The following is a 46,372-nucleotide window of genomic DNA, read 5'->3' on the forward strand; positions in this document are numbered from 1 at the left end:
GTGGCATCGCGGACGATGTCCGAGGGTGGCCCCCTGCTGCTGCGGGTTGCCCGACCGGAGGCGGAAGCGGAGCCCGGGCCCAACACCGGGCCTGGGCCTGGGCATGGGCCTGGGCGGACGGCAACCGGCACGGGCGGCCGTAGGACCGAAGTCCCGCCAGGGTCCGTTCGGAAACCGACCTCCACCGCCTCGGGCGGCGGATCGCCCGTGCAGCGACTGGTCGTGGATCCCGCGACGCCGGAGAACGGCCCTGACGGGCCGAACAGCTCGAACGGTTCGAACGACGTTGAGGCAACCGGTGGGCTCTCGCCCGAGGTTCCCCCGCTCGCTCGGCCCGCCGCCGTACGCCCGCATCGGGTACGCCCGTCCTTGGTCGTGGCCCGGCGGCCGGCGATGACCTTGCGTCGGGTGGCGGCGATCCCCATGCAGGCCGGCAATACACCCGACGCAGGTGTGGCGGTGCCGGGAAAGGCGGACGTCGCGCCGCCGGCCACCCCGGACAGCGGAACGGCCACCAACGCGAGGGGCGACGGGTCGGGAGAATCACCCCGTCCGCCCGGACGCGCCTCCGCGCGACGGCCCGCGACCGTACGCCCGGCACTGGGCACACCGATGCACGAACTTCCCACCGGGGCCGCGCTGTTCCCAGCGGCGAGCGAACCGATCGGACCCCGCCCCGGGGCGGCCGGACAGGGTGGCGCCGCGATGCCCATGGTGCAGCGGCAGGCAACCCACGACGCCCCGACGCCAACCACTGCGCCAAAGCCGGCGCAGCACGCCCACCGGTCACGCGTACGTCCGCCACAGTCGTCACCGGATCGGGAACCGGCACCACATCAGCCGTCGGATAAGCCATCGCCATCGCCCGCCCTCACCCAGGACCGGAGCGGCGAATCAGCCCCCGTCCGACCCGCGGCCGGCTCGCGGCGGCCCGACACCGACGCGACCTCGCCCCGGTCCCGGACCCGAATGGGAATCGGCGCCCCGCTCACAGCACTTCCGCCTACGGCCGGATCCACACTGCCGGGGGCCGCGCCACTGCTCGGTGCCGGCCGAAGCGCACAGATCCCGGCGAAACCCGTCGGCCACCGGAATCCGGTACCTCCGCAGGAGTCGCACACCGCGGCCGGGCCGATGTCGACCCGGTCCGGCGCATCGCCGCCGATGCCGGTGCGTACGCCCGACATCGCCTCGGAGCCCGGGAAATCCACCTCGTCGGTCCCGAGCATGGAGCGCGCCGTCGAATCGGGACCAGCGACCCGCAGCGCTCCCGCCGATCGTCTCCCGGTCGGCAGCACGACCGTCGCACCGCCACGCTCGGCCGGCGGAGCCACCGGGCCAGGAACGGACCCGAAGGCGGGGGAAGGCGTCACGACTTCGCCCACCGCGTCACGACCGCCCGTGGTGGTCGCCCGTCGCCTCCCCTCGGCGCACCGCTCCCTACCGAAGTCCGCGGCCGACAACGACAGCGGCCACGGCCGCGCTCACGGCTCCCCCTCGGTCACCGGCCGGCGCTTCCGGTCGCTGCTCTCCGGTCGACCCTTGAGCGTCAACACCGGTGCGGCCAGCGGCTTTTCCGCGCCTCAGCCGACGTCCGGCGGCGGCCGGCCGGCAGTGCCGGTCACCTGGCGACGCGACGTCGACGCCGTACCGACAACGACGTCGCGGCAACCGTCGTCCGAGCGCGGCGACACGGTCGGGAGCAGCGGCCTGTTCGCCGATGCCGAGTCGGGCCGACCGGCAGACGCGCGCAGGAACCCCGCGTCCGGAAGCAAACCGCGTCGACGCTTCGCAATCCGGCCACGGACGATCCCGACGCCGCCCGGCGCCTCCGACCCGACGTTCCGGGTGCTCCCGGCGGCTCGTACAGACACCGGCGGGCGCACCGGCCCCACCGCCCCGACGACGAACACAGACACCCGTACCGGCATGGCAGGCCGTCGATCCACACACACCGCCGGTGCAACAGGTCGCCCGCACACCACGCGCAACACACCGAGCACGCCACTCCCCACGGTCCAACGCGCGACCGATACCCGGGCGACCCATACCGCTTCGGACCCCTCCACCCACATCGTCCCGACCGTCCGTCCGCATCCCCCGGCCCTGCCGGGCCCGCTCACCGGCGCGCCACTCTCGCCCCACCCCTCCCCGCCCCTGGCCGCCGACGTCGTGCGCCCGCCATCGACCGCGCCCACACCGTCCCTGTTCGCGCACCCGCAACCCTTGGCGGTCCGCACCGTCCAGCGCACCCCGCCCGCAGGCAACGCCGCGGTCCTGCCCACGACACCATCCCCGACGCCCGGCACCGCACCCACACCACGGTCTCTCGCCGAGCGAACCGCCGCCGAACCGGGCGTCACCGGTATCCCGGTCACCACCACCCCCGCCCGATCCCGAACCGCCTCCGCCACGACCACCTCCACCGGTACCCGGGCCTCGGCGGAGGAGGCAAAGCCCAAACCGCTCCCCACCCCGGATCTGGAGGACCTGGCCCGACGCCTCGTCGAACCGCTGAGCCGACTCCTCCGTGCCGACCTTCGCCGAGGGCGCGAACGCGCCGGGCGCCCCTACGACAACCGACGCTGACCTCACAGGGCACGAACGAACCCGGTTCCCGCGTCGCGAGAAAGGCATGGAAACGAACGCATGGCGGACAACATCTTCGCGACGAGCGTGTTCTTCAAGCTCGCCATCGGCGGCAACGACCTGGGCGCCTTCCACACCTGTTCGGGTCTGGGCGCCGAGGTGGAGATGGAGCAGTACGCCGAGGGCGGCAACAACGGCTTCGCGTGGCAACTACCGGGACGAATCACCTGGTCCAACATCACGCTGACCCGCCCGGTCACCACCGATACCACCAAGATCGCGCGGTGGTTGAGCGAGATCATCCAACGGGTGGAACCCAAGGATGGCGAGATCGTGGCGCTCAAACCGGACCTGGGGCGAATCATCAGCTGGCAGGTGCTGGGCATCGTGCCGGTGCGCTGGCAGGGTCCGTCGTTCGATCCGGCGAACTCCCAGGCGGCGGTGGAAACCCTGGAAATCGCCCATGAGGGTCTGCGCCCGTCCTGACCGAAAGAGGCCCGACCCCGACCGAGCAACCCGCTCCGACCGACATTGGGGGAAGACAGCGTGTCACCCGCTGCCCGTACCAGCCGGGCCCGCGCCCAGTTGACCATCATGGAGCCGCCGGCCACGGTGGGCGCCCGGCCCGGCGGCCGCATCGCCCGCATCACGCTGCAATTCAATCCCGCGAAGTTGTCGCTGACCAAGAGCACAGAGTGGCGGCGGTCGCCGTCGCGGATGGCCGAGCAGTCGTCCCTGCCGGAATTCGTCGGCAGCGGGCCGCGCTCGTTGTCCCTGGAGGTCTTCCTCGACGCGACGGCCACCCACGACAACTCGGTGGAGAAGGCCGTGGAGCAGCTCATGCTGGCGTGCGTGCCCACCCCCGCCAGCCTGGCCGCCAAGAAGCCGGCGAGTCCGTGGGTGCGGTTCGACTGGGGCACGGCGAAGACCACGTCCTTCGACGGGGTGCTGTCCAACTTCTCCGTGTCGTACACGCTGTTCGACGTCGACGGGAAACCGTTGCGCGCCACGTGCTCGTTGTCCATCGAGGAGGCCGGCTCCGCGCCGGCGGGCCAAAACCCCACCTCGGGCTCGCCGGAGGCGCGCCGCACCCACCGCGTGGTGGCCGGGGACAGTCTGGCCCTGCTGGCCTGGCACGAGTACGGCGACGCCACGCTGTGGCGCACGATCGCGGAGGCCAACGACATCGACGATCCGATGACCCTCGCCCCCGGCACCGAACTGCTCGTCCCCGCCCTGGGCGAGCCGGAGCGGGACGAGTCGACGTGGAAGGACCCCGCATGACGCCCCCAGGCCGGTCGTTCGCGGCCGATCCGATCGTCGAGGCGCCCGGCGAGTTGCCCGCAGCGTGGGTGGCGCAGCTCGTCGCGTGCGAGGTCGACGAGAGCGTCGGCCTGCCCGACACCGCACTGTTGTCCTACCGCGACCCCGACCACCAATTGCTCTCCGCCACCGGGATCGGCATCGGCACGCCCGTGAAGATCTCCGTGGAGACGGCACGGGACCGCACCCGCGAGCGCCTGTTCACCGGCGAGGTGACCGCCATCGAGTTGGACTCGGACACCACCGGTTCGTTCACCGTGATCCGCGCCTCCTCCAAGGCGCACCGCCTGCAACGCGGCCGCAAGGTGGTCGCGTTCCGCAACATGCGCACCGCGGACATCGTGCGCAAGGTCGCCGCCGGCGCCGGGCTCGCCTGCGGCCGCATCGAGGCCGCGCCGATCATGCACAAGCAGCTGACCCAGGCCAACGTCTCGGACTGGGAATTCCTCCGCCACCTCGCCGCCGAGAGCGGTGCCCAGGTCGGCGTCGACGACAAGGGCCTGCTGCAATTCGTCAAACCCAGGGCCGCCTCGACGGCGCCACCCCCGTCCACACCGGCCGGCCGAAGTCCCGTCGTCCTCGAATACGGCCGCAACCTCCTCGCCTTGCGCGCCGTGCTCACCGGCGCCGACGGGGCGGCCGACGTCGAGGTACGGGGCTGGAACGTCACCACCAAGACCCCGCTCGTGGCCAAGAGCCCATCCGTGACCAGCACCACGGTCGCCCCGGGGATGAGCCCCAGGGTGGTCGGGCGCGCCTTCGGCGCGGCCACCCGAACCACCATCGCGGACACCCCCTACCGCACCCAGGCCGAGACCCGCGCCGTGGCGAGCGCAACGGCGGCCACGGTGAGTTCCGGCTTCGGTGAGGTCGAGGCGGTCGCCGAGGGCAACCCCAAACTCCGCGCCGGCGAACCCGTCACGCTCGGCAACGTCGGGCCCGCCTTCTCCGGCCGCTACACCGCGACCGCCGCGCACCACGTCCTCGAACCACACCGTGGCTACCGCACCACCGTCGTGGTCAGCCCCGTCTCCGACCGCTCCCTCGCCGGACTGGCCACCGGGGCCAACGCACCCTCGCGCGGACCCCGCATGCCCGGATTGGCGATCGGCATCGTCACCGACGTCCGCGAGGAGGGCAACGCCCAACGCGGCTGGGTGCGGCTGAAGTTCCCCTGGCTCGACGACACCTACGTCACCGACTGGGTCCGCTCCGTGCAGTGGGGAGGCCGAGGCGGCGGTGGGGTGTTCGCCCCCGAGGTCAACGACGAAGTACTCGTCGGCTTCGAACAGGGCCTGCTGGACTGCCCGTACGTGCTGGGCGGTTTGTACAACGGCGTCGACAAGCCATCCCCGCACGACGTCCCGCTGATCGACCGCACCAGCGGCAAGGTCAACCGCCGTTCCCTCGTCTCGCGTTCGGGCCACCGACTCGAACTCCTGGACACCGCGCGCGGGCAGTCCGGCGTGCGGTTGGCCAGTGGCAACAAGCGCCTGGAGGTCCGCCTGAACGAACGGGCCAACACCATCGAACTGACCGTGTACGCGCCGACCGGCCGCCGCCCCGCAACGTCCGTGACCCTGTCCCCCACCGGCATCACCCTCGACGCGGGCACCGGCGACGTCACCATCAACGGCCGCTCGGTCGACATCAACGGCAAGACCGGCGTCACCATCGACGGCGGCCTGCTCGGCGTGCTCAAGGCCCGGCTCATCCGGATCAACTGAGCCCCGCATACCCGTGGTTCATCCACCCACAGCCAAGGAGCAGCGACGATGCCCCCCGCAGCCCGCACGGGCGACACCACCGACCACGGCGGCGCCCTGACCACCCCGCCACCGGGTGCCGCAGCCGCCGTCGCCACCGTCCTGATCGGCGGCCGCCCCGCCGCCGTCACCGGCACCCTGCACGTGTGCGTGGTCGTACCGCATGTCGCACTCGGCCCGGCCAACGTCGTCCTGCCCAACCCGGCCGCCGCCGGCACCGGCGCCGTCCTGATCGGCGGCCTGCCCGCGGCCCGCGTGCGCGACACCACCGCGTGCGGCGCGCACATCGTCACCGGCGCGCTCGACGTCCTGATCGGAGGGCCGATGTGAGCGGACGATTCATCGGCCGCGGCTGGGGATTCCCGCTGCGGGTCGGCCCCACCGGCGGCATCGGCATGGTCGAGCGTGACCGGGAGATCGAGGAGGCGATCCGACTCGTCCTGGGCACCGCACCCGGCGAGCGACCGATGCGACCGGAATTCGGCTGCGGCATCCACGACTACGTCTTCGCCCCCGGCGACGGAGCCACCGCCGGACGGATCGCGCACGAGACCCGGATCGCGCTGGAGCGCTGGGAGCCGCGGATCGAGGTCGGCGACGTGCTGATCGCCTTCGACACGGTCGACGAAGGCGTGCTCTACATCGACATCCACTACACCGTGCGCGCGACCAACGACACCCGCAACCTGGTCTTCCCCTTCTACACCATCCCGTCGTCGGAGAGTCCGGCCGACCCGCAGGCCGCACCGAACGCGGGGGGGCGCTGATGGCCCTGCCCTCACCCAACCTCGACGATCGGCGCTTCCAGCAACTGGTCGACGAGGCAAAACGATACGTGCAGCAACGCGCGCCCGAATGGACCGACCACAACGTCTCCGACCCCGGCGTCACCCTCATCGAGACGTTCGCCTACATGGTCGACCAACTCCTCTACCGCCTCAACCGCGTCCCGGAGAAGAACTACGCCGCGTTCCTCGACCTGCTCGGCATCACCCTGTTCCCACCCGCCGCGGCCACCGCCGACGTCGACTTCTGGCTGTCCGCGCCGCAACCGGAAACGGTGCACCTGCGTGCGGGCACCGAAGTGGCCACCACCGGCAACGAGACCCGCGAACCCGTGGTGTTCGCCACCACCGACGACCTGGCCATCGTGCCCAGCAGCCTGATCCGCCTGGTCACCGCGCCCGTCTCCGGCGGACAACACGACCGCACCACCGCGCTCGCCGCCGGCACCGACATCCCCTGCTTCCAACCCCGCCCCGCCCCCGGCGACGCCATGCTCCTCGGCCTGCCCACCGCCGTACCCCGATGCATCGTCGCGGTCCGCCTCGACAGCCGCGTCGAGGGCGTCGGCGTCGACCCCCGCCAACCACCCCTGGTCTGGGAGGCATGGGACGGAGCGCGCTGGATCGGCTGCGAGCTCGGCTCCGACAGCACCGGCGGACTCAACCGACCCGGCGAGATCATCCTCTTCGTCCCCGCCGGCCACACCGCCTCCGTCGTCGCCGGCACCCGCGCCGGATGGCTGCGCTGCCGCGTAGTCCCCGCCGAGGCCGGCCAACCCTTCTACGCCGAGACCCCCACCATCCGCGAAGCCGAGGTGTTCACCATCGGCGGCACCGCGGTCGTCGAACACGCGGAGACAGTCACCGACACCCACCTCGGCGTCTCCGAGGGCGTCGCCGGACAACGCTTCGCCCTCAGCCGGTCACCCCTGCTGCTCGACCGCGAACCGCCCGTCGTCGAGGAGTCCTCTCCCGACGGTTGGCGCACCTGGACGGCCGTCGAACACTTCGGCGCCTCCGCCCCCGACGACCGACACGTCCGCGTCGACGCCACCACCGGCGAGTTCGCCTTCCCGCCCGCCGTCCGCGAACCCGACGGCACGATGCGCCACTACGGCGCAGTCCCCGCTCAAGGCGCCCACCTGCGCGTGCCCCGCTACCGCACCGGCGGTGGCACCGCCGGCAACGTCGCCCGCGGCGCCATCCGCGTGCTGCGCAGCTCCGTTCCGTACGTCTCCGACGTCGACAACCGCGAAGCCGCGCACGGCGGCGTCGACGGCGAAACCGTGGACAACGCCAAGACCCGCGCCCCCACCGTCCTGCGCGTGCAGGAACGCGCGGTCACCGCCCGCGACTACGAGATCATCGCCTGCCAGGCGGCCCCCTCCGTACGCCGCGTGCGCTGCCTCCCGGCCGTCCCCGGCGAACCCGGCGCCGTGCGCGTCCTGATCGTCCCCGACGCCGTCGCCGAGGAGGGCAACCGCCTGCGCTTCGAGCAACTGATCCCGTCCGAGCACGTCCTGTCCACGATCACCGAACGCCTGGACGAACGCCGCCTCGTCGGCACCCGCCTGATCGTCGAACCCCCCGCCTACCAGGGCGTCACCGTGGTCGCCCGGCTGATCGCCGCGCGCCCCGGCGACGTCGACCGGGTCCGCGAAGCCGCACTCGCCGCCCTGTTCCACCGGCTCGACCCCTTGCACGGCGGACCCGACGGAGACGGCTGGCCGTTCGGCCGACCCGTACAGTACGGCGAGGTGTTCGCCGTCCTCCAACAAGTCAACGGTGCGGAACTCGTCGAAGAGGTACGCCTGTTCCCGGCCGACCCGATCACCGGACGCCGCGGCGGGGCCGCCGAGCGCATCGAAGTCGCGGCCAACGCCCTGGTGTTCTCCTACCAGCACCAGGTCGTCGTCACCGCCCGCCAAGCGGCCCGCAGCGACGGACCCGCATGACCAGAGCCGCCGTACCCGGCCTGCCCACCCCCCACCCCATCGGCGAACTGCTGCCCGCCCTCTACGCCGACGACGACCTGGCCCAACGTTTCACCGCTGGTCTCGACACCGTCCTCGCCCCCGTCTTCGCCACCCTCGACAACCTCCCCGCGTACCTCGACCCCACCCTCGCCCCCACCGACTTCCTGCCCTGGCTGGCCGGCTGGGTCGGCATCGACCTCACTCCCGCATGGCCCGACGGTCTGCGCCGGGCAGTCGTCGCCCGCGCGGTCGAACTGCACCGATGGCGCGGCACCCGCCGCGGCCTGACCGAACGCCTGTGGTTGTGCTGCGGCGTACACGCCGACATCACCGACGGCGGCGGCGCGACCTGGTCGGCCGAACCGAACTCCGCGCTACCGGCCGCCCCGACCGGCGAACTCCTCGTCCGCGTCCGGCCGGCCCGCACCCCCGACGTCGACGAGGCCCGCGTCCACGACGTCGTCCGGGCCTCCTGCCCCGTCCACCTCATCTACCGGATCGAAATCCTGCCCGGCCCACCCCACCCGAGTGAGGACTGAAGAACCCATGCGCTCATGTCCGACGTGCGGGGCAGCCAACGAAGAAAACGACGACTTCTGCGGCAACTGCGGGTCGTACCTGGGCTGGTCACAGGAGCCGAACGAACCACCGGCAACGCCGCCCGGCGACACCCCCGTGTCGATGCCACACACCGCCGAGAGTCCCGCACCGCCGGAGCCGACGACCGCGCCCCCCGCACCGCCGCCGGCGACGCCGCCCCCACCCACCACCGAGCCCTCGGCCGGTCCCGCGCCGGTCCGACCGACCGCCCCGCCAACGCCCCCCACAGCGCCCCCGTCCCCCACGCATCCCACCGCGCCGGCTCCCCGCACACCCCCCGAGCCGGCCCCGGTACTGCCGGTGCAGCCCGCGAAACCCGTGGCACCACGCCCCGTCGTCCGAGCGATCGGCACCGACGACGCCCAGGACGGCCCACCCTGCCCGGTCTGCGGCACCCGCAATCGCCCCGACCGTCGCTTCTGCCGCCGCTGCGCCGCCTCGCTCCACACGCCCCCACCCACACCGACCCTGCCCTGGTGGCGCACTGTTTGGCCGTTCCGCCGCCGCGTCCGCACGGGGTCGGGGCAGCTGGTGCGGCGCCTGATTACCCTCCTGGTCGTCATCGCCCTGGTGATCGCCGGCTTCCTTCTCGTCCCGGCCGCCCGCTCGCTCTTCGAGGACACCAGAGACAAGCTCGGCAAGGCGGCGCAGATCACTCCGACCACCGTGACCGCCGACGCCGAAGCCCCCGGACATCCCGCCGGCAACGCCACCGACGGCCTCACCAACGAGTATTGGGGAGCCCCGGCCCTCGGCGACACCCTCACCTGCGCCTTCGCCGCCCCCTTCCGGCTGGTGGGCGTCGTGGTCAACAGTGGGGTCTCCACCGCAGCCGAGGAATTCCGCCGCGCGCCACGGCCGACCCGAGTCGACCTGCTCATCACCACCACGGACGGCCGAACGACCACCCGCGCCATGACCCTCGACGACCGGCCGGGCCCACAGACCCTCCGCATGGGCATCGGCAACGTGACGTCGGTCCGGGTGACCATCCGCGCCGCAACCGGCGCGACCCCCGAACAACCCATCGCCCTCGGCGAAATCGAGTTCTTCCGCCGCACCTGAGCCCCGGCCGGCCCTGATCGGGTCCCCGTTCTTTCGCGGGGCTCCTCGCTCCGAGGAGAAACGCACCGACCGAGCGACGAGCCGACGTTTTCGCCCCCTCCGCCAACGGCCGGTCGGCACGGTGAAGGGTTCACGCTCGACGCCGTCGGCCGGGCCGTGCCCACGCGGCCGTCCGCTCCCGCAAGGTGTCTGCCGCCGCCACGTTGCCCGGGTGTCGGGGCCCAGCGATCGCGCACGCACGTTCGTGGGCAGCTACGACCGGGTCATCGGCGTCGACAGCATGTCCAAGTCGTACGGGCTCTCGGGCCTGCGGATCGGTTGGGCGGTCGGCCCCTCGCAGGTGATCCGCGACCTGTGGCGGCGACACGAGTACGCCGCCATCGCCACCGGCCGACTCGACAACATCCTCGCGGGCATCGCGCTGGAGGAGGCCACGTCGACGCGGATCCTGGCCCGCAACAGGGCGGCGATGAGAGAGGGTTGGGCCCTGTTCGAGGACTGGCAGCGATCGCTCGGCGGGCTCGTCCGGGCCCATCGCCCGATGGCCACCCCACTGGTGTTCCTGCGCTTCGCCACCTCGCTCGACTCGGTGCGGGCCGGACACCGGATCCGTACGGGCGCGTCCACACTGATCTGCCCCGGCGAGTACTTCGGCTTCGACGGCTACCTGCGGATGAACTTCGGCTTCGGCCGGGACCCGGTTCGTCGGTCGACGGGCCGGGTTCCGCATCGCGTCTTCGCCGCAGGAGTCTGCGGGCGGGCGCGGCGCGACGTCGGGCGCGGATCGGCGACCGCGTCCACGCGGTGATCCGCGGCGTCGGAACCTCCTCCGACGGGGCATGTGATGATCGTCGGATGACAACGGGGCGGCGTGGCCGGTGGGCGTGGGGTTACGGGCTGCTCATGGCGGCGGTCGTGGCGGGTGTGAACGGGTGCGCGGACCAGTCGGGGTCGAGGACGCGCAATGCCGGCGGAAGCGGTTCGTCGTCCATACCCACGCTCTCCGAGGGCAGCGGAACGTCCTCCGCGCCCAGGGACCGCGACGCGTCGACGACGTCGAACACCGGGGCCCCGCCCGCCCGTTGCCCGGAATCCGGGCTTCGGATCACGGCGGAGGAGCCGGAGGCCGCGATGGGGCTGCGGGCGATGGGTCTGACGATGGTCAACTGCGGCGATACGACCCGCACCGTGACCGGGTATCCCGCCATTCGCGTCCTCGCCGCCGACGACACCGAACTCGACGTCGCGATCGAGCCGGGGGCTGCCTCGATCGCCACCATCGACACCCTCCGGGCCGAGCCGCGACCGGTGACGCTGCGTCCCGGCGAGCGGGCGATCTCCGGGGTGGCGTGGCGCAACACCGTCACGAGCGCGGCGGGCGCCGATCCGAGCGGGCACCGGCTCGACGTCGCGCCGTTGCCGGGGCAGGCCCGGCAGCGGCTACCGATCCCGGGTGGGATCGACCTCGGCGACACGCGACGCCTGGGCGTCGGCCCCTGGCACACCGCCGGTTGACCGGTCGGGCCCTGCCCCGCCCGCCCTCCCCGCGGCGAACGGGCGCGCTACGGCCGAAGGGAGTCGTCCGGATCGAAGTCGCCAGGCGCGGGAACGAAGTCGATCCGCACCGCCACCGGCGCGCCCGTGGCGTCGAGATCCACGAACAGCGGGAAGAACCCGTCCCCCCGACTCGTCATCGCGCACAGGATCCTGGCCCCGTCGACCTCCACCGTTCCGGCCTCGACGTCGGAGGCACGGAATGCCCGTCAACGCCGTTCAGGGCCGGAGCCTCAGCCGTTGCCCAGGGTGCTTCCGAGGAGGGGCAGCAGGCGGTCCCAGTGGAGCTGCATCGCGGCGGGGTCGAAGGCGTCGGTGTCGGCCATGGTGAAGCCGTGGACGGTGCCGGGGTAGATCTCGGAGGTGTGGTCGACGCCCGCGGCATCCAGGGCCTGGTTGAGCTCGCCCAGGGCCTCCGGCGTCAGGTCGGATTCGGCGTGGCCGAAGAGGACCCGGGCGGTGAGCTTGGCGAAGCTGTCGGGCCCGTCGGCACCCACGGGACCGTGGAATCCGGCGACGGCGGCCACCCGGCCGGGATGTGCCGCGGCGGTGCGTACCGCCAGGAGACCACCGATGCAGTAGCCGGTCACGGCGACCGGTCCGGCGCCGACCTCGGGTTGGGCGGCGAGGAACCCGAGGTAGGCGTCGGCGTCGCTCAGGACACGTTCGGTGGTGTGCGCCTGGATCAAGGGCATCAACCGGGCGATGATCGCGGGCCGGACCTCTTCGCCGATGTACTCGGGAAGTTCGACCACCGGTGCCGGGCCGTGCCGGTAGAAGAGGTTGGGCACGAGCACGTAGTACCCGTGCCCGGCCAGTTCGCGGGCGATCTCCCGCAGCACGGGCCGGATGCCGAACCCGTCCGCGTACATCAGCACCCCCGGGTGCCGCCCGCCACCTTCGGGGAAGGCGGCGAATGCGTCGGCTCGGCCGTCCGCGGTGGGGATCTGCACTGTCTTGATGGGCAAGGTCGTCCTTCCTTGGAGTTCGCTCCATTAACGTTAGTCTCACTATCGTTTTGGGCGTGAGCGAACCTATACCGTTAGTTGGACTAATGCAACGGGTAGCATGGGTGCCATGATCAGCGCCGAATCCGCAGACATGCCCGACGGCGGCGGGCTCAGGACACCCGACCGGCTGCGCCGGCGGGCGAGTCGGCTCCTGTCGCAGCTCGGCGTGCCGTCGGACCGGCTGATCACCGAGGGGCTGGCCCGGGTCGAAGCCCGCAAGTGGCACTATGCCGTGCTTGCCTCGCTACAGGATTACGGGCCGGGCAGCCAGGCGGAGCTGAGCACACGCTCCGGCATCTACCGCAGCGACATGGTCGGCGTGCTCAACGAACTGGCCGAGCGTGACCTCGTCGAGCGCGCACCGGACCCCGACGACCGGCGCCGCAACATCATCACCATCTCCGCCCGGGGCCGCCGCCGGCTACGCCTCCTCGACCAGGTCCTGGACGACCTGCAGGACGAACTGCTCGCCCCGCTGAGCCCGGCCGAACGCGACCAGTTCGTCCGGTTGCTCACCCGCCTGCTGGACCACCACACCCGCGACAGCCAGAGCGCGACCCGCACCGAACCCGCACGGAGGCCACATCCGGAACCTCCGGGCGGGGGCGCCCGCGCCAGGTGACCGGTGCTCGAATACGCCCGAAGGAATGGAACGGCCCGGCCGCCTCAAGGGGTTGTCATGGCCCACCACCAAACATTCCCGGCCAACTCGCAACTTCCCGACCCACACCACGGCCCACCACCCACCGCCCCCGGAACCACCGCGGATTCCGCGCCCCGTCGGCCGGCAGGGGTCCGGGTGCTACGGGGTGTGCGGACGAGCGAATCCGGCCCGGTGACTCGGATCGTCCCGGACCTCCGGCCCACGCGCGGTGGTGGCCTCGCCCCGAGGTCGCCGGCGGCCTCGGGGCCGGGTGTCGGTGAGGAGGGCGTCGAGCGCGTCCCGGGACGCCTCCAACGCCGCCATCGACGCACTGATCCGCGCACGCTGTCGGTTGAGCTGCTCAACCAATCCCGGACAGCCCGAGGGGACGGGGTGTCCCCCGTCGTCGTGCACACAGTGCAGGACACGGCCTATGACCGCGGTCGGCAGGCCGGCCGCCAAGAGCAGGCGGATATGGCGCACCGCGGCGACGTCGGAGGCCGTGTACTCCCGGAAGCCGTTCGCCGACCGCAGCGGCCGCAGCAGGCCCTGTTCCTCGTAGTAGCGCAGCAACCTGCGACTCACACCGGCCTCTTCGGCCAGATCCCCGATACGCATGAGACTCCCCGACGCTGTCGATGACGCCACCACGCCCGCCCTCGCCATCGGGCGTCGCGGACGATGGGGAAACGGCCCGAAGCGCTTGCCGATTCCCGACCGCGCCGCCTCGACTCGGTCCGAGTCGCGCGCGCGTCCGACTCCGATGGGCCGGGACGCATTCGGGGTGGGCTGCCCGCACGCGGCGCGTCGACCCGGCGCACGACTTGACCCTCACATCGGTGTGACGATCTAACGTCCCGCGCTACGAACCCCCGCGAGGGCGAGGGAACACGAAGGGAGACGGCAATGCCGGGAGTGATCATCATCGGGGCGGGGCCGGGGATCGGTGCCGCCGTCGCACGGAGGTTCGCGGCCGAGGGGATGCCGATCGCGCTCGTCGCGCGCACGCACGCGTCACTGGACACGGTCGCCGCGTCGATCGCCGGTCACGACGTGCCCGTGACGCGGCTGTCGGCCGACAGCGCGGACGAGAGCGCGCTGCGCGCTGCACTCGACGCGGCGGTCGACGCCATGGGGACGCCCGATGTGGTCGTCTACAACGCCGCGATCGTCCGCTCGGACACACCCGGGCAACTGACGACGCTCGAACACGGCCGCACCTGGGCGGTCAACGTCCTCGGCGCGCTCACCGCCGCCTCCCACACCGCCTCCGCCCTCGCCGAACGCGGCGGTACCTTCATCGTCACCGGCGGCATGCCCGAACCCAAGGCCGACTACGTCAGTCTCTCCCTCGGCAAGGCCGGGCTGCGGGCCCTGGTCACGATGCTGGACCAGACCTACGGCCCCGACGGCGTACACGTCGCCGCCGTCACCGTCGCCGGACCGGTCGCCCCCGGCACCGACTTCGACCCCGACGACATCGCCGAACACTATTGGCGACTGCACCGCCAGCCCCGGTCCGCGTGGCAGCGCGAGGTCGTCCACGACGGACGCACCGGCGCGGACCAACGCGTCGGCGACGATCCGGCCGAAGGAACCGCCACCCCACCCGACACCGACCGCGACGCGCCCGCACAGGTCGTCGCCGACTGGCTGGACCGCTTCCGCACCGCCTTCGACGCACACCGCGTCGGCGACATCATCGACCTGTTCCATCCGCAAGCCCTGTTCCAAGGCATCGGCACCGAACCGGCTTCCGGCCGAGAGGCCATCGGTGCCTACTACACGGCCGTCGCCCCCGGGACCACGGCGACGACACGGCTCCTGCACGCGCGCCGCCTGGGCGACCGGACCGTGACGGCCCTGGCCGACGTGGACTTCTCCCCACCCACCGGGGACACAGTCCCGGTACGCGTGTCCATCGTCGCCCGCCGCGACTCCGACGGCTGGACCGCGCGGCATTACCACGCGGCCCGGCGGGTCACGCCGGAATCACATCCTTCCTGACACAGGCGCCCCCGACCGTCCTCGGACGCCAAGTCGGTCCACCCGGAGGTGTCGTCACGCTGCACTCCTCGGAGCCTCCGGCTCGCATCCCGCCCGGACGATGGCGCTGCATCGGGCAACCAGCGGCGCGACCGCGTCGGGATCGGTCCGGGGCCCGGGGAAGCGCGTGATGGCCAACCCGACACAGGCGAAAGGCAGCGGCCACACGCCGAGCGTGCAGAAACCCGCCATGGCCCACGGCAACCAGCCGCCGACCCCGCAGGCCACCGCGATCGCCCAGGCCGTCAACCCGGGAAACAGCGCCGCCGACGCCATGGTCAGGCGCAGCATGCGCCGGTGCCGGCCGCCGTGCGTCGGTGGGAGACGCGCCAACACCGGTGGCGCGTGCTCGTGCAGCACGGCCTTGAAAGCATCGCTGCGGTCGATCTCCTCGAAGGTGAGCCCCTCGTGGAAGTCTTCGACAAGCAACGCGTAGAGCGCGACCTGCACGGGATCGTCGGTCGGCCTGCGGTGTCGGTCCAAGGCCCGGACGACGCGTCGCCGCGAGACGAAGACCAGACCCGCCTCGCGGAGCCCGTCGACGGCAAGCTCGCGCGCCGACACCTTGGGAACCGCGAACTCCGCGGCCTGGTAGAGGTTGATCGGCAGCGCCGCAGCCGCTTTCGCCGCGGCGAACTCCGCAGGTGAGGCAGGCCGCTTGGACAACGCCCCCAGCACGAAGTAAACCGCCACCAACCCCACGGGCACCAGCAGCGCAAGATCGTTGTTCACGTACCCCCCACCCCGTCGCGACAGCTGCCTGAACTACGGACGGCACAGGCGACGGACGAGCCGTACACACCCGGCGGCGCGGCCACCTCCCCCATCCCCCATTCCCCGCTCCCTTGCCTCATGCCTCGCGCGGGCCGCCGCGAGCGCGGCGCGCCCGCCGCCGAACCGGGCCCGCGCAACAAGGAATTCGAGGGCTCGCCTGCCCCCTCCGCCGGCCGCGCCGTTGTGCGGGCGTGGCCTCGCACGCCGAAGGCGGCCACGTCACCACGCAAATGCTCGACCGCCGCCCCCGGGGCGCCGACGACCGCGGCTCCGGCGCCGCCTGATGGCGTTCAGCAGCGGGATCACGGCCACTTTCCCGGCGGTCGTCCATGCCGCAGCTTCTCTCTCCCGTCCGCGGCAAGCATCTCAACCGGCCGCTGCCCGGTCAGAGGGAGCTCCCTCCGGCCGGGTGCAGCGTGGCGGCGCGGGTGCGGTTCATCCGGTGCTGGAACGGATCGAACGTGAGAGCCGCCCGTCGGCCGCCCGCCGCCCGCCGCCTGCCGCCCGCCGCCTGCCGCTGTGCACGCCGGGGGCCGTTTCCGGACCGGGGTGTCCGTGTCGCAGACACACCGAAACTCGGCCCGAAAGTCCACGCCGGAGTCCTCCGCGCATCCACCTGTTTAGGCCATCCGGGTTGTCATCGGCAAAGAACCGTCTCCCCGGCGATCGGGCGGCCGATCGTGGAGGAGGACGGCCGACGGGTCGTCCAGGGGCGGGAAGGAGTGCGAATGTCTCCTGGAACGGTTGTGTTCGCGATATCCGAGGCGGTCGACGGCGACGGCGTCCGGGCCGAGCAACTACGACGCATCCGAGCGGTACTTCAGGCCGATGGCTTCGATGTGCGGTGTGTGACCCGAGCGCGGGACGCGGCGGGCGTACTGGGATCCGACCCACGTGTGGTGGCGGCCGTGATCGATTGGGAACTCGAAGCGGCGGACGCCCATTCGGACGCGGCCGCCGTGTTGCGCGCGGTCGCCGAGCGTTTTCGGGACCTGCCGACGTTTCTGGTTCTCGACCACCACGATCCGGCGGAACTGCCGTTGTTCGTCGCGGAGACCGTGGTCGGCTACGTGTGGTTGTCGGAGGACACGCCCGGCTTCATCGCGGGTCGGATCGCGCACGCCGCCCGCACGTATCGGGACGCGCTGCTCCCGCCGTTCTTCGCGGCGTTGCGTCGGTTCGACGACTCGTTCGAGTACTCGTGGCACACCCCGGCCCACGCGGGCGGGGTGGCGTTTCTGAAGTCCCCGATCGGCAGCGCGTTCCACGAATACTTCGGCGAGCAGCTCTTTCGTAGTGATCTGTCCGTGTCGGTCGCCGAGTTGGGATCGCTGTTCGAGCACACCGGGCCGATCGGCGCGGCGGAGCGCAACGCGGCGCGGGTGTTCGGCGCGGATCGCACCTACTTCGTACTCGGTGGCGACTCGGCCGCCGACCGCCTCGTGGGTCACGCCTCGATCGGGTTCGACGAGATCGCGTTGATCGATCGCAACTGCCACAAGTCGGTCCTGCACGGCCTGGTGATGTCCGGGGCGCGGCCGGTGTATCTGGTCCCGACCCGCAACGGCTACGGACTCGCCGGCCCGGTCCCGCCGAGCGCGCTCACCCCGCAGGCACTGCGGGCACGGATCGCGGATCATCCGTTGACCACGGACGCCGTCTCGCCCGTGCCGGTGTACTCCGTGTTGACCAACTCGACCTACGACGGCCTGTGTTACGACGCGGTACGAGCGGCCGGCACGCTCGGGCAGAGCGTCGCGCGGGTGCACTTCGACGAGGCGTGGTTCGCGTACGCGCGCTTTCACCCGCTGTACGCGCATCGCTTCGGGATGTCGGTGGGCCCGGAGACATTGCCCGGGCCGGAGCGGCCGACGGTCTTCTCGACCCAGTCCACGCACAAATTGCTGGCCGCGCTCTCGCTGAGCGCGATGGTGCATGTGCGGGACACCCCTCGGGCGCCGGTGACCCACGACCGATTCAACGAGGCGTACATGATGCACGGTTCGACCTCGCCGCTCTACCCGATGATCGCCTCACTCGACGTGGCCACCGCGATGATGGACGGCCCACAGGGTCGCTGCCTGATCGACGAGGCGGTGACCGAGGCGGTGCGCTTTCGCCGGGCGATGGTGCACCTGGGACGCAGAATCGCCGCCGCCGGGGACCGCCCCGCCTGGTTCTTCGGAGTGTGGCAGCCCGAGGAGGTGGTCGACCCGGCCACCGGCGAGGCCGTGCCGTTCGCGGACGCCCCACCGGATCTGCTGCGCACCGATCCCTCCTGCTGGCAACTCGCTCCCGGCGCCGCGTGGCACGGCTTCCCGGACCTGGAAGAGGGCTGGTGCCTCCTGGATCCGGTGAAGGTGACGATCACCTGCCCGGGCACCACGGCCGGCGGCACGATGACCGACTGGGGCATCCCCGCTCGTGTCCTGACCGCCTATCTGGAGACCCGGCGCGTCATGGTCGAGAAGACCGACACCTACAGCACGCTGATCCTGTTCTCCCTGGGCATCACCAAGGGCAAGTGGGGCACGCTGCTCGACGCGCTCACCGACTTCAAGGCCCGATACGACGAGGGCGCGCCCCTGGCGGAGGTGCTGCCCGAGATCGTGGCCGCACATCCGCACCGCTACCGGGACCTGACGCTGCGCGACCTGTGCACGTCGATGCACGAACACTTGCGTGACGCGGGCCTGGTCGGACTTCTCGACGACGCCTTCCGCATCCTGCCCCGGGCCGCCGCTCCGCCACAGGCGTCCTTCCGCCAGCTCATGCGGGGCGACACCGAACGCGTCCCGCTCACCGCCGCTGCCGACCGTGCCGCGGCGGCCATGGTGTGCGTCACCCCGCCCGGCATCCCGGTCCTGCTGCCGGGCGAGGAAATCGGCGCGGCCGACGGCCCGTTGCTGCGCTACCTGCGCGCGCTGGAAGCCTTCGACCGACGCTTCCCCGCCTTCGGCAGCGAAACCCACGGCGTGACCATCGACGACGACGGCAGCTACCTGATCGAGGTCGCGGGCCGCAGCCAACCCTCGAAGCGATGAACACCCGCCCGGTTCCCCGGCCTGGGTGTCGCCCGGGCCACGGTCTCACTACAGGCGGCCCTCCGGCGGTGGGAATCGCATGCGGGGAACCCCGGACGGCCGGCCGGGCGTTGCGTGTGTGAACCGACTCGTGCCCACATCGGCGTGGGAACGGCGCAGACCCAGGAGGGCGCGATGACCCGGCGACACGTCGCCGCCAGTCGTCGCTTCGTCGGCTCCGCGGCCACGCGCCGCCGCCACGCGGATCCCCGCACTCGCCGGGGTTTCCGGCGCGGCGGATGGCTCCGGGTGCTGATCGCGGTCGTCCTCGCGCTGCTCGGCGCGGTGACTTCCCCCGCGTCCGCGCGCGCGGTCGCGATACCCGATCCCGACCATGTCTCGGTCTCCGCGCACACCACCGCCGATCCGGGGCACGTGCGCGACATCGCCGACGAGGCGACCCGCGACGTGCGACGCGGCCCGCCGGCACCGTTCGCCACCCGCGACCTGCCCAACGAGCGGCACCACCTCCACCACTCCCACGACGCGGCGCTCGTGGGGCACGTTTTCGCGCTCCTGTGCCCCGCAGGGCATCGAACCGGCGCGCCGGCCGCCGACGCCGACCCTTCACCCCGCCGTTTCGCGCTCCCGACGGGTCGCGCTCCACCGTCTCCCCGGGCTCCAGAGCAGCGTCCCTGAGTCCGATCGCCGCGCGCCGACCACCGGCCGCGGCGTATCCGTGGAGACCATCCTTGCCACGTGCCACCAAGGTGCGGGCGTTTTTCGCCCTCGCCATCCTCGTCATGTCCACCTACATCGCCGCGACCGTACCGCCGCGCCTCGGCCTCGACCTGCGCGGCGGCACCCAGATCGTCCTGGAAACCCGGGACTCGCCCACCGCGAAGGCCGACCGCGACGCCACCGATCGAGCCCTGGAGGTGCTGCGTCGTCGAGTCGACGCGCTCGGCGTCTCCGAACCCGACCTGGTCCGCTCGGGCGACCGACGAATCATCGTCCAACTACCCGGCGTGCAGGAGCCGCGCCGGGCCGCCGAGGTGCTCGGCCGAACCGCACAACTCACCTTCCATCCCGTTCTCGAGGTCGCCGACACCACGGAAGCCACGACCTCACCCGACGCCGGCGGGCGACGGATACTGCCGGACGAGTCCGGCCGGATGCTGACGCTGGACGCGGCGCGGATGACCGGAGCCGACGTAGACAGGGCCGAAGCCCTCCTGGAGCCGGCCGGCGGCGGCTGGCACGTGACGCTCGACCTGCGCGGTCGGGGCGAACGGGCCTGGGCCGAGTTGACCGGGGACGCCGCGTGCGCGCCTCCGGGCACGCCCGCGCGGCGCGTGGCGATCGTCCTGGACGGCAAGGTCGTCTCGTCGCCTCAGGTCGACCCGTCGGTGGGCTGCGACACCGGAATCCTCGGCGGATCCACCCGCATCACCGGCGACTTCGACAAACGCGAGGCCCGCGAGTTGGCGCTGCTGATCAACGGCGGCGCGCTGCCGGTCCCGGTCGAGACGGTCGAACACCGCACCGTGGGACCCACGCTGGGCGAACAGGCCATCGAGGCCGGCATGTGGGCCGCGATCATCGGCGCCGCGCTGACCGCGCTGTTCATCGCGTGCGTGTACCGCCTGCTCGGCATCCTCGCCGCGGTGGCCCTGGCCGGCTACGGGCTGATCGCGTACGCCGCCCTGGTCGGCCTGGGCGCCACCCTCACACTGCCCGGACTCGCGGGATTCGTACTGGCCGTCGGCATGGCGGTCGACGCCAACGTGCTGGTGTTCGAACGGGCCCGCGAGGAGTACCTCGCGCGAACCGCACCGGCCCTGCGTCCGTCACTGACCCGAGGCTTTCGCAACGCGTTCGGTGCCGTCGCCGACTCGAACGTCACCACCCTGATCGCGGCCGGCCTGCTGTTCTTCCTGGCCACCGGTCCGGTGCGCGGATTCGGGGTGACACTGGGCATCGGCGTGCTCGCGTCGATGGTCAGCGCGCTGGTGGTCACCCGGGTCCTGGCCGAGTTCGCCGTGAGCCGGGCGGCGGTACGACGCCGGCCTCGGATCAGCGGCATCGCGCACGCGGGCCCGGTGCGCGAGTGGCTCGCCCGACGCGATCCGCACCTCATGCGGCACCGCCGGCGCGTGCTCGCCGTCTCCGGCGTGCTCGCGCTGGGCCTGGCGGTGTCCGGCGTGGCGGTACGCGGCGTCGACTTCGGCGTGGAGTTCACCGGCGGCCGGCTCGTGGAGTACTCGACCGCCCAGTCGGTCGATCCGGACCGGGCCCGGTCCGCACTCGCCGACGCCGGGTTCCCCAAGGCCGTCGTGCAGACCTCGGGCGATCGCGAACTCACCGTACGCACGGGAAAGCCGACCGATGCCGAGGAGGCGCGGATCACCGCGACGGTCGGCGAACTCGGCGGCGGAGCGGAGAAGGTGCGCGACGAGTTCATCGGTCCGAGTCTGGGCAAGGAATTGCGGCTCAAGGCCGTGATCGCCCTCGGAATCGCACTCGCCGCCCAACTGGCATACCTCGCGGTGCGGTTCCGCTGGACCTTCGGGGTGGCCGCGGTCGTCTCCATGGCACACGACGTGCTGATCCTGGTGGGCGCCTTCGCGTGGCTGGGGCGCACCGTCGACGCGGTGTTCCTGGCCGCGCTGCTCACCGTGATCGGCTACTCGGTCAACGACTCCGTCGTCGTCTTCGACCGAATCCGCGAACTGCGCCGCACGCCCGCGCACGGCAAGCGCTCACTCGCCCGGATCACCGACACCGCGGTGCTCCAGACCCTGCCGCGCACCGTCAACACCGGTTCCGGCGCGTTGTTCGTCCTGGTCACGCTGGCGGTATTGGGCGGCGACTCACTGGCCGACTTCGCGCTGGCGTTGCTGATCGGCGTAGTGGCCGGCACCGCCTCCACGGTGAGCGTCGCCGCGCCTCTGGCCGTCGTGTTGGAGTCGCGCGCGACCCCTTCGCCGCCACGCGCGGCCCGATCCCGAACCTTGCCCGACCATCGCGGCCACGGCCCCCGCCGTCCCGGTCGCGCGCCCCGCGACAACGGCGCACGCGTCTGATCCCGCCCACCAACGCACCGACCGATCTCCTGAACAGGCCCGGCCCCTGCCGCCGAACCGGTTCGTTCGCCGACGAGGACCTCGGCCTCGTCACCCCGACAACAGTCCGCCCACTCCGCTCCACCACGGGGCACCGCCGTCGTGCACGCGCCGAGAGCAACGGGGAGCTCTCGGCCGACGTGCTGAGCACAGCCGCGAACTCGGCGTTCCGCCGAGCGATCGACATCGCCGAGTTCGCGGGCCCGGTCCGAGCAGGCGGCAGTTCCGCGTACTCACCGGCACAGCGCCGAGCTGCACCCCGCGGCGGGGGTTCGGGACGGCGGCTCGCCCACCCGGTTCTCACCAAGCGGGCGGAACGGGCTTACGACGGAACCTGCGCGACACAACGCCCATCATCACAATATGAATAAACTTCGCAACTGCCCTGTACTGCACCGAACTTGCGCACAATACGACCGCTCCGCCGTCGCAACGGGGCCACATTCGAAATTCGGAATTCGGAATTCCGATTGGCCCGAACCTCAGATGTTGCTCAAGTGCGATTCCCAGGCCACATTCGCCGCCGGTAGCTTCGCTCCCGAGCCGCAGGGCTGATCATTGGGATGTCCTGTGGGTGTCTACCCGCGATCCCCACTGATCGTTTCCCCGCACACATGGCGCGACGGCGGTCGAAGCAGAGGATTTCCGACAGCAGCCGAGTCCGTGGGCAAACGACCGGGTGGTCCCGACCTCGTTGTCGAAAGGACACCAATCATGGCATCTGGCATATCTGGCAAAAATCCGAAGCGCCGACCCGTCAAAGGGACCCGGATCGCGGCCGGGCTCGTTTTGGCCGTGACCGGGGTCCAAGTGCTGGAGGCGGCCACCGCAGTGCGGGCCCACGCCGACGAACCGAACCTGCCGGAACCCGGTAACAACCGAGGGCCCAGTTTGTCCTGGCGCGTCATGGACGCGCTTCAGCGGAATGTCCCCATTACGCCGGACATGGTGCCACGTGATGCCAAGTTCTTCATGTCGAAGCTTTTCGTGGCTTCGATCATCCAAACGACCATCACCGAAGCCCGGCTCGGCGGTCCTTTCGTCAACCCACATCTGCACAGTTGGCTTGTTACCGCCAAGGACGTCGCCGCCGGTGTCAACTTGTTCATGGCAGAGCGCGCAAAGACCATTCAGGGGGCCGAGAACGAAGCCCGCACGATTCTCCGGGAGCGAAGCGCGGCGGTAGCGGACTACGTCGCCGAGCTGCGAAACGGACCGGTGAAAAACCCCGATGTCTTGCGGAATCTCGCCCTGACGGAGGCCGCCTACCAGGGGCTCGACGACAAGTACAAGCATGTGGAGATCAACGAATTCGCCAAGAACATCGTCGACGAGCGGGAGCGGGTGAAACTCAGCCCGATCCGCGACGTGCGGAGCGACCCGGTGCTCCGCAGCCTCGCCGAGGAGACCTTCGCGAGGTCCAGGGTGGCCCCCGCGTTGACCGACGCATTGGAGTACGAGGCCATCAAGGCCGTCGAAGCCACGGACCCGAACAAGTCGGTGAAGGAGTTGCGGGGCCGGAGCTTCCTGGACTACCAACTCTCCAAGTACAGCGACCGACTTCCCAAGCCCGGAACCACCTCCGGCTACCCGGACGGACCCGAGAAGCCCGGCGGCGACCCGGCGGGCAAGGGAACGAACAACCCCAAACCGGTGACGAACGGGCCCTCGGGCGGAGCGGCCGAACTGCCGCGCGGGGAGACGCCGGAGGCGGGCAAACCCTCGACCGGCCAGGGCAACGGCACCCCTGAAACGGGTCGTGGAGGCGCGACCGAATCGTCCGGACGCGGCGGTAGCACGGAGAGTACGACAACCCGTCCCGGGGCGGGGAAGCCGGCGGCAGGCGAAGGCAAGTCGGCTGCGGGCGAGCCCGCGCGCGGGTCGGGCGGCACGCAGACCGACCCCCTCCGCGCACCCGGAGGAACCACCGCCGGCGAGCCCGAGGCCAAGCCCGCGCCTACCGCGGAGCCCAAGGCCAAGCCCGGAACCGCGGCGGAGCCCGAGGCCAAACCGGCGCCCGCGGCGGAGCCCGAGGCCAAGCCCGGGACCTGGGACGAGACGAGGCCGACCGTGCCGCGGGAGGCTCCCGTCGAACCCGCGGCGAAGCCTCGCACCGCCACGGCCGAGAAGCCGGCAGCACCGGAGTACACGCCGAAGACCGCCAGGTCGGCCACCGAGGACGCCTTCACCCGCAACGTCAACATCGCCGTGAAGCAGAACGCCGCGTTCGAGGTGGCGGCGTTCGCACTCGAGCAGGTTCAGGGCCGGCTGACGTCGGACTACCTCAACTGGATGGTGCGCCGAGCACAGCAGGACCCGCAGTTCGTGGACCGGTACCTGACCCAGTACGGGAACTGGCAAAGCATGAGCTGGGCCGAACGGCGCCGGTACGAGGTCGACCACTTCTTCGACGACGGCCTCGACTTCATCAACTCGGTGGCCTTCTTTCCGGAGATGGCGAAGTACATGCAGGCGATGCAGAACTTCTACCGGCCGGCTTCGCCGGGTGACCCGGGCATGACCTCGACCGAGGTGACCGTCGAGCCGTACACCGGCGGCGGGCAGACCACGGACGCGGCCAACCGCATAACCCTGGGCCCGGACGGCCAATGGCACGACCGGTCGCGCATCTACATGCTCACCGACCGCGACAAGAAGGCCGCGCCCCCGCCAGCCCGGACGCCCGCCGAAAAGCAGGCCCCACCGCAGACGCAGAGCCGGCCTCCGGCCAAGGCGCCTGCCAAGTCGGGTCCGCAAGCCAAGTCGGGGGCCCAGCAGAGCGTCGACGCCAAGATGCGCGAGAAGAGCAACCGCACACCGGGCAAGTCGGGCACCAGCGGCAACAGTGTCAACCCCGACCGCTCCAACGGCAGTTCGTCCGAGTCCCACAACAACCGGCTCGGAGAGGGCGGTGGCCACAAGCCTTCCGGTGGCGGCGCGCCGGGACCGTCCGGTGGCGGCTCGTCCGGGCCCTCCAACGGCGGGTCGGGTACGAGTCCCGGAACCGGTGGCAGCAGCAACAGCAGCGGCAACGGCGGCTACGGCGACAACGGCGGTGGCGGCAGCGGCAACGGCGGCGGTGGCGGACAGTCCAGCGACCCCGGCCCCGACTCCGGGAACAAGGGCCTCGGCTTCGGCGGCAAGTCCTCGGGAGGCGGCGGCTCGGACGCGTCCAAGCGCGTGTGACCGACGGTCCGCCGTCCGGCTCCGGCAGGCCGGACCGGGCGGCGGACCGTGACGGCCGAACGTACGAGAACGGGCGCCTGACCGTCGCCTGCGACGGCCGGCGACGCCCGACCGCCACCGGCCGACCCGGGCGAACCACCTGCTGCGTAAGGTGCGTTCGCGGAAAATGAAAACCCGGGCCCGGCTGCTCCCCAAGCCTTGGGGGGCCGGGGTCGGGCGTTCCCGCCATCGGCAGGCGCGGACCGGATACTGCGGTCCTCCGGTGGTCTTCCGGTGGTCTTCCGGATCGTCCGACCTTCGAGGCTTTACGGGGAGCGCGGTATGTGGGCACCAGGGACGGTCTTCGGCGACCGATACACCTTGGCCGAACAATTGATCGACGGCAGCGCTGCGGAGGTGTGGTCGGCGGACGACGCCGTGCTCGGCCGGCGAGTCGTGATGAAGATCCTGCATCCGGAACTCGGCGCGCACGCCGTGGCCGTGGAACGGTTCCGCAGCGAGGCCCGCCTCGCGGCGACCCTGGATCCCCCCGGAGTCGTCGGCGTCCACCGCAGCGACGGGACCGAGGACTTCCCAGAAATACCCTACGTCGTGGTGCAGTTCGTGGACCGCAGTGCGCTGAGCGGAAGAGCCGCCGCGAACGGCTCGATAGCGTACGAACAAATCCCCGACGTCGTGGCGCAGACGCTGGAGGCGTTGCATGCGCAACATCGCCACGCGATCGTGCACCGCGACGTCGAGCAATCCGGCCCCACGCCCCGAACACTCAACCCTGCCGCGAGCCGGCCCGCCCGCAGGCGTAGCCGAAAACACCGCACGGCCGTCGCCGCGTTGCCGGCCGCCGCCGTCATTGCGGCGGTCGCCACCGCTCTGTTCGTGCTCCACTCGCCTGCGGACACCACCCCCGAGGCACGAAACGGCGGGCCGACGAACGCGCAGACGCCGGTCGCCCCGGGCACCGCATCACCGGAGGCGACACCGCAGGCCGACACCGGAGCACCGACAGGACCCGGCGCCGCACCGTCCAGCGCGCCCGGGGATCCGACGACCGCGCCGGCGACGGGCCCACTCTCCACCCCGGACGGGCCTGCTGTGACCGGGAGTTCGGCCCCGGTTGCGCCGCCCCCGGCGGATCCTGTCAGGCCGACACCGGCCGGAGCGACAAAGCGAACCGCCGCCGGAAGTAGCTCCACGCAGGCCGGCGGCACCTCCGCGAACAGCGGCGCGCGGCAACCGAGCCGCCCTGTCGCCAAGCCCGCCGCCGCGGCCCCGGCAGCCGCGCCCGCGGTGCCCGCCGGATGCGGCGGCTCGGGCTGGGCAGCCATCACCAACGTCGGCGACGGCACGAGGGTCGGCATCGACACCGCGAGCCCCGGCGTCGGCAGCAGGCTGGTCATGGGGGGACACACCGAATACGGCTGGGTCACCGCGCAGGTCGGCCCCTGGAAGAACATCCGGGCCTGCAACACGAGCGGCCTGACGATCGTCCCGACGTCCGGCGGCGGCGGGTCCCCATCCCTCGGCACCGCCGTCTTCACCGACGGACTGCTGAACATCAGCGCGGCGCCCACGTCGGGCGCTTCCCTGATCACCGGTTTCACGGGCACGCAGTGCCTGACCGACAACGGCCCGGGCCGCCAACTGACCTTCGCCTACTGCGTTCCGGGAAACAAGGCCCAGCAGTGGTACATCCGATAGTCGGCGTGCCGACGTGGACTCGAACCCGGTGCCTCAGCGACCTGGTTGCGCGTCCAGGGCTCGGCCGAACACCACCTGCACGACGCGTTCTCGACCGGCGCGGGGTTGCCGTTCGTCCTCCCGCCGCGCGGGTCGCCGGCCGCCCTTCCCGGGACGGCGGCCTCGGTATCGACGTACCGTTGCGCCCATGACTTGCGCGACGCGCTGAACGAGGTGGACCCGGCACCCACCGATGCGCGAAATCCCCGCAACCGGAAGCACGTCGAGGCCGACGTCCGGTCCACGCCGTGACCGGACGCCTCGGCGCTACATCCCCTGGTCGCGGGAGGCGGCGGATCGCCTCCCGTTTTGTGATCCGAGGTTGTGCACCGGAGTCTTGGCTGTAGGCACCATGAAGTCGACGCCGACTGCGGGCCCGAACGAAAGGCTCGCCGGCGACCTTGCCACGGTCATCTTCCCCCCGATGATCCCGGGGTGGCGGGTGGGGGCGGCCTTGGCGGTACGGGACCTCTGGGGGGCGGGAGCCGCGCGGATGATCTTGGCTTCCGCCTCTTGCTTCGCCTTGTCGAAGGCCGCCCAGGTGTCCGCTTCATTGTGCGGGACGGGCCTCATGTCCTCGGCGAGCGATTGGAGAAAATCACCGTTGCTCTTCGCGCGATCCAGCCTCTCTCTCCTATCCATCAGCTTGTCGTGCGAAGGAACATCGTTCATGTCGTCCGCTATGCGCGCGTCCCACAAGGCCTGGTCGCGTTCCCGCTCCCGGGCCTGTTCTCGCTCGGCCTCCACGGATCGGGCAGCCCAGCGTTCCGCGGCGCGTTCCGGGGCGTTGCGAATCGCCTCGACTCCTCGCCTGACCGCGGTTCGCAAGCCGGGAGCGCGTGGCCCGACGCTCGGCGCGACCGTGGGCATTGGGGGTATGACCATGGGTGCGGGTGCGGGTGCGGGTGCGGGTGCGGGTGCGGGTGCGGGTGCGGGTGCGGGTGCGGGCGCGTGTGTCGGTTTCGGCGGCATCTCCTTCGCGCTCTCCCGCGTCGATCCGGACGGTCGCGCAGGCGGTTCGAGGGGCTGGGACATGTCGGACCTCCAAGGGATCGTCGGTCGAAGGACGCGACCCACAGGCGCTCGATCAAACGCCCTGGCGCGACGCGGACCTGATCATTTAAGCACTTTGCCTCGATCGGGGATCCGGTCAAGACCCGTGCTGCGGAATCCGGATGATCCGCGAGGCGAACACCAGGCCCTCGTCACCGCTGCCGCACGAGTGCGATGGCGTCGCGCAGTTTCTCACCACTCACGCTGTGTTGGGGCGCGCCGGGCCACGTCACCGGAGCCTCGTTCACAGCTGCGAGGGCACGCGTCCGCCTAGTGGTTCCCGATGGCGGGGATGATCGACGCGGTCGAGGCGCTCGCCAGTCCGATCACCAGGAACAGGGCGATCAGACCCCGCCCGAGCCCGCTGATCAGCAGCGGGCGCGTCGCGGAGCGATCCGTACCCGCCTCCCACGTAGCGGCGTCGCCGAACAGACCCTTCGGGTAGGCCGACGTCACGAGCAGGCCGTACGCCATGAAACGCATCCGATAGCGCACGATCGCCGCGGTGGCCTCGAACAGCGGATCCGGCATCCGGCCGGCGATCAACACGATCAACCACAGCACGAAGGACACCGCGAACCACCCTGCCCACGCCAGGGCCTGGACGACGAGGGCGGGAATGATCAGGATGATGCGGAAGAACACGGCGAGCCGGTTCAACCGCCCCGGCCGCAGCCCCACCCGAACCGGATAGTCGGCCGGGGTCGTCAGGGCGAAGGGCGGATACCGGTCGACCAGCAGCATCTGACTCGCCGTCACCCGCGTTTCGTAGCCGATGAACCCGCACAGGTACGACGCGATCGGCCCGGGCAGTCGACCCATGACGAGCGCGGCGAACCAGCCCACGAACACCAGGACGGTCGCCACCAGGCCCAACACCCACACGACGATGAACTGCGGGATCAGCAGGAGGTAGCGGAACAGCACGGTGAGCCGGCGTTGCCGCCCGGGAGCGGGCATGTCGAGAACGGGCAACCACTCCCCCCGCTCGGCCACCGATGTGCTGCCCCAGGTCCCGGTCGTCATGGTGTGCTCCAGACTCGGCCGACGGTCACCGTCCCCACGCTGACAGCGGGTGACCGGGAGGGCATCCGGGCCGACCCGGACGAGTGAACCCCTCACCCATCCGCCGGCACTCACGCCGAGGCCAGGCACAACACCGGCACCGCGGCGGCCATCAAGCCGAGGACCACTGCCGGTGCCACGGCGTGGTCCGGCGGATCGGTTGACCTCGCGGTGGCGGTCGGGGGGCGGCAGAGCGGGTCGGTAGAAGCCGCCCGCCGATGTGTGGCGCCATCGTCCTCGGCAGTCGCCGGGGGCGCGGTCGCCGTCGCATTCTTCCGCACCGGTTCCGTGGGCCGCCGGAGGTGTTACCCGAGTACCGGGCGCCCGGTCAGCGTTTCGGGCGGCGTCTGCGTGTCGTGGTTTCGGGCTCGGACTTGCGGGGCCAGTCGGCGCCGAGGTCTTCGGTGGTCCAGTCCCAGAGGCGGAGCATCTTGTCCAGGTCGGAAAGCGGGCGGGGCCACGTCCGCGGCGCGTCCGGATCGTAGCCTTCCAGCCGGGCGGGAACAGGAGGCGGCGCCGGTTTCGGACCACGCGACCACTTCCACCTCTCCTCGTGGACCATGCGCCGGCCCACGTAGAGCGCGCTCATGTCGCCGCCGATCAGATCGGCGTGCAGGGGCTCGATCATGGCCGGCCACTCCTCCGGCCGCTCCAGCCAGAACGTCATTTCGCTGTCCTCGCCGAAGCGGCGGATGGTGACCACCACGGTTTCGCCCTCGATACGCGACGTGACCGCGCTCCCGTACCCCTTCTCGTCCTCGTCCTCTGTGACGTACGGCTTCACCTGCTCGGCGAGTCCGGCGGGGAGTCGAAACGACACGGACATCTGCCCGTCGCCGCGAAAATAGAACAGACGATCGAACATGGGCGAGAGTTCGTCGAACTCGATATGGGTGTTCGATTCGGCGTCGAAGACGTAGTCGGCGTGGAACCACGTCGAGCCGACCTCTACGAACGGGCCCAATGCCCGTAACTCGGCTATCTGTTCCTCGGTCAGCTCACGGCCGACGGTGTGCCCCGCGTGGTGGATCCGAATCGGAATCTCGTTGTGCCGGCCCATCGTGCGCCCCCAGCGTCGACCGCTTCACCTTGTCGGGGCCTTCCTACCAGGCTCGTCCGTCTCGGCACCGGCACTTTGCCCTGACGACACAGCGCTGCATGTCGCCTGCATCCCACCGGATCCACACCCTCGCTGTTCGGCACGCCGGCTCACGGAATGTCTGTCGAGTCGACGTGCCGAGAATTTGGCCGAGGTTGTGTCGATCGCCACGAGGAGCCTTCGCGGCCTCGGGCGGGTCCGTCCGGACCTCGTCGTCGCGGCCCGGCACGAGACCGGTGGTGTTTTCCTTGTCGAGGCTGTCCTCCGCACCGGACCCCGGGACAAGGAATCATGTTTGTGGAGGCTCTCGGTGCCGAACTTCGGGCTGAGGAGGCCGCCGCGGCACCGCCATCGATCGTGTCCCCGGTTGCATAATTCTCCGGGACCTCTCCACACATCTGCCGTAGGCGTGCAAATATGAGGCCATGAGTAGTGCGCATCCCGAATCCGGCCCGGCTGCCGAAGTCGACTGGACGGACGGCATTCCCGTTCCGCCTCTCGACTACGTGCCCGCGGACGAGTTCGAGCAGGCTCTCCAGAGGGCCCTGGACGAACTCCTTCCCCTGTTCGAGGATGCGGGCCTGTAACCCGTGTACGCACTTTCGGATGACGATCTGCGCCGGATCAACGCTCGCGTCGGGGGTACCGGACGGGAAAGAGACCCTCGTCTGTTGGGTTCCCTCCAAGCAGCCGTCTACGGCCGCGGCTTCAAAAGGGCGCTCAACCCGACGCTGCCGCAGAAGGCCGCCGCGTTGATGAGCTACATCACGCAGGTCGCGGTCTTCGAGAACGCCAACGAACGCACCGCGCTGACGGCCGGAACCGTCCTGTGTGTGGTCAACGGCCACCGCATTGTCTGGGCGGACCCGAAGGAAGCCGATGCCTTCATCCGGGCCGTGGGTTATGCGCACCCCACGGTGTCGTGGATAGCCGACCGTATCGAAGCGCGGCTGCAACCGATTCCGCCGCCGTAGCGCCCGCCCCTGTACCGCCCCCCCCTATACCGCCCCAGTACCGCCCCGCGTGGTGCCCGACGCCGCATGACTGGTCGAGTCGGCAAAGCCTGGGCCATGGACCGCAGTCTCCGGGTCGGCGTCGGCCCGAACCGCATCCCGGGGGCGCTCACGTCGGTCGCGATCGGTGTGGCGCCGAGCTGCGCAACCGCTTACGGCACCGGCCACGGCCGCTTGGCCGCCTCCACAGGCCCGGGCACGTCCGGCACGCGCGCTCGACCCACGGTGCGAGCCCCGGGTACGGCACGTGTCTCGGACGGCTGAGGGGACGAACCGTTCGTCGCACCGGGCGGTCGGCCATGCGTGCAAAATGATTGGACGGGATGATGTTCGGGCTTGTAGCTTCCAGTTGCCCGTGACACCGCCCGAGGAGGTGAGACCCATGAACGCTGTATCGATGTGGGTGCTCCCCCTTGCCGTCACGGTCGGGCGATTGATGTAGGTATCGCCGGGAGCGCCTCGCCAACAAGGCACTCCTGAGAGGCAATACCTATGCATTCTCCGCATTTCAGCGTCGAGCCGTCGTCGAACGATACGGTCGAGCGCGACTTCACCGCGGACAACGCCCCCGGGCTCCGGTCGCGGGCCTCCCACTCCGATCGCGCGCCCCTCATGTTCGACGTGATCATTGCCGGGTGCGGGCCGACCGGCGCGATGCTGGCCGCCGAACTGCGGCTGCACGACGTGCGGGTACTCGTCCTGGAGAAGGAAACCGAGCCCGTGTCGTTCGTCCGGATCGTCGGTCTGCACATTCGCAGTATCGAACTGATGGCAATGCGCGGACTGCTGGAGCGCATCCTCGAACACGGAAGACGACGTCCGGCCGCCGGATTCTTCGCCGCCATCGCCAAACCCGCACCCCAGGGCCTGGATTCCGCGCACGCCTACCTGCTGGGCATCCCGCAACCGGTCGTCGTCCACCTGCTCGAGGAACACGCGATGCAACTGGGTGCGCAGATCCGGCGCGGTTGCGCGGTCGCCGACTTCGAGCAGGACGACGAGGGTGTGACCGTCGAGCTGGCCGACGGCCAACAGCTGCGTTCGCGCTATCTCGTCGGTTGTGACGGCGCGCGCAGCACGGTGCGCAAACTGCTCGGCGTCGGCTTCCCCGGTGAGCCCTCACGGACCGAGACGCTGATGGGCGAGATGGAAGTGGGCGTCCCACAGGAGGAGATCACCGCCAAGGTGAGCGAAATCCACACAACCGACAAGCGATTCAGCATCGGGCCCTTCGGCCAAGGGGTATATCGCGTCGTGGTCCCCGCCGCGGGAGTCACCGATCGCGCGGAGCCGCCCACCCTCGAGGATTTCAAACAACAGCTGCGCGCCGTCGCCGGAACCGATTTCGGCGTGCACTCCCCGCGCTGGTTGTCCCGCTTCGGGGATGCCACCCGGCTGGCCGAACGGTATCGGGTCGGGCGGGTGCTGCTGGCCGGCGACGCGGCACACATCCACCCGCCCACCGGCGGACAGGGCCTCAACCTGGGCGTTCAGGACGCATTCAACCTCGGCTGGAAACTGGCCGCACAAATCCGCGGCTGGGCGCCGGAAACACTCCTGGACACCTACCAGACCGAACGCCATCCGGTTGCCGAGGACGTGCTGGACAACACCCGCGCCCAGATGGAACTGCACTCCACCGAACCGGGTCCGCAGGCCCTGCGCAGGTTGCTCACCGAACTGATGGACTTCGACGACGTGAACCGCTATCTCATCGAGAAGATCACCGCGATCGACATCCGCTACGACTTCGGCGCAGGCCCCGACCTGCTCGGCCGCCGCCTGCGCGACATCGACACGAAACACGGCCGCCTCTACGATCTGCTGCATCGCGGGCGCGGCCTGCTGCTGGACCGCACCGAACGCCTGACCGTCGGCGGCTGGTCGGACCGGGTCGACCACCTCGCGGATCCCACCGCGGTACTGGACGTTCCGTGCGTCCTGCTACGCCCCGACGGCCATGTCGCCTGGATCGGCGACGATCAACAGGACCTGGACGACCATCTCTCCCGCTGGTTCGGCAAGCCCGCCCACTGATCTCGCCCGAGCAACCGACAGGGCCCACGAGAACGACCGGAACAGCCGGTAGCGACTGACCACCGCAAGGCGGGAGCCGGCATCAGCCGTGGTGCTCCGACGCCAGGGTCGACCCGCGAGGAGGATGGCCTCCGAGCGACGACCGGAAGACGGCGGAGGAGCACCACGGGGTGGGCTTGCGCAGACGTCCGACGAACACCGGCGGCGACCGGCTTGGAGGTCCCCCCGCGCCACCCGCCCGCACAACGACGCACGCAAGACAGAACCGACGCCCTGCACACCATTCGCCTCGGGGCAAATCCGTTAAGCGCAGGGCCATTTCACGCCCCTGCGTTCTCAGCCCACACCGCCATCCGGAACCACGAACGACCGGTCACACGATCCCTCGCCCATCCGTCGCGGCGCGCGTGGTCTGTGGCAGCTGCGTTCGGGCTCCGAAGGGGTGCGCCGGTAGACTTGGTGTCCAAATTGGACGTAGAGTCCACATCATGAACGTGGAAGAGAGCCGGGACCCCCGTGTGCGAACGTGGGCGCCGGTGTGTCGGGCGGTCGCGCTGTTGCTCGGCCCGTACGCCGAGGTCGTCCTGCACGACCCGGAGACCGACCGGGTCCTGGAGATCTGGAATCCGATGACCTCCCGCCGCGCCGGCGATCCTTCGCTGCTCGGCGAGTTGGACGAGCTCGACCCGTCCACACAGGAGGTGTACGGGCCGTACGAGAAACTGCTCGCGGACGGCCGCCGGCTGTCCTCGGTCAGCGCGATCCTCCGGGACAACCGGGACCGGCCGTCGGCGGTGCTGTGCATAAACCTCGACCGCACGCCGCTGGAACGGGCCGCGGCGGTCCTGTCCGCCTTCGGCGCCCCGACCGTGGGGCGCCCCGAGCCATTGTTCGAGCAGGACTGGTCCGAGCGCATCCAGCACATCGTCGGCAGCCACGTCCGCGAAACGGGTCGCCCCATCGACCGCATGACCCGCCAGGACCGCCTGGTCGTCCTCGGCCGGCTGGACGAGGCCCGGGTGTTCGCGGTCCGCCGCGCCGCACCGGTCGTCGCCGAGGCCCTGCGGGTGTCCCGCTCCACCGTCTACGGCCTGCTGGCCGAGCTCCGAGCCCAGAGCGCGAAGGACTGACGCACATGACCCGGCTGCCCGACTTCCGCCTGGAAACGTACTTCTCCCGCTGGGAGTTCACCGCCCGCCACCATCTGACCGCCTCCGACGCCCAGACGATGACACTCCGCGAGTTGCTCGCACTGGCCGACGACAAGGACCGCGACGCCTTCGACAATCTGTCCCTGGGCTACACGGAGACCTTCGGCGACCCGGCCCTGCGTGCGGTGATCGCCTCGACGTACGAGCACGCCGACACGGACGACGTCATCTGTTTCGCCGGCGCCGAGGAAGCCCTCTACCTGGCGATGAACGTCCTGCTCGACGCCGGTGACCACGCCGTCGTGGTGACCCCCAATTACCAGGCCGCCGAGACCGTGCCGCTGGCGCTGTGCGAGGTCACCGGCGTGGCTCTCGCCGCGGACCGGGACTGGGCCCTGGACCTCGACGCGGTTGCCGCGGCCATCCGGCCGAACACCCGGGTCGTCTCGGTGAACTTCCCCAACAACCCCACCGGCAAGGTCATCGACAGCGCCGACTTCGTCGCCCTGGCCCGACTGTGTGACGAGCGCGGCATCCACCTGTTCAGCGACGAGGTCTACCGCGGCCTCGAACGCGACCCCGCCCGCACCCTGCCGCAGGCCGCCGACCTGTCCCGAAGCGCGCTGTCGTTGAACGTGACCTCGAAGGCCCTGGGGCTGCCCGGACTGCGCATCGGCTGGATCACCTGCCGCGACCGCGCGCTGCGCTCGCGCCTGGAGCGCGCCAAGCACTACACCACCATCTGCAACTCCGCGCCCGGCGAGGTCCTGGCCCGCATCGCGCTCAAGGCCCGCGAGACGATCCTGGACCGCAACCGCGCACTGATCACCGCCAATCTGCCGGTTTTCGACGCGTTCTTCACCGAGTTCGCGGACGACTTCCAGTGGCGGGCGCCGGACGGCGGATGCGTCGCCTACCCCCGATACCTCGGCGCCGACGGGGTGGAGGAATTCTGCACCCGTCTCGTGGAAGAGGCCGGCGTCCTGCTGCTGCCCGCGAGCATCTACCGCTCCGAACTCACCGCCACCCCCACCGACCGGTTCCGCATCGGCATCGGCCGCCGCGACCCGGAGGAAGGACTCGCCGCCTTCGCCCGGTGGATGCGAGCGCGCCGATGACTCCCCCCTCTTCGACACTGCCGCCATCGCGAAGGCCGCCACCAGGCGGCTGGTCCTGGATACCGTCCGGGACGCGCTGATCGCGCACGCCGAGGGCCGCACCAGCGTGCCGCCGCCACTGCACATGGACTTCCCTGAAGCCGACGGGGACTGCCACGTCAAAGCCGGTCGGATCATCGGCGCCGCCGACTTCACCGTCAAGATCGCGACCGGCTTCTACGGCAACCCCGACCTCGGCCTCCCCTCGAACCACGGTCTGGTCTGCGTGTTCAACGCCCGCACCGGACAGCTGCGCGCGCTCCTCGACGACGGCGGCGCGCTGACCGCCTGGCGCACCGCGGCCGCAGGTGCGCCGATCACCCACGCCATGGCCCGGCCCGACGCCGTGACACTGGCCGTCTTCGGCACCGGTGAACAGGCCCGCCTCCAGGCCTCCTGGCTGGCCGAACTCCGCCCGGTCGGCATGGTGTTGGTACACGGTCGCAACCCGCGCAAGGCCACCGCCCTGTGCGACGAGCTCAACGCGAACGGCCTGCCCGCCCGGCCCGCTTCGGCGCGAGAGGCGACCGCCGCCGACATGCTCATCACCACCACCCCGGCAACCGCACCCGTCCTGGACGCCGCCCACGTGCGCGAGGGCGCGCACGTGACCGGCATCGGCACGGACATGCCGCACAAGAACGAGCTGCCGCCGGCGCTCTTTCACCGCGCGGGGCTCATCGCCACCGACGACCACGACCAGTGTCTCGACCACGGCGACTTCGGCCACGCCGTCCGCGCCGGGGCCGCCGCCCGTGACGACGACATCGCGGCCGGCCTGTTGCTCAAGGAACCCGTCGACCGCTCCCACAGCGCGATCACGGTCGCCGACCTCACCGGCGTCGGAGCACTGGACGCGGCAGTCGCCTCGGCCGTCCTCGGCCGACTCCCGCTCTGAACACCGAAGCCGCCCGGGCGAAGCCGGTCGTCGATACCGAAGCCGACGATGGCCCTCGGCAGCGGAAGGCGGCCCCAGGCAGCGGATGGCGTCATGGAGCGCCGTGCAGGCGGCAGCAGAGCGAAGACGAACGCGGAGGCGGGCTCGGGGAGGGACGCCCGGGGCTCTGTCGGTCAAAGCTTCGTGCACATGCCCTCGTCAGATCTCCGGAAGGCCCAACCCGTGCATGTTCGGCGCGTGGTCGCTCTCCCCCCTCAGCCACACCATGTGGACCAGATCCTCCAGGCGTACGTCCTGCGCGCGCAGGGCGTGCACCAATGCCCGGGCCGCGGGCTCGGCGTCACCCGGCCCGGGGTTCGGCACGCGAATCTCGGGGAGCCGCACCGGCCCGGTACCGAACTGCCAGCCCGTCCCCGACTCCAACAGCGCCTTGCGGGCCCCGTCGGCCGCCTCCAGGTGCAGTTCTTCGGCGGAGCAGGAGAACTGCACGAACCGTGAGTCGTCGTCGTCCGAGGTTCGGATCACCATGTCCAGGCTGTCGTCCAGCCGGCCCATGTCCGTCACCAGCGCCTTCAGCGTCTCGCCCAGCCACCGGCCGAACTCGTCCCAGGTCTCGGCCTGGCGGACTCCGGGTGTGAACGCCTTCCGCAGCGCGGCATGGCGATAGAGGTAGCCCTGCCACACCCCGAGCTCGGCAACGCTGTCGTCGCGTTCACCCCATTCGGCGAGTTGGTACTCGTGGTGCTCGACCACCTTCGTGGCGAGCAACCGCAACCGCACCCGGTCCCTGGTCCATTCGATCTCCAGAAGGGTCTCCTCGCGGCGCCAACGCAGCACAGGACCGGGTCCGCGCCGGATGGGCGCCGGCCCCATCCGCGCCTCGGCCGCCCCGTTCGCCGCCTTGAACACCGCTCCCAGAACGCCGTCATCGTCCGTACGCGCCAGGTCGCACTCCAGCGAGGTGAAACAGCCCTCACCCGGCGACCCCAGGACATGGCCCCGGTGGGCGTAATTCCATCCACCCGGCAACGGCCCGACAAACGTCAACCCATGCCTGACCTCGGAGCGCAACGTCCACCCCAGATCGGCGGTCACGCGCTCCACCGCGCCCCGATCCCACTCCCCCATGGACATCACGTCGAACCGGGCAACCAGGTCATCGATCTCGGCATCGGTCAATCTGACGGTCATATCCGGGATGCTATCGAGGCCCTCCGACGCCTTGGAGAGCACAGCGGCGACATACACGGGGATCGTCTCGCCCGGGCAGCCTCGGAGGGCACGACGCCCGAGCCGAACGTCGCGGCGGCTACTCCTACGCCCGTTCGGCGCAGAGCTGGGTGGTCAGGGTCGCGCGGGCCCACTCCTCCCAGGCATCGGGGGACCAGCCCCGGTCGCGAACGAAAATCAGGTACAGCTCGGGACTGAGCAGTCCGTACAAAAGGTCGGCGGCGCGGGCGGTGTCGATGTCGGGCCGGGCGTCGGGCTTGGCGGTCAATGCCGTTGCCGCGGCGTGCTGGACGGTATAGCGCGGGTCCGGGCCGGCGGGCCACTGGGCGGCGATCTCCGGGTCGGTGGCCGCCGCGGCCGCGATCAGCGGCACGACCGGGGCGACTCGGCCGAGGATGTCGCGTACGCCCCGTACGTGGGCGCGCAGTTGCCCGGCCGCGGTGGGCTCGGCGCACGCGGCGCGGAACCAGTCGCGGTCCATCGTGGCGACCGGTTCGTCGTCGCCGGCGATGGACGTGTCGACGACGTCCTTGAACAGCGCGCGCTTGTTGCGGAACACGAAGTACACGGTCTGGACGGCCACTCCCGCGCGGTCGGCGACCTCCTGAAGGCTTGTCGCGCCGTATCCCTGCGCGACGAACAGTTCGCGCGCCGCGGCGACGATCCTCTCGCGGGTGAGCCGCGAGCGCTCGGCCCGCTTGTCGGGGCGTTTGGCGTTCTGCTTGTCGGATCCCTTGACCGCGTCCATACCCGAAGTCTATATCTAGAGTCGATCACTAGAGTTTAACTACAACTTCTTGGAGGAACCGGCGATGAGCGAGACTCGGACGGCCGCGGAGCTCGACCAGGAGGCGGCCGTGCGCCGCGCATTGGAGGACTACTACCGGGACGGCCGGCCGCCGTGGGACAGCGGCGTCACGCCGCCCGAGCTGGTGACCCTGGTGGAAGGGCCCGGTGCGCTCACCCCCGGCCGGGTCCTCGAACTCGGCTGCGGCACCGGGACCAACGCGGTGTACCTGGCCCGACACGGCTGGCGAGTGGAGGCTGTCGATCTGGTGGACCGCGCGGTTCTACAGGCGCGGGAGAAGGCCGACGCGGCGCAGGCGGACGTCACGGTGCTGTGTGGGGACGCCACCCGCCTCGACGAGGTGGGCGTGCGTGGCCCCTACGACCTGTTCTTCGACCTGAGCTGTTACTGCGGGATACCGCCGCACCGCCGCGACGCCTACGCCGCCGGCCTCACCGACCGCGCCGCTCCCGGCGCACGGCTGTCGATGTTCGGGTACGGGCCCGAGGCGTTCGACGACCCGATCTCCGGCGTCACCGCGGACGAACTCCGCGCCAGGTTCACCGGGTGGCAACTGGTCGACGTGGCACCCGGTACCAACCCGGTCCCGACCTTCTGGTTCACACTGCACCACATCGCCACCGCGACATGAGGCCCGCCTGTCCCGTTCGGGTGAACTGCGCACACCGGGGCCCGGGTTGAGGTAACCGCGAAGCTCGACGCGCCGGCCGTCCCGGGCCTTCTGTTCGCGAGCCCGGGCCGGCTCGAACAGGGCGAGAACCCGCTACTGCCCTTCGGGGAAGGGCGGATCCATGGTGGCGAGCAGGGCGTCGAGGTTCTCCCGGAGTGAGATCGCCCGGGCGGAGAGGAGGTCGGCCTCGGCCAGTCGCTCGGCGTCGCGCAGGGTGAACGGCGCCCAGTCGTGGCTCCCGCCCACCAGGTGGTCGCGCCTCCAGCGCGAGAGTCCGCGGTCGAGGAAGGCTCGGGCGTCGTCGGCGGTGTCGAGCGGGATGATGCGCTGAACGAAGCGGGCGTGCTCGTGGTCCCATCCTGCGGCGATCAGCATGCGCGCGGCCTCCGCGCCCGCGCCGGTCGTGCGAGCCCACACGCTCGCCTCGTACTCGACGCGCAGGTCCCGGATCACCCGTGCGCGCTCGGGCGTGAGCGGAAAGCGGCGTACGACGTAGAACTCGTGCGATCGGGTGGTGCGTTCGAGGACCCACACCGCGCACTCGCAGTCCTCGTCCACGTACATCAGGTCCTCGTCGACGTGCCGCGTATCGGCGGTGTCGTCGAACGCGACGGCGCGGCGATCGTTTCGATCCGGCGGGCCCGGGTCGTGCGTGGACACGGTGACGCCGTCCGTGGTGTCGGTCCCACCCGAGCGCAGCAGCCGCCAGACACGCTCGCGCAACTCGGCGCGGCGTCGGACCCGTTCGCGATCACCCTCGGGGACGGACGGGCCCGGCGGCGGTTCCGGAGGTTCCCCGTCGGCGGGTAGCCCACGCCACAGCGCGGCGGGGCATCGGACGACGTCGGGGGTATCCGACGCGGGAGCGTGCAGCACGGTGGGGTGGTCGGGCGGCCCGGTCCAGGTGGGATGCGCCGCGATCGCGTCGCGCACGACATCACCCCACGGCCCGGAGACGAACGCGGCCCGGTGGTCGTGGAGGACGATCAGGGCGCCCGAGGCGGAAACCTGCCAGAGCCGCTCGCGGTGGATCACGCCGGCGTCCGGGGTCTGTTCCGTGTCGTAGCCGACGAGCAAGACCCCGGCGGGCAGCATGAGCAGCACGCCGGCGGCGACGTCGAATCCCGGCACCGGCCTCGCCTCGATGGAAACGCCGGTGACGCCGGTGACGCCGGTGACGACGACCCTCCCGTAGTGGGTAGCGGCCGTCGACGGAGGCGGAACACTCACAGGGCGCAAGGGGGTTCCTCCGTAGGAGCGCGGGTGGCGGCAGGAGCCCGGCACGACGCTGGGTCGTTCCGGTCGACCCGATCGCCACGCTCGAACCTACGTGGTCACGGCACCGGCTGTCTCAGCTCGGCGCCGCGCCTTGGGCATTGCGCAGGCGGGCCGGTTCGACTTCGGTCACGGCCGTCTTCGCGTCCAGCTCGCAACCCTTCGCGTACGCCGCGGCGAAGGCTTCCTCCCCAGTGCGGCCCGCCCTCGGCGAGTGAGGTCACGAACCTGCCGATCGGTGCGGTCGTGAGCGCCGCGCAGCCGGAAGGCGGCACAGGAGCACTGGAGCGGACGTGCTGCCGACTTCGATCATCTGCTGCTCGGCGCCATCGACGGCGGGACACATGGCGACGGTCTCCCACCGATGCAGGTTCCGCGTACCGCATCCTCGCGTCGCGGACGGCAAACCTGGTTCGTACCAAGGCGACGAGGGTGTGTGCTCATGCTCCACCTCGGCCGCCGCGACAGCGCCTCGCTCGCACAGGTTGCCGCCGGAGTCAGTTCGCGTAGCGACTCACGGTCTCCGGGTGGATGACGAGACGAACCTGGTCCGCGGCCAGCATCTCGGCGAGTTGGTCGGCGCGGGCCGGGTCGTCGACGTCCCAATAGCGCGCGGCCAGACGGGTGCACAAGTCGTGTGCTCCGTCGGGTTCCACCGTGACGCGGCCCGCGACCGCCACCCAGCGCTCGCTTTCACCCACCGGGGCGGCGACTACGATCGAGGCACGGGAGTCGCGGCGTAGGCGCCGCACCTTGGGCGAGTCCGGACCCGTGAAGAGTTGGATCGTGCCTTCGGCAGTGGCCTCGAACCACACCGGCCGGGGCTGGGGCGGGATCGGCCCCCCGGCCACGGACAGGAATCCGTGCAGGGGGCGTTGGAGGAATTCGAGATCCTGGGGAGTCAGCGAACCGGCGTCGATGCTCATCACAGTCCTTCCGGTAGGCGAGGAAGACCGTCCGAGCCTATGTGAACCAGGCATCGCCGCGCGGCCGGTCGGTGGCCTGTTCCGTGGCCACTTCCGTGACCTCGATCTCCCGGGAGCGCCGAGCGCACCGGCCACGGCGGACAGCATCGATTGGGCGGCCGGGAGTCTCGGCCTCCGGCGGCCACACGGGCCGAGGAGTACGACCGAGAAGCACCGACCGACGCCGACGACGTAATCGCGAAAAGCGCCTGTCACCCGCCATCGCAACAACCTGACCCTCATCGAGTGGGCCGCCTCTCGGACGGCCACCACATCTTCCCCGGTGTCACGGCCCGCGCGCTCCGGCGTCGGATCATCCCCGCAGACGCGGGGAGCGGAATCCGCGCCGTGGCTTTCGGCGTGACAAGGACGAATCGAATGGCCCAAACGAACGTCCGGCCCTGTTTGAGGGATTGTCCATCGGACGACTCTCCCCCCGTACCGCATTGGTCTCAAGGGGTTGTCATGTCGCGTCGGGTCGTGTCTGTCTGCATCGTGGTCACCGCTCTTCTTTCGTTGGCCGGTTGCGGCGACGACGACGGGAAGAGTGGTTCGGGTGCCGCGTCGGCGTCGCCGTCGGTGAGCTGTGATCCTCCCGGCCTGCCGCAGGACGAGTGGTTGCGGTTGTGCGGGCCCGGATCCGGTCGCGACACCGGGTCGGCGAACACCGCGCCAGTCGGGGGCTGGGTGGCGATGCCCAACGGCGTCGTCGTGTCGGTGGCGCGCGTAGAACCCGCGCCCGCGGCTGCGAGCGCCGCGCCCGGTTCCTTCCCGGCGCTGGTCACGATCACCGTGACCAACCGGTCGCAAACCCCGTACGACGTCTCCGGAGTGCATGTCAGCGAAATGAGCCGCGTCGGCGGAGCCCGCGCCGAACGCATCGCGCACGGGAGTCTGCCGCAGCAGGACTTCACCGGCACGGTGGCACCGGGACAGTCGGTCTTCGCCCAGCAGCTCTTCGACGTTCCCGACGCCCTCCGTCCCGGTTTCCGCATCATCGTCGCCATGACCCCGCTCCCCTCGGCGCTGCCGGACGCCACGTTCACCGGCACCCTGCCGCAGAGCGCCGGCACCACACCGACACCCGCCCCGTCCGGGTCGACCCCGTAACGCACGGCGTCGGAGACGGCGCGGCGACGGGACACCGTCCCCGTCCACCACAGCAGGACCTGCGTGGTCGTACCAGCCCTTCCCGTAGGCAACAGCCAATCCGGGGTACTTCGCGACGGACGCGGCAGGTTGCTCCCGCGGGATGCCGGTGAGGTCCCGGAATCGATTCCGGACGGGTGAAGCGGGTTGCGGTCATCGGCCCCCGTGTCAGGGCGTGCGTCCGGCCACATCAACCCCGAAGCCGCCGGCGACCGAGACCACGGTGCCGCTTTGGCGGCAGCAGGCGGCCGTCGTCTTCGCCGGCCAGGGTTCCCGTTCCGCACCGCTCGATGCGGTCCGTGGATCGCCGACCGGGTTCGGTCAGGCCCGCCTCGTGCGCGGCTATCGCGGCTTCCACCCGATTGCGTGCGCCGATCTTGCCGAGGATCGAGCTGACATGCGCCTTCACCGTACCTTCGACCAGGCACAGGTGGACGCCGATCTCCGCGTTGGACAGCCCGGTGCCGAGCAGGGCCAGAACCTCGTGCTCGCGATCGGTGAGTCGGTCCATCCGATGCCGGGGCCGCGTTTCACTCGCCGGCGCGTCGGACCGCAGGCGCGCGACGACCCGGGCCGCGACCCTCGGTGAGAGGTACGCGCCGCCCGCCGCCAGAGGTGGAAGAACTCGTCGCCCGGGTCGGTGAGTCCGGTGTCGCGGTGGACCTGCGCCGGAACGGCTCGGCCCCGGCGCTCTCGCCGCTGGTCGAGCACGCGGTGTACCGCGTGGTGCAGGAGTCGTTGACCAACACCATCAAGCACGCAAGGGGCAGTAAGGTCCGGATACGCATCACCCATCGGAACGAGCGCACCACCGTACGGGTGACCAACTCCGCGCCGCCCGCAGCCTCGTCGGCGGGCCCGACGTACGGCACGGTCGTGCCCCCCCGGTTCGGGCAACCGGGGGCTGATCGGGCTGCGGGAGCGGGTGCTGCTGATCGGTGGAACACTCCGTGCCGCTCCCCGTGACGGCGGCTTCGAGGTCGTCGCCGGCTTCCCGGATCGGGTACGGTCCGAACGGGCCGAGACCACCGATCGGCCCTCGGTGAAGGCCGGTTCGGACTCGGTGCGTGAACTCGCGGCCGCCCGGCGCAGCGCCCGATTCCGCTTCGCCGCCGCGTTCGCGCTACCGGCGGGGGTAGGGCTCGTGATGCTCGCGTCGGCCGCGTATCTGGCGCTTCGACTGTCGGGATGCGTCCTTGCCCCCGCGGACTACGCGGCGCTGCGCGTGGGCGGCGAGCGCGCCGAATTGGCAAACTCGCTGCCGTTGCGACAGTTCCCCTTCGTGCCGGACGAGATGCGGACGCTGCCTCGACCCGCCGGTGCCGTCTGCGAGTTCTACCGATCCAACGGCAACCTCCTGGAGCAGGTGGATGTGTACCGGCTCTGCTTCTCGGGATCCCGACTGATCAGCAAGGACGTGTTGCCGGCGAACGGCCCCTCCCACAGGGACACGCCGGCGCCCCGCACGCCGGAACCCCGGTGAGTGCGGGGCGATTCCTCGTGCGGTCGATCCCCGGGCCCATCCCCCCGGTTCGACCCTTCGGTCCTTCCTCACCCGCTCGGGAGGAAAGCCGGGCCGAGGCGGTCGGGGTCGGGGCCGTCCGCATCACCCGGCCCCGAATCACCGAGGCGCACTGCCTCACCTGCCGACCAACGGGGCGCCGGGCGGGCGGCGTGGGGGACTCATTTCGTACCGGTGGCGCCCGAGTGGGTCATCACGTAGTTCAGCGACGAGGCCAGAGCGGTATGGGCGAACACAGCCGCGAGCCGGTCCCAGCCCGCAAGCGTGAAGTGACCCAGCAGCCACCACACCTGGATACGGTCGTCGCACTCCCAGAGCGGCCGAGGGCCTTTCAGCGTCGCGAACAGCCGTGCCCGCGGCGCCTTGCCGTCGGCCAGGCGCGCTGCGTCCTCTGCGCAGCACAGAACCGGCCGGGGCAGCAGTTCCGGCGACGGCTGCCACAACGCACCGACCTTCGCCGGCCCGTGGTGTGGATCGAACAGGCACGGCGCCGTGTACAGGCCCGTGGCGTCCGGGCCGAAGCCTTCTCCCGGTCCTGCGGGCAGGCACACGCGGGCCTGGGCGAGTTGAGCGGTGAACCAGCCGACCGGCGATGCGTCCAGGAAGAGGTCGGTCGGGTCGGGTGCGGCACGCAACGCGTCCCGAATGCGCGCGGCGTCCGCGGTACGAGCCACAGCCTGGGAAGGCGAACCGCAATCGGCCACTCGCGCTTCGACCGCGGCCAATTCGGTGTCGAACTCGTCGAACATGCGCAGCAGCACCGCACGGGTCTGCGCTATTTCTCGGTCATACGCGGACAAGAGTGCTCCTCGGGCATTCAGCGGACCGGCGCGGGCGTGCCGGAAACCCGAACCGATCATGCCGTGCCTGCGTGACACCCGCCGAGACTTCGCCCCACCTGTCGAAGATCGCGCGATTCCCACGCGCGCATTCGGGCGATTTTTCGGGTCAGCCGGAGATCCCGTCGGCGTCGGCCGGTGATCGGAGCCGGCCGACCTCGGCGACGACCACCGTGACCGTGCGGTCGTCGGCCTCCGCGAGGAGCGCGCCGCCCGGGGCCCACAGGGCTGCGCCGCCGCAGCCGGTCCACGGTCCCGACGGGCCGACGTGGTTGGCCATCACGACGTACAGGCCGGTGTCCTCGGCGATTCCCGGGTAGACGGCCGCCCGCTCCGCGATCCCCTTGCCCGTGCCGTACAGCGAGCTGGCGAGGTGCACTTGGCAGCCGTCGGCGGCGCCGCGGGCGGTCAGCTCGGGGAAGTGGTTGTCGTAACACGTGGCCAGCGCGAAACGCAGGCCACCCAGCTCGAAGCGCCCGTCCCGATCGCCGGCGGCGAAGACGCCCCGCTCCTCCTCGTAGAGGTACTGCTTCCGGTATGTGGTCACCGGTTCACCGTCGGCGTCGTAGACCAGTGTCCCGATGGCGGGCAGCGATCCGCCCGTGGTCACGGCGCAGTTGACGACGGTGGCGATCCCCGCCGCCCGGATCGGATCCAGTCGCGGATCGTCCGCACTCACCCACAGACCGGGATCCTCGGCCAGGGATCCGAGTTCGTACCCGGTCAGCGCGAGTTCGGGAAACACGACGAGTTCGGCGCCCCGTGCGCGCGCCTGCTCGGCGAGAGCCACAAGCTGTCGAACGTTGGCGGGGATGTCCGCGGGAACACACGTGAGCTGCGCGGCAGCGATCTTCATACCGCCGAGCATGCCAGGCCATGCCGCGACGGTGAGAGCCGTGTCCGGGAATCCTGGCACCACGACTCGGTCGAACCTGCCCGACACGACACGAACGGCACGGTCCGGCAGAGTCGGCGAGCGCCCGCGGCGGGGAGGTCGGCGCCTGGATGGCAGGGCGTGTGATGGTCTCCCGCGCCCCACGATTCACTCGTAGGAGTGATCTTTCTTCAGGAGCGTCGCAGCGTCGGAGAGATTGCCGCTAGACAGGCAATCCACTCACCATGGCCGAAGGTTGCACATGCCGCCTACTGAGGTTTCCGAGTCCGATTGACGGTGTGTCAAATGAGGGCATACCCGTTGTATGGGGAGCTTGGGGATGACCCCGGTGGAGCGGGAGCGCC

The 46,372-nt window shown here is 70.9% G+C and carries 42 protein-coding genes; 27 read left to right on the forward strand and 15 right to left on the reverse strand.

Annotated elements, in window-relative coordinates:
- Positions 1-2,226 precede the first annotated feature (2,226 nt).
- From ACZ4FV_RS10730 to ACZ4FV_RS10775, 10 genes are all read left to right on the forward strand, one after another.
- A complete protein-coding gene (locus ACZ4FV_RS10730) occupies positions 2,227-2,589 on the forward strand; it encodes a hypothetical protein (RefSeq protein WP_395861153.1) in 363 nt (120 codons plus the stop codon).
- Between the two features lie 60 nt (positions 2,590-2,649).
- Positions 2,650-3,075 (forward strand): phage tail protein, encoded by a 426-nt coding sequence (locus tag ACZ4FV_RS10735; RefSeq protein ID WP_395861151.1) that lies wholly within the window; start codon positions 2,650-2,652, stop codon positions 3,073-3,075.
- A gap of 60 nt (positions 3,076-3,135) precedes the next feature.
- A complete protein-coding gene (locus ACZ4FV_RS10740) occupies positions 3,136-3,873 on the forward strand; it encodes a CIS tube protein (protein ID WP_465322450.1) in 738 nt (245 codons plus the stop codon).
- Positions 3,870-5,639, forward strand: a complete 1,770-nt coding sequence (locus ACZ4FV_RS10745) for a VgrG-related protein (protein ID WP_465322451.1) — start codon at positions 3,870-3,872, stop codon at positions 5,637-5,639. The genes ACZ4FV_RS10740 and ACZ4FV_RS10745 overlap by 4 nt, the downstream gene beginning before the upstream one ends.
- A 48-nt stretch (positions 5,640-5,687) precedes the next feature.
- Positions 5,688-6,008 carry a PAAR domain-containing protein gene (locus ACZ4FV_RS10750; RefSeq protein WP_395861145.1) on the forward strand — a complete coding sequence of 107 codons (321 nt, stop codon included), beginning with the start codon at positions 5,688-5,690 and terminating at the stop codon, positions 6,006-6,008.
- Positions 6,005-6,445: a GPW/gp25 family protein gene (locus ACZ4FV_RS10755; protein WP_395861143.1), complete on the forward strand. Its 441-nt coding sequence runs from the start codon at positions 6,005-6,007 to the stop codon at positions 6,443-6,445. The genes ACZ4FV_RS10750 and ACZ4FV_RS10755 overlap by 4 nt, the downstream gene beginning before the upstream one ends.
- Positions 6,445-8,418, forward strand: coding sequence for a putative baseplate assembly protein (locus tag ACZ4FV_RS10760; protein WP_465322454.1), 1,974 nt, complete (start codon positions 6,445-6,447; stop codon positions 8,416-8,418). The genes ACZ4FV_RS10755 and ACZ4FV_RS10760 overlap by 1 nt, the downstream gene beginning before the upstream one ends.
- Positions 8,415-8,978 (forward strand): phage tail protein, encoded by a 564-nt coding sequence (locus ACZ4FV_RS10765; protein WP_395861139.1) that lies wholly within the window; start codon positions 8,415-8,417, stop codon positions 8,976-8,978. Before ACZ4FV_RS10760 ends, ACZ4FV_RS10765 begins: the two co-directional genes overlap by 4 nt.
- Positions 8,979-9,570: 592 nt before the next feature.
- Complete coding sequence (locus ACZ4FV_RS10770) at positions 9,571-10,104, forward strand: NADase-type glycan-binding domain-containing protein (protein ID WP_465322456.1); 534 nt, start codon at positions 9,571-9,573, stop codon at positions 10,102-10,104.
- A gap of 211 nt (positions 10,105-10,315) precedes the next feature.
- Positions 10,316-10,912: an aminotransferase class I/II-fold pyridoxal phosphate-dependent enzyme gene (locus ACZ4FV_RS10775; protein WP_465322457.1), complete on the forward strand. Its 597-nt coding sequence runs from the start codon at positions 10,316-10,318 to the stop codon at positions 10,910-10,912.
- A gap of 82 nt (positions 10,913-10,994) precedes the next feature.
- Here ACZ4FV_RS10775 and ACZ4FV_RS10780 read toward each other — a convergent pair whose 3' ends face one another.
- Entirely contained in the window at positions 10,995-11,291 is a 297-nt protein-coding gene (locus ACZ4FV_RS10780) for a hypothetical protein (RefSeq protein ID WP_402236447.1), read from the reverse strand.
- Between ACZ4FV_RS10780 and ACZ4FV_RS10785 the strand changes: the two genes are divergently transcribed.
- Positions 11,236-11,619 (forward strand): DUF4232 domain-containing protein, encoded by a 384-nt coding sequence (locus ACZ4FV_RS10785; RefSeq protein ID WP_395861133.1) that lies wholly within the window; start codon positions 11,236-11,238, stop codon positions 11,617-11,619. The genes ACZ4FV_RS10780 and ACZ4FV_RS10785 overlap by 56 nt on opposite strands.
- Positions 11,620-11,666: 47 nt before the next feature.
- Here ACZ4FV_RS10785 and ACZ4FV_RS10790 read toward each other — a convergent pair whose 3' ends face one another.
- Complete coding sequence (locus ACZ4FV_RS10790; RefSeq protein ID WP_395861131.1) at positions 11,667-11,798, reverse strand: hypothetical protein; 132 nt, start codon at positions 11,796-11,798, stop codon at positions 11,667-11,669.
- Between the two features lie 93 nt (positions 11,799-11,891).
- A complete protein-coding gene (locus ACZ4FV_RS10795; protein WP_395861129.1) occupies positions 11,892-12,626 on the reverse strand; it encodes a dienelactone hydrolase family protein in 735 nt (244 codons plus the stop codon).
- A 109-nt stretch (positions 12,627-12,735) separates the two neighbouring features.
- Here ACZ4FV_RS10795 and ACZ4FV_RS10800 point away from each other — a divergent pair, with 109 nt between their 5' ends.
- Positions 12,736-13,290: a MarR family winged helix-turn-helix transcriptional regulator gene (locus tag ACZ4FV_RS10800; RefSeq protein ID WP_395861127.1), complete on the forward strand. Its 555-nt coding sequence runs from the start codon at positions 12,736-12,738 to the stop codon at positions 13,288-13,290.
- Positions 13,291-13,470: 180 nt separating this feature from the next.
- Here the strand turns inward: ACZ4FV_RS10800 and ACZ4FV_RS10805 are convergent, their stop codons facing one another.
- The gene (locus ACZ4FV_RS10805) at positions 13,471-13,929 is read right to left on the reverse strand and encodes a MerR family transcriptional regulator (RefSeq protein ID WP_402236251.1); all 459 of its coding nucleotides are present in this window, start codon (positions 13,927-13,929) and stop codon (positions 13,471-13,473) included.
- A 288-nt stretch (positions 13,930-14,217) separates the two neighbouring features.
- Between ACZ4FV_RS10805 and ACZ4FV_RS10810 the strand changes: the two genes are divergently transcribed.
- The gene (locus ACZ4FV_RS10810; protein WP_402236248.1) at positions 14,218-15,318 is read left to right on the forward strand and encodes an SDR family NAD(P)-dependent oxidoreductase; all 1,101 of its coding nucleotides are present in this window, start codon (positions 14,218-14,220) and stop codon (positions 15,316-15,318) included.
- A 54-nt stretch (positions 15,319-15,372) separates the two neighbouring features.
- Here the strand turns inward: ACZ4FV_RS10810 and ACZ4FV_RS10815 are convergent, their stop codons facing one another.
- Positions 15,373-16,089, reverse strand: coding sequence for a hypothetical protein (locus ACZ4FV_RS10815; protein WP_465322459.1), 717 nt, complete (start codon positions 16,087-16,089; stop codon positions 15,373-15,375).
- A gap of 770 nt (positions 16,090-16,859) precedes the next feature.
- On the opposite strand from ACZ4FV_RS10815, the gene ACZ4FV_RS10820 reads away from it, so the two are divergent.
- From ACZ4FV_RS10820 to ACZ4FV_RS10840, 5 genes are all read left to right on the forward strand, one after another.
- Positions 16,860-19,175: an Orn/Lys/Arg family decarboxylase gene (locus tag ACZ4FV_RS10820; RefSeq protein ID WP_465322461.1), complete on the forward strand. Its 2,316-nt coding sequence runs from the start codon at positions 16,860-16,862 to the stop codon at positions 19,173-19,175.
- A 174-nt stretch (positions 19,176-19,349) separates the two neighbouring features.
- Positions 19,350-19,853 carry a hypothetical protein gene (locus ACZ4FV_RS10825; protein ID WP_402236242.1) on the forward strand — a complete coding sequence of 168 codons (504 nt, stop codon included), beginning with the start codon at positions 19,350-19,352 and terminating at the stop codon, positions 19,851-19,853.
- A gap of 53 nt (positions 19,854-19,906) precedes the next feature.
- A complete protein-coding gene (secD, locus tag ACZ4FV_RS10830) occupies positions 19,907-22,240 on the forward strand; it encodes a protein translocase subunit SecD (protein WP_465322462.1) in 2,334 nt (777 codons plus the stop codon).
- Positions 22,241-23,224: 984 nt separating this feature from the next.
- Positions 23,225-25,465: a hypothetical protein gene (locus ACZ4FV_RS10835; RefSeq protein WP_395861114.1), complete on the forward strand. Its 2,241-nt coding sequence runs from the start codon at positions 23,225-23,227 to the stop codon at positions 25,463-25,465.
- Between the two features lie 321 nt (positions 25,466-25,786).
- On the forward strand, positions 25,787-27,163 hold the full coding sequence (locus tag ACZ4FV_RS10840; RefSeq protein WP_465322464.1) for a protein kinase domain-containing protein: 1,377 nt from the start codon (positions 25,787-25,789) through the stop codon (positions 27,161-27,163).
- A 306-nt stretch (positions 27,164-27,469) separates the two neighbouring features.
- On the opposite strand, the gene ACZ4FV_RS10845 is transcribed toward ACZ4FV_RS10840, so the two are convergent.
- The 3 genes from ACZ4FV_RS10845 to ACZ4FV_RS10855 form a co-directional block, all read right to left on the reverse strand.
- Positions 27,470-28,072, reverse strand: coding sequence for a hypothetical protein (locus tag ACZ4FV_RS10845; protein ID WP_465322465.1), 603 nt, complete (start codon positions 28,070-28,072; stop codon positions 27,470-27,472).
- 453 nt (positions 28,073-28,525) lie between these two features.
- The gene (locus ACZ4FV_RS10850) at positions 28,526-29,281 is read right to left on the reverse strand and encodes a DUF4389 domain-containing protein (protein ID WP_465322466.1); all 756 of its coding nucleotides are present in this window, start codon (positions 29,279-29,281) and stop codon (positions 28,526-28,528) included.
- Positions 29,282-29,648: 367 nt separating this feature from the next.
- Complete coding sequence (locus tag ACZ4FV_RS10855; protein ID WP_465322468.1) at positions 29,649-30,380, reverse strand: hypothetical protein; 732 nt, start codon at positions 30,378-30,380, stop codon at positions 29,649-29,651.
- Between the two features lie 464 nt (positions 30,381-30,844).
- On the opposite strand from ACZ4FV_RS10855, the gene ACZ4FV_RS10860 reads away from it, so the two are divergent.
- The 6 genes from ACZ4FV_RS10860 to ACZ4FV_RS10885 all read left to right on the forward strand — a co-directional run bounded on the left by ACZ4FV_RS10860 (position 30,845) and on the right by ACZ4FV_RS10885 (position 36,675).
- Positions 30,845-31,006: a hypothetical protein gene (locus ACZ4FV_RS10860; protein WP_395861104.1), complete on the forward strand. Its 162-nt coding sequence runs from the start codon at positions 30,845-30,847 to the stop codon at positions 31,004-31,006.
- A gap of 84 nt (positions 31,007-31,090) precedes the next feature.
- Positions 31,091-31,393, forward strand: coding sequence for a hypothetical protein (locus ACZ4FV_RS10865; protein WP_465322470.1), 303 nt, complete (start codon positions 31,091-31,093; stop codon positions 31,391-31,393).
- Between the two features lie 531 nt (positions 31,394-31,924).
- Positions 31,925-33,469, forward strand: coding sequence for a rifampin monooxygenase (gene rox / locus ACZ4FV_RS10870; protein ID WP_465322472.1), 1,545 nt, complete (start codon positions 31,925-31,927; stop codon positions 33,467-33,469).
- Between the two features lie 488 nt (positions 33,470-33,957).
- On the forward strand, positions 33,958-34,599 hold the full coding sequence (locus tag ACZ4FV_RS10875; protein ID WP_402236219.1) for a helix-turn-helix transcriptional regulator: 642 nt from the start codon (positions 33,958-33,960) through the stop codon (positions 34,597-34,599).
- Between the two features lie 5 nt (positions 34,600-34,604).
- Positions 34,605-35,738, forward strand: a complete 1,134-nt coding sequence (locus tag ACZ4FV_RS10880) for an aminotransferase class I/II-fold pyridoxal phosphate-dependent enzyme (RefSeq protein WP_395861096.1) — start codon at positions 34,605-34,607, stop codon at positions 35,736-35,738.
- Between the two features lie 55 nt (positions 35,739-35,793).
- Positions 35,794-36,675 carry an ornithine cyclodeaminase family protein gene (locus ACZ4FV_RS10885; protein WP_465322482.1) on the forward strand — a complete coding sequence of 294 codons (882 nt, stop codon included), beginning with the start codon at positions 35,794-35,796 and terminating at the stop codon, positions 36,673-36,675.
- Between the two features lie 198 nt (positions 36,676-36,873).
- Here the strand turns inward: ACZ4FV_RS10885 and ACZ4FV_RS10890 are convergent, their stop codons facing one another.
- Together ACZ4FV_RS10890 and ACZ4FV_RS10895 are read right to left on the reverse strand one after the other, a co-directional pair.
- The gene (locus ACZ4FV_RS10890) at positions 36,874-37,866 is read right to left on the reverse strand and encodes a TY-Chap domain-containing protein (protein WP_395861092.1); all 993 of its coding nucleotides are present in this window, start codon (positions 37,864-37,866) and stop codon (positions 36,874-36,876) included.
- Positions 37,867-37,990: 124 nt separating this feature from the next.
- Entirely contained in the window at positions 37,991-38,653 is a 663-nt protein-coding gene (locus ACZ4FV_RS10895; RefSeq protein ID WP_395861090.1) for a TetR/AcrR family transcriptional regulator, read from the reverse strand.
- Positions 38,654-38,717: 64 nt separating this feature from the next.
- On the opposite strand from ACZ4FV_RS10895, the gene ACZ4FV_RS10900 reads away from it, so the two are divergent.
- Complete coding sequence (locus tag ACZ4FV_RS10900; RefSeq protein WP_402236215.1) at positions 38,718-39,344, forward strand: class I SAM-dependent methyltransferase; 627 nt, start codon at positions 38,718-38,720, stop codon at positions 39,342-39,344.
- A gap of 132 nt (positions 39,345-39,476) precedes the next feature.
- Here the strand turns inward: ACZ4FV_RS10900 and ACZ4FV_RS10905 are convergent, their stop codons facing one another.
- The gene (locus tag ACZ4FV_RS10905; RefSeq protein ID WP_465322474.1) at positions 39,477-40,613 is read right to left on the reverse strand and encodes a hypothetical protein; all 1,137 of its coding nucleotides are present in this window, start codon (positions 40,611-40,613) and stop codon (positions 39,477-39,479) included.
- A 542-nt stretch (positions 40,614-41,155) separates the two neighbouring features.
- Entirely contained in the window at positions 41,156-41,584 is a 429-nt protein-coding gene (locus ACZ4FV_RS10910; protein ID WP_395861084.1) for a pyridoxamine 5'-phosphate oxidase family protein, read from the reverse strand.
- A gap of 519 nt (positions 41,585-42,103) precedes the next feature.
- Between ACZ4FV_RS10910 and ACZ4FV_RS10915 the strand changes: the two genes are divergently transcribed.
- Positions 42,104-42,733 (forward strand): hypothetical protein, encoded by a 630-nt coding sequence (locus ACZ4FV_RS10915; RefSeq protein WP_395861083.1) that lies wholly within the window; start codon positions 42,104-42,106, stop codon positions 42,731-42,733.
- Positions 42,734-42,962: 229 nt separating this feature from the next.
- Here ACZ4FV_RS10915 and ACZ4FV_RS10920 read toward each other — a convergent pair whose 3' ends face one another.
- Complete coding sequence (locus ACZ4FV_RS10920) at positions 42,963-43,283, reverse strand: response regulator transcription factor (RefSeq protein WP_465322476.1); 321 nt, start codon at positions 43,281-43,283, stop codon at positions 42,963-42,965.
- A 414-nt stretch (positions 43,284-43,697) separates the two neighbouring features.
- Here ACZ4FV_RS10920 and ACZ4FV_RS10925 point away from each other — a divergent pair, with 414 nt between their 5' ends.
- Positions 43,698-44,255, forward strand: coding sequence for a hypothetical protein (locus tag ACZ4FV_RS10925; protein WP_465322477.1), 558 nt, complete (start codon positions 43,698-43,700; stop codon positions 44,253-44,255).
- A gap of 200 nt (positions 44,256-44,455) precedes the next feature.
- Here the strand turns inward: ACZ4FV_RS10925 and ACZ4FV_RS10930 are convergent, their stop codons facing one another.
- Both ACZ4FV_RS10930 and ACZ4FV_RS10935 read right to left on the reverse strand, forming a co-directional pair.
- Positions 44,456-45,094 carry a hypothetical protein gene (locus ACZ4FV_RS10930; RefSeq protein WP_395861078.1) on the reverse strand — a complete coding sequence of 213 codons (639 nt, stop codon included), beginning with the start codon at positions 45,092-45,094 and terminating at the stop codon, positions 44,456-44,458.
- Between the two features lie 148 nt (positions 45,095-45,242).
- Positions 45,243-45,989: a carbon-nitrogen hydrolase family protein gene (locus ACZ4FV_RS10935; protein ID WP_395861076.1), complete on the reverse strand. Its 747-nt coding sequence runs from the start codon at positions 45,987-45,989 to the stop codon at positions 45,243-45,245.
- Positions 45,990-46,372 lie beyond the last annotated feature (383 nt).

It is taken from the genome of Embleya sp. NPDC025285 (assembly GCF_055558835.1).

What these genes read in the sequence shown, in the direction of transcription:
- ACZ4FV_RS10735 (WP_395861151.1), top strand. Translation starts at nt 2,650, where the DNA reads ATGGCGGACAACATCTTCGCGACGAGCGTGTTCTTCAAGCTCGCCATC.
- ACZ4FV_RS10745 (WP_465322451.1), top strand. Translation starts at nt 3,870, where the DNA reads ATGACGCCCCCAGGCCGGTCGTTCGCGGCCGATCCGATCGTCGAGGCG.
- ACZ4FV_RS10750 (WP_395861145.1), top strand. Translation starts at nt 5,688, where the DNA reads ATGCCCCCCGCAGCCCGCACGGGCGACACCACCGACCACGGCGGCGCC.
- ACZ4FV_RS10760 (WP_465322454.1), top strand. Translation starts at nt 6,445, where the DNA reads ATGGCCCTGCCCTCACCCAACCTCGACGATCGGCGCTTCCAGCAACTG.
- ACZ4FV_RS10765 (WP_395861139.1), top strand. Translation starts at nt 8,415, where the DNA reads ATGACCAGAGCCGCCGTACCCGGCCTGCCCACCCCCCACCCCATCGGC.
- ACZ4FV_RS10785 (WP_395861133.1), top strand. Translation starts at nt 11,236, where the DNA reads ATGGGGCTGCGGGCGATGGGTCTGACGATGGTCAACTGCGGCGATACG.
- ACZ4FV_RS10790 (WP_395861131.1), bottom strand. Translation starts at nt 11,798, where the DNA reads ATGACGAGTCGGGGGGACGGGTTCTTCCCGCTGTTCGTGGATCTCGAC.
- ACZ4FV_RS10800 (WP_395861127.1), top strand. Translation starts at nt 12,736, where the DNA reads ATGATCAGCGCCGAATCCGCAGACATGCCCGACGGCGGCGGGCTCAGG.
- ACZ4FV_RS10805 (WP_402236251.1), bottom strand. Translation starts at nt 13,929, where the DNA reads ATGCGTATCGGGGATCTGGCCGAAGAGGCCGGTGTGAGTCGCAGGTTG.
- ACZ4FV_RS10810 (WP_402236248.1), top strand. Translation starts at nt 14,218, where the DNA reads ATGCCGGGAGTGATCATCATCGGGGCGGGGCCGGGGATCGGTGCCGCC.
- ACZ4FV_RS10820 (WP_465322461.1), top strand. Translation starts at nt 16,860, where the DNA reads ATGTCTCCTGGAACGGTTGTGTTCGCGATATCCGAGGCGGTCGACGGC.
- ACZ4FV_RS10825 (WP_402236242.1), top strand. Translation starts at nt 19,350, where the DNA reads ATGACCCGGCGACACGTCGCCGCCAGTCGTCGCTTCGTCGGCTCCGCG.
- ACZ4FV_RS10835 (WP_395861114.1), top strand. Translation starts at nt 23,225, where the DNA reads ATGGTGCCACGTGATGCCAAGTTCTTCATGTCGAAGCTTTTCGTGGCT.
- ACZ4FV_RS10840 (WP_465322464.1), top strand. Translation starts at nt 25,787, where the DNA reads ATGTGGGCACCAGGGACGGTCTTCGGCGACCGATACACCTTGGCCGAA.
- ACZ4FV_RS10845 (WP_465322465.1), bottom strand. Translation starts at nt 28,072, where the DNA reads ATGCCCACGGTCGCGCCGAGCGTCGGGCCACGCGCTCCCGGCTTGCGA.
- ACZ4FV_RS10850 (WP_465322466.1), bottom strand. Translation starts at nt 29,281, where the DNA reads ATGACGACCGGGACCTGGGGCAGCACATCGGTGGCCGAGCGGGGGGAG.
- ACZ4FV_RS10855 (WP_465322468.1), bottom strand. Translation starts at nt 30,380, where the DNA reads ATGGGCCGGCACAACGAGATTCCGATTCGGATCCACCACGCGGGGCAC.
- ACZ4FV_RS10860 (WP_395861104.1), top strand. Translation starts at nt 30,845, where the DNA reads ATGAGTAGTGCGCATCCCGAATCCGGCCCGGCTGCCGAAGTCGACTGG.
- rox (WP_465322472.1), top strand. Translation starts at nt 31,925, where the DNA reads ATGCATTCTCCGCATTTCAGCGTCGAGCCGTCGTCGAACGATACGGTC.
- ACZ4FV_RS10875 (WP_402236219.1), top strand. Translation starts at nt 33,958, where the DNA reads ATGAACGTGGAAGAGAGCCGGGACCCCCGTGTGCGAACGTGGGCGCCG.
- ACZ4FV_RS10880 (WP_395861096.1), top strand. Translation starts at nt 34,605, where the DNA reads ATGACCCGGCTGCCCGACTTCCGCCTGGAAACGTACTTCTCCCGCTGG.
- ACZ4FV_RS10890 (WP_395861092.1), bottom strand. Translation starts at nt 37,866, where the DNA reads ATGACCGTCAGATTGACCGATGCCGAGATCGATGACCTGGTTGCCCGG.
- ACZ4FV_RS10895 (WP_395861090.1), bottom strand. Translation starts at nt 38,653, where the DNA reads ATGGACGCGGTCAAGGGATCCGACAAGCAGAACGCCAAACGCCCCGAC.
- ACZ4FV_RS10900 (WP_402236215.1), top strand. Translation starts at nt 38,718, where the DNA reads ATGAGCGAGACTCGGACGGCCGCGGAGCTCGACCAGGAGGCGGCCGTG.
- ACZ4FV_RS10910 (WP_395861084.1), bottom strand. Translation starts at nt 41,584, where the DNA reads ATGAGCATCGACGCCGGTTCGCTGACTCCCCAGGATCTCGAATTCCTC.
- ACZ4FV_RS10920 (WP_465322476.1), bottom strand. Translation starts at nt 43,283, where the DNA reads ATGGACCGACTCACCGATCGCGAGCACGAGGTTCTGGCCCTGCTCGGC.
- ACZ4FV_RS10935 (WP_395861076.1), bottom strand. Translation starts at nt 45,989, where the DNA reads ATGAAGATCGCTGCCGCGCAGCTCACGTGTGTTCCCGCGGACATCCCC.